62 protein-coding genes and 1 tRNA gene (2 of these 63 running past the window's edge) are annotated in these 57,011 nt (G+C 44.9%); 39 read left to right on the top strand and 24 right to left on the bottom strand.

Annotation, left to right across the window (positions count from 1 at the left end; genetic code table 11):
* From D0C36_RS13565 to gcvH, 3 genes are all read right to left on the bottom strand, one after another.
* Nucleotides 1–76 carry the beginning of a FeoA family protein gene (locus tag D0C36_RS13565; RefSeq protein WP_117392160.1) on the bottom strand. 140 nt of this gene lie to the left of the window's left edge, so only the first 76 of its 216 coding nucleotides appear in the window; the start codon lies at nt 74–76; its stop codon lies off the left edge, out of view.
* Between the two features lie 218 nt (nt 77–294).
* On the bottom strand, nt 295–687 hold the full coding sequence (locus tag D0C36_RS13560) for a VanZ family protein (RefSeq protein ID WP_117392159.1): 393 nt from the start codon (nt 685–687) through the stop codon (nt 295–297).
* Between the two features lie 6 nt (nt 688–693).
* Nucleotides 694–1,074 carry a glycine cleavage system protein GcvH gene (gene gcvH / locus D0C36_RS13555; RefSeq protein ID WP_117392158.1) on the bottom strand — a complete coding sequence of 127 codons (381 nt, stop codon included), beginning with the start codon at nt 1,072–1,074 and terminating at the stop codon, nt 694–696.
* Between the two features lie 253 nt (nt 1,075–1,327).
* On the opposite strand from gcvH, the gene D0C36_RS13550 reads away from it, so the two are divergent.
* From D0C36_RS13550 to D0C36_RS13535, 4 genes are all read left to right on the top strand, one after another.
* Nucleotides 1,328–1,909 carry a DUF4142 domain-containing protein gene (locus D0C36_RS13550; RefSeq protein WP_117392157.1) on the top strand — a complete coding sequence of 194 codons (582 nt, stop codon included), beginning with the start codon at nt 1,328–1,330 and terminating at the stop codon, nt 1,907–1,909.
* Between the two features lie 293 nt (nt 1,910–2,202).
* Complete coding sequence (locus tag D0C36_RS13545) at nt 2,203–3,219, top strand: Gfo/Idh/MocA family oxidoreductase (RefSeq protein ID WP_117392156.1); 1,017 nt, start codon at nt 2,203–2,205, stop codon at nt 3,217–3,219.
* Between the two features lie 27 nt (nt 3,220–3,246).
* Entirely contained in the window at nt 3,247–3,729 is a 483-nt protein-coding gene (locus D0C36_RS13540) for a peroxiredoxin family protein (RefSeq protein ID WP_158557113.1), read from the top strand.
* A gap of 178 nt (nt 3,730–3,907) precedes the next feature.
* Nucleotides 3,908–4,336 carry a VOC family protein gene (locus D0C36_RS13535; protein ID WP_117392154.1) on the top strand — a complete coding sequence of 143 codons (429 nt, stop codon included), beginning with the start codon at nt 3,908–3,910 and terminating at the stop codon, nt 4,334–4,336.
* A 53-nt stretch (nt 4,337–4,389) separates the two neighbouring features.
* Here the strand turns inward: D0C36_RS13535 and D0C36_RS13530 are convergent.
* Nucleotides 4,390–4,462 (bottom strand) — tRNA-Met (locus D0C36_RS13530).
* A 145-nt stretch (nt 4,463–4,607) separates the two neighbouring features.
* On the opposite strand from D0C36_RS13530, the gene era reads away from it, so the two are divergent.
* The 9 genes from era to hflX all read left to right on the top strand — a co-directional run bounded on the left by era (nt 4,608) and on the right by hflX (nt 14,624).
* Nucleotides 4,608–5,483: a GTPase Era gene (era, locus tag D0C36_RS13525; protein WP_117392153.1), complete on the top strand. Its 876-nt coding sequence runs from the start codon at nt 4,608–4,610 to the stop codon at nt 5,481–5,483.
* A 130-nt stretch (nt 5,484–5,613) separates the two neighbouring features.
* Nucleotides 5,614–6,915 (top strand): ribosome biogenesis GTPase Der, encoded by a 1,302-nt coding sequence (der, locus tag D0C36_RS13520; protein ID WP_117392152.1) that lies wholly within the window; start codon nt 5,614–5,616, stop codon nt 6,913–6,915.
* A gap of 89 nt (nt 6,916–7,004) precedes the next feature.
* Nucleotides 7,005–7,490: a DUF3347 domain-containing protein gene (locus D0C36_RS13515; protein WP_117392151.1), complete on the top strand. Its 486-nt coding sequence runs from the start codon at nt 7,005–7,007 to the stop codon at nt 7,488–7,490.
* A 9-nt stretch (nt 7,491–7,499) separates the two neighbouring features.
* On the top strand, nt 7,500–8,684 hold the full coding sequence (locus D0C36_RS13510) for an anhydro-N-acetylmuramic acid kinase (RefSeq protein ID WP_117392150.1): 1,185 nt from the start codon (nt 7,500–7,502) through the stop codon (nt 8,682–8,684).
* Between the two features lie 262 nt (nt 8,685–8,946).
* Nucleotides 8,947–9,393: a cytochrome B gene (locus D0C36_RS13505; RefSeq protein ID WP_117392753.1), complete on the top strand. Its 447-nt coding sequence runs from the start codon at nt 8,947–8,949 to the stop codon at nt 9,391–9,393.
* Between the two features lie 221 nt (nt 9,394–9,614).
* Complete coding sequence (locus tag D0C36_RS13500; protein ID WP_117392149.1) at nt 9,615–11,024, top strand: anthranilate synthase component I family protein; 1,410 nt, start codon at nt 9,615–9,617, stop codon at nt 11,022–11,024.
* 92 nt (nt 11,025–11,116) lie between these two features.
* A complete protein-coding gene (locus D0C36_RS13495; protein ID WP_117392148.1) occupies nt 11,117–11,686 on the top strand; it encodes an anthranilate synthase component II in 570 nt (189 codons plus the stop codon).
* A 137-nt stretch (nt 11,687–11,823) separates the two neighbouring features.
* Nucleotides 11,824–12,606, top strand: coding sequence for an indole-3-glycerol phosphate synthase TrpC (gene trpC, locus D0C36_RS13490; protein WP_117392147.1), 783 nt, complete (start codon nt 11,824–11,826; stop codon nt 12,604–12,606).
* 833 nt (nt 12,607–13,439) lie between these two features.
* On the top strand, nt 13,440–14,624 hold the full coding sequence (gene hflX, locus D0C36_RS13480) for a GTPase HflX (RefSeq protein ID WP_117392145.1): 1,185 nt from the start codon (nt 13,440–13,442) through the stop codon (nt 14,622–14,624).
* A gap of 134 nt (nt 14,625–14,758) precedes the next feature.
* Here the strand turns inward: hflX and pepT are convergent, their stop codons facing one another.
* A complete protein-coding gene (gene pepT, locus D0C36_RS13475) occupies nt 14,759–16,015 on the bottom strand; it encodes a peptidase T (RefSeq protein WP_117392144.1) in 1,257 nt (418 codons plus the stop codon).
* An 88-nt stretch (nt 16,016–16,103) separates the two neighbouring features.
* Between pepT and D0C36_RS13470 the strand changes: the two genes are divergently transcribed.
* The 4 genes from D0C36_RS13470 to D0C36_RS13455 are packed head-to-tail and all read left to right on the top strand — an operon-like array spanning nt 16,104 to nt 19,550.
* On the top strand, nt 16,104–16,844 hold the full coding sequence (locus tag D0C36_RS13470; RefSeq protein WP_394339844.1) for an outer membrane beta-barrel protein: 741 nt from the start codon (nt 16,104–16,106) through the stop codon (nt 16,842–16,844).
* A gap of 1 nt (nt 16,845) precedes the next feature.
* A complete protein-coding gene (locus tag D0C36_RS13465; RefSeq protein WP_117392142.1) occupies nt 16,846–17,196 on the top strand; it encodes an MmcQ/YjbR family DNA-binding protein in 351 nt (116 codons plus the stop codon).
* A gap of 6 nt (nt 17,197–17,202) precedes the next feature.
* Nucleotides 17,203–18,948, top strand: a complete 1,746-nt coding sequence (locus D0C36_RS13460; RefSeq protein ID WP_117392141.1) for a M14 family zinc carboxypeptidase — start codon at nt 17,203–17,205, stop codon at nt 18,946–18,948.
* Entirely contained in the window at nt 18,945–19,550 is a 606-nt protein-coding gene (locus D0C36_RS13455) for a rhomboid family intramembrane serine protease (protein ID WP_117392140.1), read from the top strand. Before D0C36_RS13460 ends, D0C36_RS13455 begins: the two co-directional genes overlap by 4 nt.
* On the opposite strand, the gene D0C36_RS13450 is transcribed toward D0C36_RS13455, so the two are convergent.
* Nucleotides 19,547–20,536: a hypothetical protein gene (locus D0C36_RS13450; RefSeq protein ID WP_117392139.1), complete on the bottom strand. Its 990-nt coding sequence runs from the start codon at nt 20,534–20,536 to the stop codon at nt 19,547–19,549. The two genes, D0C36_RS13455 and D0C36_RS13450, sit on opposite strands and share 4 nt — an antisense overlap.
* A 54-nt stretch (nt 20,537–20,590) precedes the next feature.
* On the opposite strand from D0C36_RS13450, the gene D0C36_RS13445 reads away from it, so the two are divergent.
* On the top strand, nt 20,591–21,613 hold the full coding sequence (locus D0C36_RS13445) for a dipeptide epimerase (protein ID WP_117392138.1): 1,023 nt from the start codon (nt 20,591–20,593) through the stop codon (nt 21,611–21,613).
* 77 nt (nt 21,614–21,690) lie between these two features.
* Here the strand turns inward: D0C36_RS13445 and D0C36_RS13440 are convergent, their stop codons facing one another.
* On the bottom strand, nt 21,691–23,139 hold the full coding sequence (locus tag D0C36_RS13440; RefSeq protein WP_117392137.1) for a DNA/RNA non-specific endonuclease: 1,449 nt from the start codon (nt 23,137–23,139) through the stop codon (nt 21,691–21,693).
* A 231-nt stretch (nt 23,140–23,370) separates the two neighbouring features.
* Here D0C36_RS13440 and thiL point away from each other — a divergent pair, with 231 nt between their 5' ends.
* Complete coding sequence (gene thiL, locus D0C36_RS13435) at nt 23,371–24,420, top strand: thiamine-phosphate kinase (protein ID WP_117392136.1); 1,050 nt, start codon at nt 23,371–23,373, stop codon at nt 24,418–24,420.
* 160 nt (nt 24,421–24,580) lie between these two features.
* Here thiL and rmuC read toward each other — a convergent pair whose 3' ends face one another.
* The 5 genes from rmuC to D0C36_RS13410 form a co-directional block, all read right to left on the bottom strand.
* Nucleotides 24,581–25,954: a DNA recombination protein RmuC gene (gene rmuC, locus D0C36_RS13430; protein WP_117392135.1), complete on the bottom strand. Its 1,374-nt coding sequence runs from the start codon at nt 25,952–25,954 to the stop codon at nt 24,581–24,583.
* A gap of 59 nt (nt 25,955–26,013) precedes the next feature.
* Nucleotides 26,014–26,259 carry a hypothetical protein gene (locus tag D0C36_RS13425; RefSeq protein ID WP_147321992.1) on the bottom strand — a complete coding sequence of 82 codons (246 nt, stop codon included), beginning with the start codon at nt 26,257–26,259 and terminating at the stop codon, nt 26,014–26,016.
* A 166-nt stretch (nt 26,260–26,425) separates the two neighbouring features.
* Nucleotides 26,426–26,989 carry an elongation factor P gene (efp, locus tag D0C36_RS13420; RefSeq protein WP_117392133.1) on the bottom strand — a complete coding sequence of 188 codons (564 nt, stop codon included), beginning with the start codon at nt 26,987–26,989 and terminating at the stop codon, nt 26,426–26,428.
* Between the two features lie 63 nt (nt 26,990–27,052).
* Nucleotides 27,053–27,793, bottom strand: coding sequence for a hypothetical protein (locus tag D0C36_RS13415; protein WP_117392132.1), 741 nt, complete (start codon nt 27,791–27,793; stop codon nt 27,053–27,055).
* Nucleotides 27,771–28,880 carry a hypothetical protein gene (locus tag D0C36_RS13410; protein WP_117392131.1) on the bottom strand — a complete coding sequence of 370 codons (1,110 nt, stop codon included), beginning with the start codon at nt 28,878–28,880 and terminating at the stop codon, nt 27,771–27,773. Before D0C36_RS13410 ends, D0C36_RS13415 begins: the two co-directional genes overlap by 23 nt.
* A gap of 132 nt (nt 28,881–29,012) precedes the next feature.
* On the opposite strand from D0C36_RS13410, the gene D0C36_RS13405 reads away from it, so the two are divergent.
* Nucleotides 29,013–30,086 carry a sensor histidine kinase gene (locus D0C36_RS13405; RefSeq protein WP_117392130.1) on the top strand — a complete coding sequence of 358 codons (1,074 nt, stop codon included), beginning with the start codon at nt 29,013–29,015 and terminating at the stop codon, nt 30,084–30,086.
* A gap of 69 nt (nt 30,087–30,155) precedes the next feature.
* The gene (locus D0C36_RS13400) at nt 30,156–30,446 is read left to right on the top strand and encodes a hypothetical protein (RefSeq protein ID WP_117392129.1); all 291 of its coding nucleotides are present in this window, start codon (nt 30,156–30,158) and stop codon (nt 30,444–30,446) included.
* Here D0C36_RS13400 and pdxR read toward each other — a convergent pair.
* A complete protein-coding gene (pdxR, locus tag D0C36_RS13395) occupies nt 30,443–31,933 on the bottom strand; it encodes a MocR-like pyridoxine biosynthesis transcription factor PdxR (RefSeq protein WP_117392128.1) in 1,491 nt (496 codons plus the stop codon). The genes D0C36_RS13400 and pdxR overlap by 4 nt on opposite strands.
* Before the next feature lie 87 nt (nt 31,934–32,020).
* Between pdxR and D0C36_RS13390 the strand changes: the two genes are divergently transcribed.
* The 5 genes from D0C36_RS13390 (at nt 32,021) to D0C36_RS13370 (ending at nt 36,995) form a co-directional block, all read left to right on the top strand.
* Complete coding sequence (locus tag D0C36_RS13390) at nt 32,021–32,461, top strand: DoxX family protein (protein WP_117392127.1); 441 nt, start codon at nt 32,021–32,023, stop codon at nt 32,459–32,461.
* Between the two features lie 2 nt (nt 32,462–32,463).
* Nucleotides 32,464–33,459: an EamA family transporter gene (locus tag D0C36_RS13385; protein WP_117392126.1), complete on the top strand. Its 996-nt coding sequence runs from the start codon at nt 32,464–32,466 to the stop codon at nt 33,457–33,459.
* Between the two features lie 577 nt (nt 33,460–34,036).
* Nucleotides 34,037–35,455, top strand: a complete 1,419-nt coding sequence (locus D0C36_RS13380) for a glycogen synthase (RefSeq protein ID WP_117392125.1) — start codon at nt 34,037–34,039, stop codon at nt 35,453–35,455.
* Between the two features lie 3 nt (nt 35,456–35,458).
* Nucleotides 35,459–36,721 carry a glucose-1-phosphate adenylyltransferase gene (locus D0C36_RS13375; RefSeq protein WP_117392124.1) on the top strand — a complete coding sequence of 421 codons (1,263 nt, stop codon included), beginning with the start codon at nt 35,459–35,461 and terminating at the stop codon, nt 36,719–36,721.
* A 79-nt stretch (nt 36,722–36,800) separates the two neighbouring features.
* The gene (locus tag D0C36_RS13370; RefSeq protein ID WP_117392123.1) at nt 36,801–36,995 is read left to right on the top strand and encodes a hypothetical protein; all 195 of its coding nucleotides are present in this window, start codon (nt 36,801–36,803) and stop codon (nt 36,993–36,995) included.
* Between the two features lie 81 nt (nt 36,996–37,076).
* Here D0C36_RS13370 and D0C36_RS13365 read toward each other — a convergent pair whose 3' ends face one another.
* The 6 genes from D0C36_RS13365 to D0C36_RS13340 form a co-directional block, all read right to left on the bottom strand.
* Nucleotides 37,077–37,754, bottom strand: coding sequence for a metal-dependent hydrolase (locus D0C36_RS13365; RefSeq protein ID WP_117392122.1), 678 nt, complete (start codon nt 37,752–37,754; stop codon nt 37,077–37,079).
* Between the two features lie 26 nt (nt 37,755–37,780).
* Nucleotides 37,781–38,095, bottom strand: coding sequence for a YbaB/EbfC family nucleoid-associated protein (locus tag D0C36_RS13360; protein ID WP_117392121.1), 315 nt, complete (start codon nt 38,093–38,095; stop codon nt 37,781–37,783).
* Nucleotides 38,096–38,209: 114 nt separating this feature from the next.
* A complete protein-coding gene (locus tag D0C36_RS13355) occupies nt 38,210–39,421 on the bottom strand; it encodes a serine hydrolase domain-containing protein (protein ID WP_117392120.1) in 1,212 nt (403 codons plus the stop codon).
* Between the two features lie 115 nt (nt 39,422–39,536).
* Nucleotides 39,537–40,532 (bottom strand): zinc-binding dehydrogenase, encoded by a 996-nt coding sequence (locus D0C36_RS13350; protein WP_117392752.1) that lies wholly within the window; start codon nt 40,530–40,532, stop codon nt 39,537–39,539.
* Between the two features lie 217 nt (nt 40,533–40,749).
* A complete protein-coding gene (locus tag D0C36_RS13345; protein ID WP_117392119.1) occupies nt 40,750–41,361 on the bottom strand; it encodes a superoxide dismutase in 612 nt (203 codons plus the stop codon).
* A 125-nt stretch (nt 41,362–41,486) separates the two neighbouring features.
* The gene (locus D0C36_RS13340; protein ID WP_117392118.1) at nt 41,487–41,852 is read right to left on the bottom strand and encodes a CoA-binding protein; all 366 of its coding nucleotides are present in this window, start codon (nt 41,850–41,852) and stop codon (nt 41,487–41,489) included.
* A 230-nt stretch (nt 41,853–42,082) separates the two neighbouring features.
* On the opposite strand from D0C36_RS13340, the gene D0C36_RS13335 reads away from it, so the two are divergent.
* The 9 genes from D0C36_RS13335 (at nt 42,083) to D0C36_RS13295 (ending at nt 48,245) form a co-directional block, all read left to right on the top strand.
* Nucleotides 42,083–42,655, top strand: a complete 573-nt coding sequence (locus D0C36_RS13335; protein WP_233524483.1) for an RNA polymerase sigma factor — start codon at nt 42,083–42,085, stop codon at nt 42,653–42,655.
* 15 nt (nt 42,656–42,670) lie between these two features.
* Nucleotides 42,671–43,057 carry a hypothetical protein gene (locus D0C36_RS13330; RefSeq protein WP_199502019.1) on the top strand — a complete coding sequence of 129 codons (387 nt, stop codon included), beginning with the start codon at nt 42,671–42,673 and terminating at the stop codon, nt 43,055–43,057.
* Nucleotides 43,058–43,195: 138 nt separating this feature from the next.
* Nucleotides 43,196–43,411: a hypothetical protein gene (locus tag D0C36_RS13325; protein WP_117392116.1), complete on the top strand. Its 216-nt coding sequence runs from the start codon at nt 43,196–43,198 to the stop codon at nt 43,409–43,411.
* Between the two features lie 103 nt (nt 43,412–43,514).
* Complete coding sequence (gene pnuC / locus D0C36_RS13320; protein ID WP_117392115.1) at nt 43,515–44,120, top strand: nicotinamide riboside transporter PnuC; 606 nt, start codon at nt 43,515–43,517, stop codon at nt 44,118–44,120.
* A 5-nt stretch (nt 44,121–44,125) separates the two neighbouring features.
* On the top strand, nt 44,126–44,656 hold the full coding sequence (locus tag D0C36_RS13315; protein WP_117392114.1) for an AAA family ATPase: 531 nt from the start codon (nt 44,126–44,128) through the stop codon (nt 44,654–44,656).
* 166 nt (nt 44,657–44,822) lie between these two features.
* Entirely contained in the window at nt 44,823–45,383 is a 561-nt protein-coding gene (locus D0C36_RS13310) for an RNA polymerase sigma factor (protein WP_199502018.1), read from the top strand.
* Nucleotides 45,380–45,955, top strand: coding sequence for a hypothetical protein (locus D0C36_RS13305; RefSeq protein ID WP_117392112.1), 576 nt, complete (start codon nt 45,380–45,382; stop codon nt 45,953–45,955). The genes D0C36_RS13310 and D0C36_RS13305 overlap by 4 nt, the downstream gene beginning before the upstream one ends.
* Nucleotides 45,939–47,282: a hypothetical protein gene (locus D0C36_RS13300; RefSeq protein ID WP_117392111.1), complete on the top strand. Its 1,344-nt coding sequence runs from the start codon at nt 45,939–45,941 to the stop codon at nt 47,280–47,282. Before D0C36_RS13305 ends, D0C36_RS13300 begins: the two co-directional genes overlap by 17 nt.
* A 195-nt stretch (nt 47,283–47,477) precedes the next feature.
* A complete protein-coding gene (locus tag D0C36_RS13295) occupies nt 47,478–48,245 on the top strand; it encodes a TerC family protein (protein WP_117392110.1) in 768 nt (255 codons plus the stop codon).
* Nucleotides 48,246–48,248: 3 nt separating this feature from the next.
* On the opposite strand, the gene D0C36_RS13290 is transcribed toward D0C36_RS13295, so the two are convergent.
* The 4 genes from D0C36_RS13290 to D0C36_RS13275 all read right to left on the bottom strand — a co-directional run bounded on the left by D0C36_RS13290 (nt 48,249) and on the right by D0C36_RS13275 (nt 52,008).
* Nucleotides 48,249–49,436 (bottom strand): class I SAM-dependent rRNA methyltransferase, encoded by a 1,188-nt coding sequence (locus D0C36_RS13290; protein WP_117392109.1) that lies wholly within the window; start codon nt 49,434–49,436, stop codon nt 48,249–48,251.
* A gap of 27 nt (nt 49,437–49,463) precedes the next feature.
* Nucleotides 49,464–50,069, bottom strand: coding sequence for a flavodoxin family protein (locus D0C36_RS13285; RefSeq protein ID WP_117392108.1), 606 nt, complete (start codon nt 50,067–50,069; stop codon nt 49,464–49,466).
* Nucleotides 50,070–50,228: 159 nt separating this feature from the next.
* Entirely contained in the window at nt 50,229–51,320 is a 1,092-nt protein-coding gene (locus tag D0C36_RS13280; RefSeq protein ID WP_117392107.1) for a DUF6515 family protein, read from the bottom strand.
* A 115-nt stretch (nt 51,321–51,435) separates the two neighbouring features.
* Nucleotides 51,436–52,008 carry a thiamine pyrophosphokinase gene (locus D0C36_RS13275; protein WP_117392106.1) on the bottom strand — a complete coding sequence of 191 codons (573 nt, stop codon included), beginning with the start codon at nt 52,006–52,008 and terminating at the stop codon, nt 51,436–51,438.
* 63 nt (nt 52,009–52,071) lie between these two features.
* On the opposite strand from D0C36_RS13275, the gene dinB reads away from it, so the two are divergent.
* From dinB to D0C36_RS13255, 4 genes are all read left to right on the top strand, one after another.
* Complete coding sequence (dinB, locus tag D0C36_RS13270) at nt 52,072–53,184, top strand: DNA polymerase IV (protein ID WP_117392105.1); 1,113 nt, start codon at nt 52,072–52,074, stop codon at nt 53,182–53,184.
* Between the two features lie 224 nt (nt 53,185–53,408).
* Nucleotides 53,409–53,750 (top strand): hypothetical protein, encoded by a 342-nt coding sequence (locus tag D0C36_RS13265; RefSeq protein ID WP_147321991.1) that lies wholly within the window; start codon nt 53,409–53,411, stop codon nt 53,748–53,750.
* A 96-nt stretch (nt 53,751–53,846) separates the two neighbouring features.
* Nucleotides 53,847–55,151, top strand: a complete 1,305-nt coding sequence (locus D0C36_RS13260; protein WP_117392103.1) for an ammonium transporter — start codon at nt 53,847–53,849, stop codon at nt 55,149–55,151.
* A 145-nt stretch (nt 55,152–55,296) separates the two neighbouring features.
* On the top strand, nt 55,297–55,626 hold the full coding sequence (locus D0C36_RS13255) for a hypothetical protein (RefSeq protein WP_117392102.1): 330 nt from the start codon (nt 55,297–55,299) through the stop codon (nt 55,624–55,626).
* Nucleotides 55,627–55,768: 142 nt separating this feature from the next.
* On the opposite strand, the gene D0C36_RS13250 is transcribed toward D0C36_RS13255, so the two are convergent.
* Nucleotides 55,769–57,011, bottom strand: the 3' portion of a protein-coding gene (locus tag D0C36_RS13250; RefSeq protein WP_117392751.1) for a Tex family protein. The gene runs 1,028 nt beyond the window's last position; only the last 1,243 of its 2,271 coding nucleotides appear in the window; its start codon lies off the right edge, out of view — the gene reads right to left on this strand; its stop codon occupies nt 55,769–55,771.

The following is a 57,011-nucleotide window of genomic DNA, read 5'->3' as shown; positions in this document are numbered from 1 at the left end:
GCTTAACAGACATTTCAAGATCTGTAAATTCTTTTACTACTCCTGTTTGGCCAACGGCAAGGTCTTCAAGCGTCATTCGCGTAAATTTTAGTCCACAAATGTAAGTTTATTTAAAACAAATCCAAATAAGACGCAGTAAAGAGAGGTAATGTGAAGGTTAAACTTAAGCTTGGTGTGCTTTTGCCATTGGCTTAACAACACCAAAATGCGGGCAGCCACAATCCTTCTTAAATATCCCGCATGATGACAGAGAGCATATCATCATTACAACCGCACTTATCGTTACTATCTTTTTCATTTCACACTATTTAAGGCAGCGCCTGTAACCTGTACGGCAAATATGCCCATGCAGGTGCCTATCAGGTCGGCGAGCAGGTCGTTGAAATCGCCGCTGCGCCAGGTAAACACTTTACTTTGCAACAGCTCTATTAAGGCACCGTAGCTTAACAGCACAATGGTATTCTTCATCGCTATCTCTATGCGGATATTGCGGGTATTCCATTTCCTGATACTACCGGCGCAATAAAGTACTGATAATACGAAGAACATAATACAATGCACCAGCTTGTCAAACCCTACAAAGAAGATACCACTACCTTCTTTTATATTGATAGGAATAGCACAGAGTATTAAAACAAAGAGGGCCCACAAAATAGCAGGCCCATAATATTTTAAAGTAAGTTTCATTTAAACTTAGTGGCCAATAACACCTTTGTACGCTTCAGCATCTAAAAGGGTTTCTACATCGGCGGCATTCTTAAGGCTTATTTTAACCATCCAGCCATCTCCATAAGGATCTGTATTAACCAACTCCGGCTGGCTATCTAATTTGCTGTTTACTTCTAAAACAGTACCATCAACCGGCATAAACAGGTCTGATACAGTTTTAACCGCCTCAACAGTACCAAAAACCGACTCTTTGGTTACGTCCTGGCCAACGGTATTGATATCGATGTAAACAATATCACCCAACTCGCCCTGGGCAAACTCAGTTATACCAATATAGGCTTCATTACCTTCAACTCTTACCCACTCGTGGTCGCTTGTGTATTTTAGTTCTGCCGGAAAATTCATATCATTTGATTTGTGTGCTCAAAAATAGCAAAAGTTTAAACTATATAACAACAAATATCCGTTGGCTGAAGCCAACGGCAATGAATGCCAAGACCATCTTATCATTGCCGTCCCATTCATGGGACGGATAGCAATAGGAAAGAATGGCTTTAGCCAAAATTACCACTAATTTATTTCAACTGTTGACTCCTCCCAAACTCTTTGGCGTAAAATTTGTTAACTAATAATACAAAAACTAAAAAACACCTACCAAATGAGAAAGTTAAGTTTAGCAGCAATGATAGCCCTTGCGGCCCTATCATTCCAGGCGTGTAACAACGCACCAAAAGATGCAAAAGAAAGCGCAGACAGCGTAAATGCAGTTAAAGATACCACCACTAACGGCTCTACGGGTATTGCTGTAGATGAAATGGATGCCAAATTTGCAACCGATGCAGCTAATGCAGGTATGACCGAAGTTGCTGCCGGTAAATTAGCCGAAACTAAAGCAGTTGATGCACAGGTTAAAGACTATGCTAAAATGATGGTTGAGCACCACACCATGATCAACGATGAGTTGATGGAGATAGCGAAAAAGAAAAACATTACCCTGCCAACTGCACCTGATGCCGACCACCAAAAGGAGCTAACAGACCTTTCGGCAAAATCAGGCAAAGAATTTGATAAAGCTTATGTTGATGCCATGGTTAACGGCCACAAAAAAGTAGCATCGATGTTAGAGGATGCATCTAAAAACTGTAAAGATGCCGACCTGATGGCTTTTGCCACCAAAACATTGCCTACTGTTAAAACGCATTTAGCAAAAATTGAGGCTATCCAAAAAGCAATGAAATAAGATCGTTAACTGATCTAATAAAGAGAGGGACGGGTTGTATTACCCGTCCCTTTTTTGTTGCGTGTATATTAACTCACCCCGACATCGCTACGCTTGTCACCTCTCTCTTCGCTGCGCGAAAAGAGGGGTTTTCTAATTTTTACCCTCTTTACGCTTGCGTAGAGAGGGTCGACGATTCGCCGCAGGGCGGAGACGTCGGGGTGAGTCAACTATGCGGCAGACTTGACTTAAGCACTGCTTTTTTGTTGTAATTATGTTAGGTAAGTGTGGCATTAACTCATAAATTTACCACCATGGCAGCACCAATAGTAACGGGCCTTATGGCCTACGGTATGTCGGGCAGGATATTTCATGCACCGTTCATCCACACTAATCCGCATTTTACTTTAAAGGGTATTGTTGAGCGTAACGAGAAAAAGGCAGCTAAACTTTATCCAGATATCACCGAGTACAATTCGATAGATGAATTGTTGAACGATGCTGAAGTTGAGCTGGTGATAGTAAACACCCCAAGCAACCTGCACTTTGAACATGCGCTGATGGCCATGAGGGCCGGTAAGCATGTATTACTTGAAAAACCAGCAGCCGCAACAGCAGAAGAAGTAAAAACTCTTTTTGCTACCGCGAGAGAGCTTGGCCGCCATCTGATGGTGTACCAAAACCGCCGTTACGATAGTGGTTTCCTGTCAACCAAAGAGATTATTGAAAGCGGCCGTTTGGGCCAGCTGATAGAAGTAACCTTCCGGATGGACAGGTACAAAGCTGCGCTGGGTGTAAAAGCCTTTAAAGAAACCAAAGGTGTACCTGCCGGTGGTTTGGTTTATGACCTGGGCGCGCACCTGATAGATAATACCATTGCGCTTTTCGGCAGGCCTTTATCCTTCCATAAAACCACGGGCATTTACCGCGAGGGATCTGAAGTGCCCGATTATTTCCATTATCATTTGATCTACCCTAACCAACTGAATGTTTATCTTACATCCGGTTTGCAGATAGCCGGCGATACTCCCGGCTTTTGGATAAATGGTACTTTGGGCAGTTTTATTAAAAACCGCACCGATGTGCAGGAAGCGCAGTTAGATAAAGGCATGATGCCAACCGACCCAGCCTATGGTATTGAACCCGCAGGTAATGAGGGTAAATTAACGCTTGTTGGTATCGATAATGAGAAAATCGTCGAAAACGTTCCGTCATTAAAAGGTGATTATAACCAAATATTTGAGAACGTTTATCATACCGTACGCGAAAACGCGTTATACCCGATAACAGAAGAACACATTGCCTGGCAAATAGAGATGCTTGAGGCTTAAGATATATCCATAATGACGTTAAACAAAATGAAAAGACTTCTATTTTTAGCATTTGCAATTATCGCAGGCTTTGGCTGCTCACAGGCACAAACCACACCTAATACCATTGCGCCGTATAAGATCATGACCACCAAAGACCAGACCGCTACCGCTGCTGATCTGCCAAAAAACAAACCGGTTATACTGATCTACTTTGCGCCTGATTGCCCGCACTGCCAGAAATTGATCCGCGATATGAAACCGGATATGGATAAGTTCAAAAAGTTTGAGATAGTGATGATCACCTTTACCGATATCCGCATGGTAAAAACATTTGAGAGCGATTATGGCCTTACCAAATACCCTAATTTTATTTTAGGTACCGAAGGTTATACTTACACGGTGCAACGCTATTACCAGTTAAAACATACGCCTTATGTGGCCATCTACGGTAAGAACGGCAAGCTGCTAAAAGCATTTGAAAACCAGCCCGAAGTTAAAGACATTTTAGCTGTTACCAGCAAAGTATAAGGATCACGAGGGATAAGCCCATGTCTGTTATAAATATAGAAGCCGCCCTGATAGATTAGGGCGGCTTTTGTTTTAGGTATTATTTAGAAAACTCTGCAAAAAGATTTACAAGCAATTAAAAGTGCCAAACACTTCGCTAACTTAGTATTTAAACGAGTAGAAAAATTAAACCATCATTATGAGATCAATTAATCCATGGATAAACTTTAACGGCAATGCCGAGGAAGCTTTCAATTTTTACAGATCGGTTTTTGGCGGAGAGTTCTCAAAGATCGTCCGTTTTAAAGAGCTGGCGAGCGAGGAGTTCCAGATAACCGCAGAGGACGAGAGTAAATTGATGTACATTGCCTTGCCCATTGGTAAAAACAATGTATTAATAGCCAATGATGTGCCTGGATTTTTAGGGCCGGTAAACGAAAATGAGAACCGATCTAAAATATATGTGGTTACCGAAAGTCGTGAAGAAGCCGACAAAATATTCAGTGGCTTATCGGCAGGCGGCGATGTTGAAGGCCCCATAGGCGATAGCCCATGGGGAACCTATGCAGGTATGTTCAGAGATAAATACGGTATTGAATGGATAGTGGAGTTTGATCCGCAAGGATAATGTAAAACGAAAAAGCCTCTCAGATTTCTCTAAGAGGCTTTTTCTTTTTTCGGTAGCGGGAGCAGGACTCGAACCTACGACCTTCGGGTTATGAGCCCGACGAGCTACCAACTGCTCCATCCCGCACTATTTTGTTGGTATTATACATAACGGGCATAACTCCGAAATGTTTCTCCAATTGTCAAAAAAGCAATTTGCTCTCCGTTTTAATTGGACTGCAAAGATATAATTCGTTTCTTTGCAGTCCAAATAATATTTTAAAATAATTTTTATGGCGCACAAAGCAGGTTTCGTAAGCATAATTGGTAAGCCTAACGCAGGCAAGTCAACCCTTATGAATGCACTGGTTGGCGAAAAGATGTCTATCATCACCCCCAAGGCTCAAACTACACGTCACCGTATTTTGGGAATTGTGAACACAGATGACTACCAGGTGGTGTTTTCTGATACCCCAGGCATCATTAAACCACACTACGCCCTGCACGAAAGTATGATGCACCAGGTAGAAGGCTCTATTGTTGATGCCGACCTGATACTGCTGGTTACTGATATTAAAGAAGAGTACGATGAGCAGGATGTACTTAAAAAGCTGGAAAAATCTGACGCTCCGCTTGCTATCCTGATCAACAAGATAGACCTCAGTAACGAGGAAGAAGTTCGTGCTAAGGCTGCTTACTGGCAGGAGAAGCTGAACCCTAAAGCAGTTTTCGCGGTATCTGCCCTGCATGACCATAACATAAAAGGCATATTTGATTTTGTGCTGGAGAACCTGCCCGAGCATCCGCCATATTACGAGAAAGATGCCCTTACCGACCGTAACGACCGTTTCTTTGCATCAGAAATGATACGTGCGCAGGTATTTAAACAGTATAAGAAAGAGATTCCGTACAGTACCGAAGTGATTGTTACGGCTTTTAAAGAAGACCCGAAGATCTACCGCATTAGTGCAGAGATCATTGTAGAGCGCGATTCGCAGAAGAACATCATCATTGGTAATAAAGGCGAGATGCTGAAAATTGTAGGCACATACGCCCGCCGCGACATGGAAGAATTTTTCCAACGCAAGATATTCCTGGAGATGTTTGTAAAGGTTATCCCCGACTGGCGCAGCAAAAAGAATTACCTGAAAAAATTCGGGTACGAATAGTCGAAGAGAATCAAGAGATAAGAATCAAGATTCAAGACAGAAAATTTAAATTTGTATAAACCAGAGCATGAAATAACATACAGACGCTATTGTCTTGTATCTTGATTCTTGGCTCTTGACTCTTAATAGAATGAGTAACATAGTAGCTATAGTAGGCCGCCCAAACGTTGGCAAAAGCACCTTATATAACCGTTTAACAGAAAGCCGTAAGGCCATTGTTGATGACTTTAGCGGCGTAACCCGCGACAGGCATTACGGTGCATCTGAGTGGACAAACCACGAGTTTACCGTTGTTGATACCGGCGGCTATGTGGCTAATTCGGCCGATGTTTTTGAAGCCGCCATCCGCGAGCAGGTAATTATCGCCATTGAGGAAGCTACTGCTATCCTTTTTGTGGTTGATGTTACTACCGGCATCACCGACCTGGATGACGAGATTGCCACCCTTTTACGCAAAGGCAACAAACCTGTGTTTGTGGTGGTAAATAAGGTTGATAATACATCGCAGGTATCTGATGCCAGCGAGTTCTACAGCCTTGGCCTGGGCGAGATCTACACCATCTCATCAATGACGGGCTCTGGCACCGGCGAATTGCTGGATGAAGTGGTTAAGCATTTCGAAGACATTCCGCTGGAAGAGAACAACCGCCCTAAATACGCCATTGTTGGCCGCCCTAACGTAGGTAAATCATCTATCATCAACGCGCTGATAGGTAAGGATCGTAACATTGTTACGCCTATTGCCGGTACCACCCGCGATTCTATCCATATCCATTACAACCAGTACGGTCATGATTTTATGCTGATCGATACGGCTGGGATGCGCAAGAAAACCAAGGTAAAAGAGAACATCGAGTTTTACTCGGTAATGCGTACCATCAAAGCCTTAGAAGAAGCCGATGTGGTGATCCTGATGATCGATGCTGTTGAAGGCATCGAGTCGCAAGATATCAATATCTTCCACCTGGCCGAGAAGAACAAGAAAGGTGTTGTTATAGTAGTGAATAAGTGGGACCTGATTGAGAAAAATAGCAAAACCATTAAGGTATTTGAAGAGCAGATCCGCCAGAAGATAGCGCCGTTTACCGATGTGCCTATCGTGTTTACTTCGGTATTGGAGAAACAGCGCGTACTGAAAGTGATTGATGTAGCTAACAAAGTTTACGAGAACCGCGCCCGTAAGATCCCTACGTCAAAACTGAACGAGGTAATGTTGCCGATCATCGAGAACTATCCACCGCCATCATTAAAAGGTAAATACGTTAAAATAAAATACATTACACAGATAGCTGGCTCTACACCAATGTTTGCCTTTTTCTGTAACCTGCCGCAGTATATTAAAGATCCATACTACCGCTTTATAGAGAATCAGCTGCGCGAGCACTTTGAGTTCAACGGTTCGCCTATCCAGGTCTGGTTCAGGCAGAAGTAAAAAATAGAAAAGCATTAGTCTACCGACTGATGCTTTTTTGCTTTAACGGCCTTTGATATTATCTTTATCCAAAATACGTTTACCCTGATATGAAAAAGATATTCCTTAGTTTGTTCCTGATGCTTTCGGTTTGCATGGTTAAAGCGCAAAATGCATCGGTAGATAAAGTAACCTCGGCTTATATTGGTGTTAAGAATGCACTGGTGGGCAGCAACGCCACCTTGGCAAAAAGCCGCTCAAAAGAATTGGTAGATGCGCTTGCATCACTAAAGGACCTTACGCCGGCCCAGCAAAGAACCGCTAATACCTACCTCGATAAATTGAAATTCGATAGCCGCCACATCAGCGAAACTACCAAGATAGATCATCAGCGCGAGCATTTTCAAAGCCTGTCAAACAATATGTACAGCCTTTTAGCAGCTTTAAAACTGAATGGTACTACTTTATACCAGCAATATTGCCCAATGAAAAAAGCCGCCTGGTTAAGCGAGAGCGAAGATATCCGTAATCCATACTATGGTAACGAGATGCTGGAGTGCGGTACGGTTAAAGCAACTTTGGCGGCGGCTAAATAAGCTGATTGAATGAATCAAAACCTGCAGCAACTTTTTACCATCGCACAAAAGCCGGAGCGTTTGTGTATCGGCCTCATGTCGGGCACATCGTTAGATGGTTTAGATATTGCCCTGTGCAGTTTCAGTGGTAACGGTGTGCAAACCAGCTTCAAGCTAATCAATTTTACTACCATCCCTTACCAGGATAAATTTAAGGACGAGGTAAAGCAGGTGTTCGCCAAACGCCATGCGGATTTGCAGCAGGTTACTTTGCTGAACGCCTACATTGGCACGTACCATGCCGAATTGATATTACAGGCTTTGGCTGGTTGGAATATCAAACCATCTGAGGTTGATTTTATCGCCAGTCACGGGCAAACCATTTACCACGCGCCCAAGCACCAGCACGGGCAGGCAGGTTATGCCAATGCCACCCTTCAAATAGGCGATGGCGATCATATAGCGGTTAAAACCGGCATCATCACCATCAGTGATTTCCGCCAGAAACATATTGCTGCAGGTGGAGAGGGCGCGCCACTGGCCTTATACGGCGATGTAATATTGGGTAGCAAGCCCAGCGAAAACCGCATATTGTTGAACATTGGCGGCATTGCTAACCTCACCTATCTCCCTGGTGATGGTAATCTTTCAAAAGTAATATCAACAGATATTGGCCCGGGCAATACGCTGATAGATGCTGCCTGCCGCGAGTATTTCGGTAAGCCTTATGATGCTGATGCGGAGATAGCCTATTCGGGTACCGTAAACGATACTTTGCTTGAAGCTTTATTGCATCACCCATTTTTTAACGAGCAACTCCCCAAAACCACCGGCCCGGAGTTATTCAATCTGGAATACGTTGCCAATGCCCAGCAAGCCACCCGCGATCTTAACATCGCCAAGGCAGATCTGGTAGCCACGCTCAGCGCTTTCACTGCAAGAACCATTGTACAATTCATTGCCAAAAATTTTCAGGTAGATGATTTGCACATCTTCGCCAGCGGTGGTGGTGCACGCAACCCTTATGTAATGGAGCAGATCAAAAAAGCATTGCCAAAAGCCACCATCGGCAATACCTCAGATATCGGCATTAATCCCGATGCTAAAGAAGCTATCCTGTTTGCAGCCCTGGGTAATGAAGCCCTTTGCGGCGAGCCGATGCCAATAGGCAGCAACCCTGCTGTGTTGATGGGTAAGTTTAGTTTTCCGAAGTAGCATACCGGTCTATAAACCCATGTCATTGCGAGGAGCGCCAGCGACGCGGACAACCGACCGAAGGGAGCTCATTAATGCCTAAAAAAATTAAACATATTAATAATCTCCTCGCGTTTTTCTGCATGCGACGAGATTGCTTCTCCGCCAGCCGGCGGATCGCTATGGCATCATTTATAAAAAGGGATTTTTAGAACCCTCTCCTTTTGGAGAGGGCAGGGTGAGGCAAAAATCCTTATATTCGAACCAAAAAAAACCAACGCTCATGAACGCTTATAAATTTTTCCTCGAATTTCACTCAGGCTTTAGGTACATCGTTGTTCTGCTGGTGCTTGCAGCCATTTTTACTGCATTTGCAGGCTTACTCGGCAAAAAGCCATATACCGAAGGCAATCGCAAGCTTAACCTGTTTGCATTGATATCGGCACATACACAATTACTAATAGGTATTGTACTGTACTTTTTAAGCCCGTTTGTGCGTTTTGGCGGCGGTGTAATGAAAGATCCTGATGCGCGTTACTGGACGGTTGAACACCTGGCCATGATGATATTTGCCATCGTACTGATCACTATCGGTCACTCTAAGTCTAAGAAAGCCAGCCTTCCGAGCGAGAAACATCGCGTTATTGCCTTATTTTATTTATTGGCTTTTATAACGGTTGTGGTAGCTATTTTACAGAGCCACCGACCTTTTTTCGGAATGTCCCACTAAAAAAGTCGACAAAAAATTTGTTAATTCAAATTTCTTTATATTTTTGCTTCCGCGATGAACAAAACTATCAACCATAACAACAATTGGTGGCACCTTACAAAAGTAAGACAGCCGGATAGTTTCGTGAATTTGCAGCACTAATCAAATGTAAACCTATATTGAAACCCGGCGAACGCTCAATTCGCCGGGTTTTTTTGTTTAATACGCTTTGAGACAACCAAATGAAAAAATATAAAATAACAACTACCTATAAAAAGCTGCTGGCAGATACCACCACGCCCGTAAGCATTTACCTGCGCCTGCGCGATGTATTCCCTAATTCGCTCCTGCTGGAAAGTTCGGATTACCACAGTCGCGAAAACAGCTTAAGTTTTGTTTGTTGCCAGCCCTTTAGCGGCATTGTGCTGAACGATGGGGTGCTGACCAGGAAGTTCCCTGATGGAGCAGAAGAGGTAAGCCAGCCCGGCGAATTTGAACTGGTTGATGAGATAAACAATTTTATCGGCAGGTTTGATGTAGAAGCCAACAACTCAAAAGTGCTGAGCAACGGTTTGTTTGGCTACTTTACCCATGAGGCTGTTGAACATTTTGAGACCCTTAAATTAAAAGATCATAGCGATACCGACCGTAAGATCCCGGTAATGCAATACCATATCTATAGTTACATTATCGCTATAGATCATTTTAAGAACGAGCTTTACATTTTCCATAACCAGGTTGAAGGTCAGGAGCAAACCAACGGTTTAGACCGCCTTGCCGATCTGATCAAGAACAAAAACTTCCCCGAGTACGATTTCAGCAGCACCGCCGAAGAACAATCGAATTTGACCGGCGACGAGTTTATTGCCATTGTAGAGAAAATGAAGCAGCACATTTACCGCGGCGATGTTTTCCAGATAGTACCATCGAGGGCATTCTCAAAACAGTTCCAGGGCGATGAGTTTAACGTTTACCGTGCACTGCGCTCCATCAACCCGTCGCCATATTTGTTCTATTTTGATTTCGGCGATTTCAGGATCTTTGGTTCATCACCAGAGGCACAGATCACTATCAAAAATAACGTGGCCAGTATTTTCCCAATTGCAGGTACATTTAAGCGTAGCGGCGATGATGAGAAAGATGCCGAAATAGCCCGCGCTTTAGAGAACGACCCAAAAGAATCTGCCGAGCACGTAATGCTGGTTGACCTGGCCCGTAATGACCTTAGCCGCCATTGCGAGGATGTAAGTGTAAAAGCATTTAAAGAAGTACAATACTATTCGCATCTCATTCACCTGGTATCGCACGTAAGTGGTAAGCTGAAACCGGGGACATCGTCATTTAAAATAGTGGCCGATACCTTCCCGGCAGGCACACTGAGCGGCGCGCCAAAATACCGGGCAATGGAGATCATAGACGAGAACGAGAAAACCAAACGCAGTTTTTATAGTGGGGCCATCGGTTTCATGGGTTTCAACGGCGATTTTAACCATGCCATCATGATCCGTTCGTTCCTCAGCAAGAACAACACGCTGCATTACCAAGCCGGTGCCGGTATAGTAGCCGGCTCAGTAGCCGAAAGCGAATTAAAAGAAGTAGACAACAAAATTGCAGCATTGCGCAGAGCGATAGAGCTGGCGCAGGAGTTATAAGCCGCTTTGCGGGTTGATTAGTGATTGGAGAATAGAGATTAGTTTAAATGAATTTAATTCCCCTCTTGAGAGGGGTTAGGGGTGTGTAAAAAATGAAAAATATTTTAATCATAGATAATTACGATTCTTTCACCTATAACCTGGTGCATCTGGTAAACGAACTTGGCCTGCAGTGCGAGGTTTGGAGAAACGACCAGTTTAAGCTGGAAGATGTTGACCAATTCAGCCATATCATCCTTTCGCCGGGGCCGGGCATACCGTCAGAAGCGGGCTTGCTGCTGCAAGTGATAGAAAAATATGCGCCCACTAAAAGTATGTTCGGGGTATGTTTAGGTCAGCAGGCTATTGCCGAGGTGTTTGGCGGCAAGCTATACAACCTGCCGCAGCCAATGCATGGCATTGCCACACCTATTAAAGTGACCGATGGCTCAGAACCGCTATTTAAAGGATTACCGGAGAGCTTTAAGGTTGGTCGTTACCACTCATGGGTAGTTGAAAAAGAATTGCCTGAAGTATTGGAAATAACCGCCATTGATGAGCAGGATAGCTCGGTAATGGCACTGCGCCACAAAACCTATAACGTACGCGGTGTACAGTTCCACCCGGAATCGGTGCTGACCGAGTACGGTAAAGAAATGATGCAGAACTGGTTGAACGCGTAATAACTCTGATTGTCATTTCGAACGACAGAGAGAAATCTTGCTACTACTTGCAGGGTGGCTTTTCTTAAATAACAAGATTTCTCCTCGCTGTTGCTCGTTCGAAATGACATGTTTTTTAAAATTTAGTATTAGAACAAATGACCATACTCGATAAAATAGTAGAGCAAAAAAAGAAAGAAGTAGCCGCAGCAAAGCAATTGGTAAGCATTGCTGAGCTGGAAGCTTCTCCATATTTTGACAGAACGCCCCACTCGTTCAAAGATTTTCTGCTGGCACCGGACAGGACGGGCATCATTGCCGAGTTTAAACGCCGCTCGCCATCAAAGGGGATTATTAATGATAAGGTATTGGTTGAGGATGTAACCCAGGCTTATGCCACTGCAGGTGCATCAGCGTTATCGGTATTAACCGATGAGCAGTTCTTTGGCGGTGCGCAAAAAGACGTTACCGCTGCCCGCAAGGTGAACAACATCCCTATCCTGCGTAAGGATTTTATGATAGATGAATACCAGGTGCTTGAGGCAAAAGCCATTGGTGCCGATGTGATCTTGTTGATAGCTGCGATCCTTACTCCCGCCGAGATCAAACATCTGGCGGCCGCCGCTAAAAGCCATGGCCTAAGCGTGTTGTTAGAGGTGCACAACCTGGAAGAGTTAGAGCGCAGTATCGACTCTAACCTGGATGCCATTGGCGTAAACAACCGCAACCTTGCTGATTTTACCGTATCGGTAGAAAACTCATTTAAACTGGCTGAGCATATTCCTGATGAGTTCATCAAGATCTCAGAAAGTGCCATCAGTAACACCAAGGTTATCAAAGAGTTGAAAGAGGCCGGTTTCAGAGGCTTTTTAATTGGCGAGAACTTTATGCGCCAGGCAGACCCTGGTGCTGCTATCCGCGAATTTGTAAAAGGCTTATAATAATGATGAAGCAAATAATAGTAAAGTTTGTGATTCCGCTTGCTGTTATTTGCTTCTCAGTAGTTACAATGCGGACGACCGCATTTGTAGACGATATCGGGTCGGTAGGTTTTACAGGGTTTCCTTTTCTTTACACTTGTAAAGGATTTCATACATCCATGTCTGACCAATTTTTCCTGATACCATTATTTATCGATTTCATAGTCTATCTATTATTTTGGTTAGTCATATTCTTATTCCTCAAAAAGATTACTGACCTCAACAAAGCACCTATGTTTCTTTCAGGTATTTTGATCATTTTGGCAACATTAGTTTTTACGATGAACATATTACTTGCCAGTAGCAGAGATAACATGTTTATGCTAAAAAGAGACTTTGAAATTAAAGTGACGCACCGTAGCCTGTACATAGTTCCCTGGTTTTAAAAGATCCTAACCGGCGCAATTGGCCGGCAGCGGTTTGTAATTAAACCCTTAATTCAATATCTTTGCACCATCATGTTGATGTAATACTCTCCACACCATACTTTCGAATAGCCATCCCCAAGGGATTAGCGTGAAAGTTTTTGTTATGAACACACTGTTCATAGCACCTTTTTCAACCGCTTCCTGATGCGTTTATGCCGAAGCGATCTGTTAATACAAAACACTTTTTTACTATGTGAAACATAACCACTTCTATGTGTTTATTAATGAGGTAGCTTTATGCGTACCTTTGTGGTTTAATAAGCCCCTCTAAATCTCCCCCGAAAGGGGAGACTTAAAAAGAATAGTTATATAAGAGCGCCTCTCCCTTGGAGAGGGGTTAGGGAGAGGCTATAATCAGTTTACTGAATGAAACAAAAATTTTATGATACTGCTGTGAAGCAGGAAAGGGCCGTACTGGTGGGGGTGATTACACCTAACGAGACCGAGGCTCAGGAAAAAGAATATTTAGAAGAATTAGAGTTCCTGGTGATGACTGCCGGTGGTAAAACCGAAAAGGCGTTCACCCAAAAGCTGCTGCGCCCCGAGCGTGCAACCTTCGTGGGTACAGGTAAACTCGATGAGATAAAAGACTATGTAAAGTCTGAAGAGATTGATATGGTTGTTTTTGACGATGAATTGTCGCCATCACAACTGCGTAACATTGAGAACGAATTGCAGGTGAAGATCCTGGACAGAAGTAACCTGATCCTTGATATTTTTGCCGGCCGTGCGCAAACGGCCCAGGCTAAAACCCAGGTAGAACTGGCCCAGCTGCAATACCTGCTGCCACGCCTAACCCGCCTCTGGACCCACTTAGAGCGCCAGAAAGGTGGTATTGGTATGCGTGGCCCGGGCGAGTCGCAGATTGAGACAGACAGGCGTTTGATCCTGAACAAGATCTCGTTACTTAAGGAACGCTTGAAGCTTATCGACAGGCAGAACGAGACCCAACGTAAAAACCGCCAGCAACTCATCCGCGTGGCATTGGTGGGCTATACCAACGTTGGTAAATCAACCATCATGAACATGCTTTCTAAATCGGAAGTGTTTGCCGAGAACAAGCTCTTCGCAACGCTTGATACCACGGTTAGGAAAGTGGTGATAGAGAACGTGCCGTTCCTGCTGTCAGATACGGTTGGGTTTATCCGCAAGTTACCTCACCATTTGGTGGAGTGTTTTAAATCTACGTTGGATGAAGTCCGCGAAGCGGATATTTTGATACACGTGGTTGACGTATCGCATCCCAACTTTGAGGATCAGATCCGCACTGTTAATGAAACCCTGAAGGACCTGGGCGCTATCGATAAAACCATGATAACGGTTTTCAACAAGATAGATGCCTTTAAGCCCGAGGACCATAACATTAATGTAGAGCAGGAGCCTATCACCCTTGATGATTTCAGGCACAGCTGGATGGCCAAGAACAACAGCCCGGCTATTTTTATTTCTGCAACCCAGAAAGAGAATGTAGAAGAGTTCCGTAACCTGCTTTATGATTATGTGAAGCAGGTGCATACGGCCAGGTATCCGTATGATAATTTGCTTTATTAGAACAAAGCCGACGCCCCCCAGCCCCCTGAAGGGGGAGCAAGAGTTAAAAGCTTTGCAAGAAAGGCCGGATGATTGTTTATCATTCGGCCTTTCGTTTTATCGAACTTTTTAAATTCGGTTCCCCCTTCAGGGGGTTAGGGGCCGGGGCTTTCCCAAATTTCACACAAATGCAAAATAGTCTCTACGGCTTTCTGCATATCCTGTACGGATACCCACTCCTGCTTGCCATGGAAAGCATGTTCACCGGCAAAAATATTAGGGCTTGGCAATCCCATAAACGAAAGCCTTGAGCCATCCGTACCGCCGCGGATGCTGCATAGCCTGGCTTCCAATCCGGCGCGGCGGATGGCTTCCATACCGTATTCTACAATCTGCGGGTTTTGCGCCAATACATTTTTCATGTTGCGATATTGTTCATGCGTTTCCAGCGTGTAGCTTGAGTTAGGGAAACGTTTCAATACCTCATCAGCCACTTTGCGTATCTCATCAGCATGTTTTGACAGTTTCTCATCCTCAAAATCACGGATGATGAAATCGATAGTAGCTGTTTCTACATGCCCGCCAAAATCAACCGGGTGTACAAAACCCTGCATGCCTTCGGTATGCTCGGGTGATAGGTCATCGGGCAGTGCTGCTATTATTTGCCCTGCTATTTTAATAGCGCTTTCCATTTTGCCTTTAGCAAAACCGGGATGGCTGCTTACTCCGTTAATGGTCAAACGGGCACCATCTGCGCTAAAGGTTTCGTTCTCCATGTTACCTGCGCTTTCTCCGTCCATAGTGTAGCAGGCAAAGGCACCTATCTTAGCAATATCTGCTTTATCAACGCCGCGGCCTATCTCCTCATCAGGCGTAAACAGTATTTTAATTACACCGTGCTTTATCTCAGGATGGTTAATCAATTGGTAGCAGGCATCCATTATCTCTGCAACACCGGCTTTGTTATCAGCGCCCAAAAGCGTATTGCCCGATGCCGTGATGATATCGTTCCCTTTCTGGTTTTTAAGATCGGGATGCTCACTCATTTTCAACACCTGTGTATTATCATCCGGCAGGATAATATCAGTACCATTATAGTTTTTATGGATGATGGGTTTTACACCTGTCCCGCTGCAATCCGGCGCCGTGTCCATGTGCGAGCAAAAGCATATTACGGGTACAGTATTCTTATCAGTGTTGGCCGGGATAGTGGCATAAACATAGCCGTATTCATCCAAGTGTGCATCGCTTACACCAATCTCAAGTAGTTCGTTAACCAATAAGCGGCCCAGGTCTTTTTGCTTTTCGGTTGATGGGATAGTTTTTGAGTTTGGGTCTGATTGCGTATCAATAGTTACGTAGCGTAAAAACCTCTCTGTAACCGTGAAACTTAGTGATGCGTTTAAATCCATAGAAAACTTATATTAGTAAAAATTTTGACCGGCCTAAATCTAAGCTCAGCCGGTTAGGTATGCGGTAACAATCAAACATACAAATTCATTGAAAAAGTATCTTTTAATTCTTTTGTCGATAATGTTTTTCGCTGAGGCAAAAGCACAAAGCAGCTTAAACTATGCAGCTTTTGGTATTGGTGTAAGTGTAAGCAGAAACAGGCCTTATGCCGATACAAAAAGGGTTGACGATAACATGTCATACGCTATAACAGGCAATTACTTTTTCACACCGTATGTACCTATTGGCCTCGAGTTTCAGTTTGGTACCCTATCTGGTGGTGGCCGTACGCCTGATCTGGATGCGTATGGGCGTATCTACAAAAATAACTACAAAGCGCTGCTTTTACACATGGATGTGCAAGCGGGTGAGTTGATAAACTACCAGGGTAATACCTTTTTAAACATCATCAAAAACTTTTATGCAGGGGCCGGGCTTGGCGGTATTTATAACAACATGACCGATATACAACGCAGTAATTTGTATCCGCAAAATGGCGCCATTGGCGAAAAACATGGTTTTGAGGGTAAAGATAACGGCATAAACTTTATGGTTCCCCTGCGTTTTGGTTACGAGTTTAAAATTTACAACGGGTATGATCAGCCTAACATCCGCATAGATATTGGTTACCAGCATAACCTTACTTTTGGCGAAGGGTTAGATGGTTATAACGATGATCCTAACAAGTTTAAAAATAACGCGCTCGATCAGTTTAGGCAGATCACCATTGGCCTAAAAGTAAACCTTGGCGGCGAGAGAAGTTACGATAAAGAGATACGAGGATACTAACATGAATATAGAAGACCTGCGCGACTATTGCCTTGCCAAGCCCGGCGTTACCGAAGGCTTTCCATTTGGCGAAGAAACGCTGGTTTTTAAGGTCGGCGAAAAGGTTTTCTTGTTGACAGGCCTCGGCGATAACAGTTTTAACGTAAAGTGCGACCCCGAAAAAGCCATAGAACTGCGTGAGCAATTTAACGAAGTACAGCCGGGTTACCACATGAATAAAAAGCACTGGAACACCGTACGTACTGATGGCTCGCTTACCGGTAAGCAGTTGAAGGAAATGGTAAACCACTCTTATGACCTGGTATTGGCCGGTTTGCCAAAGAAACTGCGCGAGGAAATAGCAGGCAAATAATACCTCATGAAAAAAGCATTTCTGTTCATAGCTCCGCTCCTGTTTGGTTTAACCGCACATGCCCAGCTTACCCCTTTTGAGCAAAGCACCGATAAGAATTACACAGCTACATATAAACAAGTAATAACCTATTACGAAGCCCTGGCTAAACAGCAGCCGCAAATGCGCCTGTTTAATTATGGCAGTACCGATGCCGGCAAACCTTTAACACTGGTTGTGCTATCAAAAGATAAAGTGTTTGACCCTGTTGCCGTAAAAAAACAAAATAAGCGTGTGCTGCTCATCAACAACGGCATCCACCCCGGCGAACCCGACGGAATTGATGCCAGTATGATGCTGGTGCGCGATCTGCTAAAGAAAAATCAGTTGCCAAAAGATGTTGTGCTATGCTTTATTGCGTTGTATAACATTGATGGCAGCTTAAACAGGAGCTCAACATCTCGTGCTAACCAGAACGGCCCGAGGGCCTACGGCTTTAGAGGCAATTATCGCAACCTTGATCTTAACCGCGATTTTATTAAGGCCGATAGCCGCAACGCCCTGGCTTTTGCCCAGATCCTGAATACCTGGCAGCCCGAGGTGTTCCTTGATAACCATGTTAGCGATGGTGCCGACTACCAGTACGTGATGACGCTGATAGAGACCCAAAAAGACAAACAAAACACAACGCTTGCCGCCTATACTGATAAAACCCTTACGCCCGATCTGTACAAAGAAATGAAGAAAAGCGGCTTTGAGATGATCCCTTATGGCGCCGGCGAACAAGGCCTGCCTGATAGCGGGATTGTAAGCTTTATGGAAACCCCGCGTTTCTCTACCGGTTTTGCAGCCCAGCACAACGCCATCAGCTACATGACGGAGACACACATGCTGAAACCCTATGATAAACGCGTGTGGGCCACTTACGCTTTTATGCAGAACCTCATCAACATTTGCCAGCGCGATGCAAAGCTGCTTGGCGATATGAAAAAGAAAGTTGATGCAGAAGTTGCTCAACAAAAAACCTTTGGTTTAGGTTGGCAGGTTGATGATAGCAAGGTAGATACCATCACTTTTAAAGGTTATACCGCCGGGTATAAAAACAGTGAAGTAAGCGGGCTGAAGCGTTTGTATTACGATCGGAATAAGCCATACACCAAAACCGTAAAATTCTTTAACACTTATAAAGCTACTGTTATGGTAGATAAGCCGGTTGCCTATGTTATTCCGCAGGCATGGGGTAAGGTGATAGAGCTGTTTAAGCTGAACAAGGTTGCTATGAGCCGCCTGGCGCATGATACCACCCTGAGCCTGCAGATGTATTACATTGCCGACTATAAAACCGGTACACGCCCTTACGAAGGCCACTACATCCATACCAATGTAAAGCTTAACCCGGTTGATGCCAAAGTGAAGTTTTACGAAGGCGACTACGTGGTTTATGTAAACCAGCCTATTAACCGTTATATTGTTGAAACGCTGGAACCGCAGGGCGTAGATTCTTTTTTTGCATGGAACTTTTTTGACAGCATGCTGGGCCAAAAAGAATACTTTTCTGATTACGTATTTGAAGACTTAGCCGCCCAAATGCTGAAGGATGATCCCGAACTTAAAAAGAAGCTGGACGAGGCCAAAGCCGCCGACCCTAAGTTGGCAAGCAGTGCCGCAGCACAACTGAACTGGGTTTACCGCAATTCGCCATATTTTGAGAAAACATACCTGCGCTACCCAATAGGCAGGCTTTTATATACTACCAAACTTAACCTTAAATGATAGAGTATTTGCAGTACGCTCCTGTAGCGTCAATCATATTTGTTATTACGCTGGCCACATCGCTGTGGGCCTTTGCTAACGAGAACATCTACGGAAACTTTATCCTTAACCCCTATAATGTATCGCGCGGGCATAAAGTTTATACCATCATCACCAGCGGGTTGATACATAAAGACTGGAGCCACTTGTTCTTCAATATGTTCTCCTACTACTTCTTTGCTTTCCAGTTAGAGGTGTACCTGGGGCATTGGCAATTTGGAACCCTATATATTATCAGCTTAATTTTAAGCGACCTACCTACTATTCAAAAACATAGGGACGATATCTGGTATAACAGCCTTGGTGCATCGGGCGCTATTAGTGCGGTAATATTTAGTTTTATCCTGTTTCAGCCGCTGGCAGGGATGCGCTTAATGTTCATCCCCATCGATATACCTGCATGGATCTTTGGTATTCTTTACCTGGTATATTGCCACTTTGCCTCAAAACACGCACGCGATAACATTAACCACGATGCACACTTTTTTGGCGCCGTAAGCGGTATCATTATCACCGTTGCGCTAAATCACAACGTATTAAACGAGTTCTTCGCTAAGTTTTAAAGGCTAAGGGAAATGCTTTCGGCAGCTATTTTGTTGCCATCTTCATCAAAAAGGTAGCTTACCGGCTTTTCGGGATTTTTGATGATCTCTAATAGCAAAAAGCCCCAGTTTTTCCAGAAGTTTTCCAGTACCTGGCCATAGGTTTTGTTCTGCCACTCGTCAAAAAGTGGTTTGCTGCTTAAGCCACGCAAAGGCATCTCTTCTATATAGATATCCTCATTAACCGGCAGGATATTGTACTCGGGCAGGCGGTTAAACAAGTAGTTAGAGTAGAACACACGGCCGCTAAATTCCTCAAACTGGATGGGGTGCAGCGTGTCGTCTTTTATCTGCTCGTATACCTTTTTGTGGTAGTAATAGTTTGATGCATTGTCCTGCAGGCATATCACCATCCCAAAATCTTTTATGCGCAGCGCAAGGGTTTGGGTATTTATCTCATCGCGGTAGCCAAACTCCTCGGGGTTATTATTCACCTTAAACAGAAACAGGCTGAATGGTTTAAAATCTTCAAATATGATAGGCAGGTTAATGCTCTGCAACATCAAATGCAGCTGGCTAAACTTTAGCAATATAGACTGCGACATGCTGAACTCCTCACCCTGCGAATGCATTAGCCTTATGCCCGATTGGATCTCGTTAAAGATGATGCCGTACAGTAATTTGCCCGCCCATTGAAATAACTTTAATTCATCTAAAGCTATTAGTCCCTCGTAACCCTTTTCAAAAGCAGCGGCAATTTCTTCCTCAAGCGGCTCCAGGAAATCATCATTGATGTGGGCGGAGCATGGCAGCTTAAGGTCTTTGTAAGTAGAGATGGTTTCGTCGAGCAGTTTAAAAGGTTTGTCTTCCAACGCGTACTGGCTCATGAGCCATTGGGGGAAAACCTGGATCTTTTCTTCTTCGGTTTTTAACGCTTCCCCGGTAAGGAAACAGTTCTTGTTGCTGAAGTTAAAGCGCTCAAACGGGGCGTAAATTTTTGCCGGCATAGGCGCAAAGATAAGCAGTATCCTAAATTTAAAGTTTTAGCTTTGATATTTGACATGCAGCTTACTTATCAACCATACGAACTTCTGCTGAAGCATACTTTTACCATTGCCAAATTCTCGCGCAACTCAACGCCACTAATGCTGGTGCAGATAACCCACGAAGGCCAAACCGGTTATGGCGAAGCATCAATGGTACCTTACATGGGCGAGAGCCACCAAACAGCTGCTGAGTTTTTGAGTAAGATTGATGTGAGCCATTTTAGCTACCCTTTCAACTATGATGAGATCATCCATTACCTGGATAGGATTGCGCCCGGCAACCCGGCTATAAAAGCTGCTATCGATATTGCCTTGCATGATCTGGATGGAAAGCTCCGTGGCCTGCCCTGCTGGCAGCTGTTGAGTAGCGATCCTGCTCGGATGCCGGTAACCAGTTATACCGTTGGGATTGATACCAAAGAAGTAATCATCAAAAAAATAAACGAAGCGCCGGAAGTAAAAGTGATAAAAGTTAAGCTCGGCCGCGATTCAGATAAAGAACTGATCCAAACCATCCGCTCGGTAACCGATAGGCCGCTATATGTAGATGCCAACCAGGGGTGGACCGACCGCAAGCAAAGCATCGATTTTATCTACTGGTTGCATGAGCAAGGCGTGAAACTGATAGAGCAACCCATGCTAAAAACCGATATTGAAGGCAATGCCTGGATAACCGAGCATAGCCCTATCCCTATCATCGGAGATGAGGCCGTGCAGCGTTTTGCTGATGTGGAAAAAGCCGCCGGTGTATACCACGGTATCAATATAAAACTAATGAAATCGGCAGGTTTACATGAGGCTAAAAGAATGCTGGATAAAGCCCGGGAATTGGGCCTTAAAGTGTTGATAGGCTGCATGAGCGAAACCAGTTGCGCAACCCTTGCCGCCGCCGCCCTTGCCCCGCAATGCAACTGGGCCGACCTGGATGGGCCGTTGCTTGTAACAAATAACCCATATAAAAAACCTGCATTTAGCCAGGGCAAATGGGAGCTAAGTGATGCTCCGGGCCTCGGGCTAAATGCAGGCAGCCCCCTCTAAATCTCTCCCAATAGGGGAGACTTTAAGGAGATGTTTTAAAGCCCCTCTCCTTTGGAGAGGGGTTGGGGAGAGGCTTCTTACAAGTTATCAGTTGTAGTCTCTACAGCATCCTGTACGCTTTGCGGCAGGGCCGATAACAGGTTGTAACCTGTAGCTGCTTCAATAGACCTCACAGTTACACGGTATTGTTTCCAATCAGAGTTGGTTGTGTTAATGTTTGGTGTATTAACTGCAATTACACGGGTTGACGAAGTAACGCGGCTAATGTCGCTATTGCCGTTAGGGATGATAACTGCTACTTTCCAAACGTTGCTTGGTACGGTTACTTTATCGTTATTGATCTTGTTAACAGCACCTTTTGAGCCTGTGCCACCCATGCCGTAGCTACCCATAATTACATAAACCTCGTTACCGGCTTTTACCTGATCGCGCAGGTAGTTTTCCATATTAGCCCAGGTTTGCTGGTTGTTTTGTGGCGCCTGTGGTATCATGTTGGTCATCAGGAAGGTAGCGGAGTTTGCGTTGGCAGAGCTTGTACGGTCTGCTGACGGGCAGTTATGGCCACGATCAAAACCTGAGTTTTGGTAGCTGTTGCTTTCTACGTGATAAAAATCGGCAGGTAAGCCAATAAAGCCCGCAAAATTATCTACACGTGGTGCAGCGTTGTTAGCTGTATTAGCATCCAGGTGCCAGCTTACCCAGTTTGGAGTACCACGTGTAGCGCTGTATGACTCTACGTAATAGCTTTGGTCCATCAGGTAGTTATCGGCCATGGCTGTTGATGTAGTAGCATTTGATGGGTTACCGAACAGCATATTGCTGTTATCGCCGGTAGTAGGCTGCGCATCTATGCCGGCTGTAACACCACGTTCTGACGCCGGTGTACCTGTGCCCGAGCCATTGTCGCCGTCACCTGAACCATTGTCGCCATCGCCGGGATCTGCACCCACAACAATGCCGGGGTCACCAGCGCCTTCAAAAGTAATATCGTCAATATTAACACGGGCAGTGCCTGTTTTTTGGATACGGAACCTTACCGGTTGTACGGTGTTAATAGCAAACGTGCTGGTAACCAGTGTTGAGCCGGTTTCGTTAACTGTAGCACCTAACTGCGTGTAGGTAGCGCCACCGTCAACAGATATCATCAGCTGCCACGTTGATGCGTCATCATTACCATACCTGGCATGGCTTATTTTGATCTGCTTAAGGTGAGAGATATCAAACTTCATGGTGATATCACCGGTTCTTAACCTTACGCATTTTGCACCGTTTTTAACGTCGGCAGCAAGGTTACCTAAAAGAGCATCGTTAAAGTTCCAGATACCGGTTTTTATCTGCACATCAGCAGCTGCATAAGCAGTTTTGGTGCCGGTTTCAAAATCTTCAACAATGGTGTAAGGGGTAAGCGCCGGTGTTTCGGTACCGGTGCCATTGTCTGTTGGTTGTTGTGGCGAGTTGTCTTTTCTACAACCAGCAACAACCAGTACAACAGATAGATAGATGATAAGTAATTTTCTAAATTTCATATAAATGTATTTTGCAAAGCAAAATTACTACGCCATCTATAAACTTAATGTTAAGAAACTTTATGTATGATAAATATTACAAAGCGGGCTAACATAAAGTAGCAGAAGCATTTGGATAGCCGATTATGCTAAGCTTTGTGTATTTTTGTTGCCTTAATTACACCGATGCTGACATGATTGCACTTATTTTATCGGTGTAATCAAAGATTGATAAGTGAAATCATATACAATATGTTTGAGAACGAAGAGAAAACCAACCTGGAGTCGTTAGGTGAATTTGGCCTGATAAGCCACCTCACAAAAAATATAAACCTGGTGCAAAAAAGCACCATTAAAGGTATTGGCGATGATGCCGCCGTACTTAACTATGAAGGCAAACGCACCCTGGTATCAACCGACCTGCTGTTAGAAGGCATCCACTTTGACCTGGCTTACACGCCCTTGAAGCATTTGGGCTACAAAGCGGTGCAGGTAAACTTAAGCGACATTTATGCTATGAACGGTACGGCAACACAAGTTACTGTATCTATCGGCATGAGCAGTAAGTTCCCGTTGGAAGCTATTGAAGAACTCTACGAGGGTATTTACCTGGCCTGCGGCAATTACAACGTTGACCTTGTTGGCGGCGATACCTCAACTTCGCGCCAGGGTTTGGTGATCAGCGTTACCTCTCTGGGTTATGCCGATGAGAACGAAGTAGTTTACCGCAACACCGCCGAAACCGGCGATCTGATCTGCGTATCAGGCGACTTGGGCGGTGCTTATATTGGCCTGCAGCTATTAGAGCGCGAGAAACTGGTTTACCTGGAAAACCCTAACATTCAGCCCGATCTTGAAGGCAAGGATTACATTGTTGAACGCCAGCTAAAACCAGAAGCCCGTAAAGATATCATTGACCTGCTGCATGAGATAGGTGTTAAGCCAACTGCCATGATAGATGTATCAGACGGTTTAGCTTCTGAAGTGTTGCATATCTGCAAGCAAAGCAACAAAGGTGCTAAGTTATATGAGGAAAAGATCCCTATTGACCCAATGACCTATGAAACTGCCCGCGAGTTCGGTCTGGATCCAACTGTGTGTGCCCTAAGCGGCGGCGAGGACTATGAGCTCCTTTTTACCGTTAAGCAAGCTGATTACGATAAGATAAAACACAAGATGGATTTCTCTATCATTGGCTACGTTACTGAACCTAATGAGGGCTATACGCTCATCACCAAATCAGGCAATGTGCATGAATTGAAGGCGCAGGGATGGAATGCGTTTAGCCCCCCGACCCCCTGAAGGGGGAGCTTTAAAAGCAATATCGAACACTGAATGTTGAATTTAGAGTGATGAAGTATGATCATTTCGAAATTCGTCATTCAATATTCAGTGTTCAAAGTTGATTCTATCTCCTATGCGCTAACACAAACCATTTAGCTTCTGTTCCCCCTTCAGGGGGTTAGGGGGCTTCTCCCTCATCCAAATACTTCCCATCTATCTGCTTATTCGCCTTGGCTCCCAACTTTTTAATTTTCTCGGCAGTAACGGTAAGGTTGCCGTTGCCATCGGTTAATTTGTTAAATGCGTTGGCATAGGCTGTTTGCGTTTGGCTAATGTTTTTGCCGATGCTCTCCATATCGTTTACAAAGCCAACAAACTTATCATACATAGTGCCGCTAAGGCGGGCTATCTCCATTACGTTACGGTTTTGGCGCTCTTGTTTCCACATACTGGCAATGGTGCGCAACGTAGCCAGTAAAGTACTCGGGCTAACAATTACTACCCGTTTTTCCCATGCATCGCTAAACAGCTCGGCATCCAGCTGCACGGCAAAACTGAATGATGATTCTATCGGCACAAAAAGTAGCACAAAATCGGGCGAGTTTACCTTGTGCAGATCATGATAGTTTTTTGACGACAGGTTTTGCACATGCCCGCGGATAGATTCTACGTGGCCTTTTGAATACAGCTTGCGTTCTTCTTCGGTCTCGGCATTTACCAGTCGCTCGTATGCAATGAGGGATACTTTTGAGTCGATGATAAGGTGCTTGTTATCCGGCAGATCTATGATTACATCGGGCTGAAAGCGGCTGCCATCTGTTCCGTTAAGGCTGGCTTGTATCCGATACTCACGGTCGCGCACGAGGCCGCTGCGCTCTAACACTTTCTCGAGGATTACTTCGCCCCAGTTGCCTTGTTTTTTGTTATCGCCTTTGAGGGCTTTAGTAAGGTTTGAGGCCTCGGCGCTGATGGTTTGGTTAAGTTCCATCAACTGGGTAATAACACCTTTTAGGGTATTACGCTCCGCGGCTTCCATGTTGTACACCTTGTCTACCTTTTCCTCAAAGGTTTTCAGGTTCTCTTTCAATGGATTCAGTATCGCATCAATGCTGTTCTTGTTAACATCTGTAAACTCGCGCGATTTTTCCTTCAGCAGATTCTCGGCCACATTCTCAAACTCGCGCTGAAAATGCAGGCGCGTGTTTTCTATCTCCTGCTTCTGCTCGGCCAGCTTTTCCTGCTGGGCTTTAAAGTAAGAGCGAGATGACTCTAATGACTGGTTAGCCTGCGCCAGTTGAGACCGTTCGTAAGAAAGCTCGTCCAACAAACGCGTTTGCTCATCTTTGTAATGGCGGGTAGTATTTTCCCTTTCGGCTAACAGGTTGGTAGCTTTTTCCTCTGCGCGGGCAAGGGAAATTTTCAGCGTTTCGTTATCCGCGCGCAGGCCGTTTGCTTCTGTAAGAGAGATACCATTGGCATTACTTTTCTTAAGTATAAAGGTTGCAATAACCCCTATCAGCAGCCCGCAAAGCGCATATATTACCTCATTCATGTTTTGACAATATTTTTAGCAAAACGAATGTAGGTAATTTAATATTGCTAAAAAAGCAGCTATTGTGTTTTCAAGGTATCTTTAGGCATGTTGGTAGTGCCGGCGCCGTTACCTGTAGAATCTTTACCTCCAGTTTCCACCGGAGTAACCGGCAGTTTGCCTGTATCCGCAGGCGATTGATTGCCTACATGCTCCTGCCCGCTATCGGCAGCTATGGTATCTGTTTCTGTTTTGGATGTATTGCCCTTACAAGCAACAAACATTGTAACTACGGCAAGTGCCAGGGAGATAGCTAACTTTCTCATGGTTAATAACATTGGTGTTTATTAACTACAAATGGATAGCTGGCATGTTTTAGGTTAATTCTAAAGCCCCCTCTAAATCTCTCCCGAAAGGGGAGACTTAAAAAACAAGAAATAAAAAAGCCCTTACCAAACGGCAAGGGCTTTTCTTTATGTTTTATTGATAATATTAAGCTTTTACACGCTCTACGTAAGAACCTGTAGCCGTATCAACTTTAACTTTATCGCCAATGTTGATGAACAACGGAACGCGGATCTCGGCACCGGTTTCAACAGTTGCCATTTTAAGGGCACCGCTTGATGTATCGCCTTTAACAGCTGGCTCGGTGTAAGTGATCTCCAGCTCGGCAGAGTTAGGGATCTGGCCCATAATAGGCTCTTCGCTTTCAAAGGCAACAATAACGTTCATGCCTTCTTTCAAAAATTTAACCGCCGGGCCAAACAGCGCTTTAGGCACATTATGCTGATCGTATGTGGTGTTATCCATTATTACTAATGCATCGCCATCTTCATACAGGTATTGGTAATCGTTAGTTTCAACACGGGCAATATCTACCTCTTCATCGGTACGGAAACGGTACTCAACCAGTTTGCCGGTTTTAACGTTGCGCATACGTGCCTGGTAAAAAGCACGCAGGTTACCCGGCGTACGGTGTATAAATTCTTCTACTTGTACCAGTTCGCCGTTAAAGCGCAGTATATTTCCGTTTTTTACATCAGATGCTTTAGCCATATAACTTATTCTAATTGAGGGGCAAAATTAGGCAAATGATTTTAAATTTCAGATAGCCGCACACTAAACATTACTGAAAGCCTTTCCTCTCACTATTTCCCTGTACCTGTGCACCGCTATATCCGCAAAGTTATACCTGGCTCTGCTATCCCAGCGGGCAATACAGTAAAAGCATTTATTACTGAAACGTTTAACCGTTTCCGCATCTTTATCCCAGCCACAATTATAAGCTGTCGCGATGAAAGCCAGTTTCTTTTCTGCGGATAGTGGCTTCAAAGCATCCGTATGTTTTAGCCGGATACTTTTGAATACTGCCACCAGGTATTTAACCTGCCACTCCGTATCGTTCAGCCTGTCGATACGTGCCGAACGGTTTTCGTAGTTATCTTCTGTTGCCACATCGTTAAAGCCGAGGGCTTTTACCCATGCTTCGCTGTTGTGCTGTTTGGCAAACTCTTCTATACTTAAAGCAAAAGATGGTTTCATCTGGAAACGCCCGATAGAGAAATCGGCATAATCGCTTCCCAACCGCGAGTAAAGGCCCATTAACGAGCCGGTCTCTACCGCATCAAACAGCTGGTTATACCGCATCAGCTCAGGGAAGATAACAGCTTCCATTTGCTTGGCATCTTCTCCGCAAAGGCGCGAGTATTTCTGCAGCAGAGGTCTTATGGCCGCTGCTGATGTTTCTGCTTTTTGGTAATGTCTGTCGAACAGTTTGCGGTAGTTCTTTGCATTCGCAATACAGCAATTCAACAATAATACAATCGCCAAAAATGCCTTACAGATCTTTTTTGCAAACATAAACCTGCTTGTTTTGGATGCTTAGCCAGTTCAAAATTTCTTTGCCATTCTCTGTAGATATGGCTGGCTGGATAGCATAATCTATAACCTGTGTGCCATCGCTAAAGAACAGGCTACCGCGCTCAAACCAGGCGCCGCTTTTGCCTGTGCTGCTTACAAACGCCTTCCCATCGCCGTTCATGTTGTTGCCAAAGCTGATCGTCTGCTTGCCGTTCAGGAACACCGCCTTACGACCGGTTGATACCTGTATCAGGTTACCATTATTGTCCAAAATGGTCCTGTCGGCCTGTACCGCGGCAAACGGGCCTAGAGTTTTGCCGTTGGTAAGCAATACATAAAAATCATCGTTGGTTACAATTTTATAAGCATCCTCTGTTGTTTTGGCGTTGTACTGCGTAGCATTTATCATCACACCGCCCAACTCATCGTTATCGCTGATGATCAATTGATCTGTAGGGAATGATAGCTTGCGGTTGCCTTTATCGCTTACCAGGTAAGTATTGTAGCCTTGCATGCCCACCTGCATACCAATACCATAAAATTTACGTTTGGCTTTGTTATGATAGAACTTAGTCATGGTGGTCATGGCACCGTAGCTTTTGCCATCAACCATTAGTTGGCCTTTAACTACGTAGGGCTGCCAGTCGGTTTCTTTGCTGTCGCGATCAAAATAGTAGCCGTTGCCTGCTTTCCAGCTATCCAGTTTATCAACCGGCGGGGTGTTGAATGGGCCTTTTCGTACGCCGCCTTCATATAAATAATACTGGCGGTCTTTGCTGGTTACTACCTTAACAACGGCCTGGTTGTTTACAATGCTAAGGGTGGCCTCGCCGTAAACAACGCGCTCGCCCTGTTCTAACGCAAAGGCCGGCTTACCATATTTAGATGCATCAAAACCTGTCGGGGATGATGAGGGGGCGTTGCTATCATCATTGTTATTTGATGATGTTTGCTGGTTGCTTTGCGATCCGCTTACTGCGCCGCTTACCGCTTGCTGCGCTTTTTGCTTTAGTTTATTAAAAAATTGCGCGTGGCTGCTCTGTGCAGCCAGTAATAAAATTGCGCATAAAATGGTGATAGGCTTCATTTTGTAAAATTTAATGTACCATGCCTGACGCCAAAAAAATATATAATGTGACAGAACACAACTTTTTAGAATAAACGCCGTATAACAGCGCATCCCCCTCAAAAACATTACGTGTACCTATAAATTATTGATATGTCTGTTGAGGTAGCTCCTTATAATATTGAACTGTTTTTTGAACTCTCTGCCGATCTGCTTTGTATTGCCGGCTATGATGGCTATTTCAAAAAAATAAACCCTGCTGTGTCGCGCACGTTGGGCTATACTGAAGAAGAGCTTTTCTCGAGACCCATTAATGAATTTGTACACCCCGACGATCAGAACTTAACGCAGCAACACCGTGTTAACCTGCATAAGCGCATCCCCCTTCTTGATTTTGAAAATCGTTACCTGACAAAAAGCGGCGAAACAGTATGGCTGTCGTGGACATCAATGCCTGATGATGACTCGCAAACCGTTTACGCCATCGCCAAAAACATTACCCACAAAAAGAAAGTTGAGGATGACCGCAACACGCTGATCAAAAACCTTACTGCGCTGAACAGCGATCTGAAACAATTGACCTACGCTACATCGCATAACATGCGCTCGCCGGTAAACAACCTCATTACGATATTCAACATGCTTGACAGATCGAAAATTCAGGATGATGAAACGTTGGAGTTTATTGAGGTGATGCAGAACGCCGCCGGCAACCTGCGCGAAACATTGAATGGTTATGTTGACGGCCTTACAGATAAAACCGCACTAAGATCTACCACCGTAAAAGTGAATGTAGGCGAAGCATTGGATGAGGTAAGCAGATCGGTAAGTTCGTTGATAGAAAGCTCGGGCGCCACCCTTGTTGCCGATTTTACCATGTGGGATGTAGTTGATTTTAACGAATGCTACATGGAGAGCATTTTCCTTAACCTCATTACTAACTCTATTAAATATGCCAAACCAGGGGTAAAACCCGAAATGCGCATCCGTACCGATATAGTGAACGGCCAAAAGCAACTGATATTTGAGGATAACGGCCTTGGGTTTGATATGGAGCAGGTGGGTAATAAACTGTTCGGCCTTAACCAGAAATTCAATTACAATGAGGATAGCAAGGGGATTGGCCTTTACCTGGTGCATACTCATATCACCAGCTTAGGTGGTAGCATTACGCTGGATAGCCAGCCCGGCAAAGGCGCTGCATTTACTTTACACTTTCGTGGATAAAAAAATAACTGTAGTGCTTGTAACAGTTTGACAATCAATGGCGTCATTTGTGCTAATCAAACTGACTACATGACTGCCATTAAGAACAAAACCGACCGGCTTAACTTAGCATCGTGCGTAATAGCGTTGCACGGCTTAGGCTACACCGAAGATTTTTTGCCGTTAAACGGCAACACTTTTGTTTGCCTGCAAAACAACCAGAATTTTGCTATCGATGACCTTTATATAAGGGTTATAGACAGAGGTTTTGATACCATCACCCGGTCATACAAATACATCCATACAATTGATACCCCGAACGGTGAAAAAGGCCTGTTGATAGCCGACGCGGCCTGCTCACCAACCAGCCTGGCTAATTAAAACGCCTTCTTTATTGCTTTAGCAAACAGGTCAACCCCTTGCTCCATTTCTTTTGCATTCATTGATGCAAAGCCAAGCCTTATATTCTGATGGCTGTGATCAGGATCATAATAATAATCCTTCCCTGCACTGATGCCCAGCCCCATAGCGGCAGCTTTCTCGGCCACTACGGCAGGCTGTAATCCGTTTTTATATTTCATCCAGATCGCAAATCCGCCATCAGGTATTTTAAAGCTGATGTGGTCGCCCACCTGTTCCCGCAATAACTTGCAGAAGATATCCCGGCGCTCGTGGTATAGTTTGTTTGCTTTTTTAAGATGCCGGGTAATATCTCCGTTCTTCAGCAGGTTAGCCATGGCTTCTTCCAATAATTGCTCGCCCTGGCGATCGATCAGTCGGCGCATTTTAGTAGCCTCGCGAATGAGGTTAGGCGGCGCAACCATAAACCCTATGCGAATACCCGGCGCTATGGTTTTACAAAACGAGCCTACGTAGATCACGCTGCCGTAATAATCGGCACTGGCCAATGGCAATATGGGGCTGCTGCTGTAGTGGAAATCGTAGTCATAATCATCCTCAATTATCGCAAAGCCATATTTCATGGCCAGCTCCAGCAAGCGCATGCGCCTTTCAGAACTTAGCGTAACCGTAGTAGGCTGATGGTGGTGCGGTATCACATATAGCATGGTCACTTTTTGTTTCTTGCAGATAGCTTCCACCGCATCCAGATCTATCCCGTGTTCATCAACGGGCACCAGTTCCAGTTTGGCACCGGTTTGTTCAAACACCTCGTTGGCGCCGCAATAACCGGGATCGCCGGCAATTACTACATCACCTTTACCTAAAAGTAGTTGTGCTGCAAGGTAAATGGCCATCTGTGCCCCTTTGGTGATCAGGATATGCTCAGGTTGCACATGCAACCCACGGGTTTCGCTCAGGAAAATGGCCAGCTCTGTACGCAGGTTTTCAGAACCTTGTTCGGGGCCATACAATAAATATTTCTGGGTGAACTGGTAGTTGGCAAACCTGCGGTACTCGCGCAGCATTAGCTCAACAGGTGCAAGCCGCGTATCGGGGAAGCCCTCATTAAATGTAACGCTACGCGCAACGCCAGGGTTAAACAAGCGCACATGCCCCAGTTTTTTATCGCAAACATTAAAGTGCGTTTCCTCGGGATAGGCCAGTTTTTTCACATTGACATCAGATACCAGCGCCCTCGGCGTAACCTCGGGCAGGTTAGCGGCAATAAAGATGCCTTTTTTGGGGTACACATCTACCCAGCTTTGCGCATACAATTCATCATAAGCCGCAACCACCGTGTTGCGGTGCACTTTAAGCGAGGCGGCCAATGCACGGCTGCTTGGTAGCGCCATGGATGGCTTCAAAGTCCCCTGCCGTATATGACAGATAATATCGTTTGCTATCTGCTGGTACACAGGCGTTGGCTGTGTTTTGTCAATACGAAGTAAAGCTGATACAATTTGCATACTGGACTATCTTGCTTGTTTTATCTGGACTATAAAGATAGGCCACCTGATGAATAATTTTATATCATCAAACAAAAAATAAGCACCATGACCAATTACAACTTCCCTGCAATTTACCTGAGAGCCGCTTTAGGTATAGGCTATGTTTGGTTAGTTGCCGACAGGATAGGCCTGCTGGGTGCCTACGGCCAGCCGCACATAAGCTGGGGCGATTGGGAACATTTTATGGTGCTGTCGCGAGATACCATGTCATTCCTGCCACCTGCTTTGGTAACACCGCTGGCCATTATCGCGTCTGTTGCAGAAGGAGTATTTGGCATAATGCTTTTGCTGGGTTTGTTTACCCGTCTGGCAGCTTATGGCAGCGGTTTACTAACATTGGCCTTCGCCATAAGCATGACCATCTCCAGAGGGTTTGATTCGCCTATTGGTTACTCTGTTTTTACGGTAAGCGCAGCAAGTTTCTTACTGGCTTGTGTACCCACCTACAAATGGAGCATTGATGCATTAATAGCTAAACGATCATAATCATGAACACCATCACACAAAAAGCACCATCCACATTTTTAGTGATCGTTGCATTTGCAACGGTTTACGTTGTATGGGGCTCAACTTATTTCTTTATCCAGATGGCCATACACGGCATCCCGGCCATGCTGATGGGTGCCATCCGCTTTATAGCTGCAGGCGCATTGATGCTGGCCTGGTGTAAATTTAAAGGCGATAAGCTTTGGGTAAAACGGGATGTGATCAATGCTGCTGTAAGTGGTATCCTGTTACTTGCCGTAGGTAATGGTATTGTGATATGGGTTGAACAGGCTTTGCCAAGCGCCATGGTAGCCATTATGGTATCGGTCAACCCAATATGGTTTGTAGTGCTGGATAAACGCAACTGGCGCGAGAATTTGAAAAGCACGGCCACTGTAAGCGGACTGGTGATCGGTTTTGCAGGCGTACTGCTGCTGTTTGGCGAGCAGCTAATGGGTTCCTTCAGCGGCCCGCAGGATAGTGCTAAACTGATAGGCATGATACTGTTGGTAGTAGGCCCGATTGGCTGGGCCAGTGGCTCACTGTTTTCTAAATACAAAGGCAGCAGCAGCCCATCGCGGGTTACAGTTGCCTGGCAAATGCTGATAGCGGGTTTTGTATTCCTGCCTGCTGCCGCAGCACATGGTGAGTTTGCTAAATTCGATGCCGCGCAGGTACCGGCGCAGGCCTGGTTTGCTTTGCTATACCTTATTTTGTTTGGGTCGATAGCTGCTTTTACGGCTTATGTGTGGTTGCTGAGCGTTCGCCCGGCTACCCAGGTGAGTACACACGCTTATGTTAACCCGGTTATTGCGGTGCTACTGGGTGTACTGTTTGCTAATGAACATATCTCATGGCTACAGGCAGGTGGTTTGTTCATCATTTTGATCAGCGTGCTGCTCATCAACTTGGCTAAATACAAAAAGCCGGCAGCGGTGCCTAAGTCGCCTAAAGAAGAAAAATTGGATCTTAATAATTTAAAATGCGAGGCGATTTAATAACCGCCTTTTTTGTTGTTCTGATCTTGTAAAGGGTAGCTCCTATGGAGCAAAGAACATTTTCCTGTTACTATCTACAAAGCGGTTGTCCCTACGGGACATTGGCCTCATTTAGTTAACTTGTTCCATCTTTCAGTATGTTATGTGCCCAGCCTCGCCCTTGTTGGTGTTGTCACCAACAAGCTGCATGCAAAGCAAACAACTACAATCCTTGCGGAGAGTTGTTGGTGACAACACCAACAACGGCAAATAACAACGGCAAAGCATTCTTACCTTACATGTTATGTCCCGTAAGGACAACCGCTTTGTAGACAAAACGCGATCAATTTATTTTGCTCCGTAGGAGCTACCCTTGTCTCCCGACCTTTCCATGTTTAACAACCACTTTTCTTTCTCCCACAAACTCAACTGTTATGAATTTCATAATAACAGCACTCCCCGGCAAAGGCATTCTAAAGAAATGGCAAACAACCATAGCTTTTAATTAAATAATAGCAGCACTTCAAACACATTTTTCAAATTATGTGTTTGTTTATACGGGGAAATGTTTAGTACCTTAACCCATATATCCACCCGAATGAGAATATTCCATTTAAGTGCCGAATGCTATCCTGTTGCTAAAGTTGGCGGCCTTGCCGATGTGGTTGGCGCATTGCCAAAATACCAGAACCAGGCAGGTTTGCAGGCTGCCGTAGTAATGCCTTTTTACAACCGCAAGTTTGTTCACGAAAGCCAGTTTGATATGGTTTTCCAGGGGACATCATTGCTGGGCACACGCAGGATATATTTTGAGATCTTAAAAGAGCAAACCGATAAACTCGGTTTTGAACTATACCTGATACACATACCGGGACTGCTTGACCGGGAGAATGTTTACAGCTATCCCGACGAGCGCGATCAGTTCCTGGCCTTCCAGATCTGTTTTCTTGACTGGATAAACTGGAGCGGCCAATCGCCTGATCTGATCCATTGCCATGACCATCATGCGGGGTTAATTCCTTTCCTGATGTATCATTCGGCACTGTACACAAGGCTGGCTACTATCCCAACCATATTTACCATCCACAACGGCCAGTACCATGGTGCTTTTGGATGGGACAGGCTACCATTGTTACCCGAGGTTGATTTTTATAAAACCGGCCTATTAGAGTGGAACGGTGGCATTAACCCGCTGGCTTGTGCAGTTAAATGCTGCTGGAGATATACCACCGTATCGCCAAGCTACCTGGACGAGCTCACAAAGAATAGCAACGGCCTTGAATATTTATTTTATTTAGAGAGCGCAAAAGGCGTAGGCATATTAAACGGTATTGATACCGAAGTGTGGAACCCGGCTACAGACCCCATGCTGCCTGCCCATTACAATACAACAACCGTAAGCAAAGGCAAAGCTGCTAACAAAGCTGCCTTATGCGAGCGTTTTAATTTAGATACCGCTAAACCACTTGTTGCCTTTATTGGTCGGTTGGTTGATGAAAAAGGATCAGACTTGTTACCGGCCGCTATCGAAGGTATTATTAAAGAGCGCGGTGATGTGGTAAACTTTTTTGTGCTGGGTACCGGCGATGCCGAAACAGAAAATCAATTAAAACTGTTAAAGGAAACCTATCCGGAGCAGTGCGCCGTTTTTATCGGGTACGATGAATCATTAGCACATCTGGTATATGCCGGATCAGACTTTTTGCTAATGCCATCGCGCGTGGAGCCATGCGGGTTAAACCAAATGTACTCGATGCGTTACGGCACTTTGCCAATGGTGCGCAGCACCGGCGGTTTGCGCGATACCGTGATAGATTTTGGCGACGAAGGCGGTTACGGCATACGTTTTGACCATGTAACGGTAGCTGACATCAGCACATCAATAAACCGAGCAATTGATTTATATAAGGACACCCGCAAAATGCAAACCCTGCGCAAACGTATGATGGCGTTGGATTTTTCATGGGGGCGTTCGGCAAAAGAATATACAGATCTGTACCAAAGTTTAATTTCTTAAGATATGACATCGAAAGTAATCAGTATTGTACTGGGGGGCGGTCAGGGTAGCCGTTTAGCACCTTTAACCCAAACCCGTTCAAAACCAGCCGTTCCAATTGCGGGTAAATACCGTTTGGTAGATATTCCCATCTCTAACTGTCTGCACTCGGGTATCGATAGGATATTCGTGTTAACGCAGTTTAACTCGGCATCGCTTAACAAGCACATTAAAAACACTTACCATTTCAGTACCTTCAGCAAGGCATTTGTTGATATACTGGCTGCAGAGCAAACGCCTACCAGCGGCCACTGGTTCCAGGGTACGGCCGATGCGGTAAGGCAAAGCCTGCACCATTTAAATGTGCACGATTTTGAATACGTACTGATCCTATCGGGCGACCAGCTGTACCAGATGGATTTTGACGAAATGATACAACAGCACATCGAAAAAGAAGCTGATATATCTATCGCTACCATCCCAGTACATGCTAATGATGTGCCTGGTTTTGGTATCCTTAAAACAGATGACAATAACCTGATCACTTCTTTTGTTGAGAAACCAAAAACCGGTTTTGAAAGCCTTGTATCAGAAGTAAGCGACGAGATGAAAGCGCAGGGCCGTTTATACCTTGCATCAATGGGTATTTACATCTTCAACAAAAAGCTGCTTTATGATCTGTTAGAAAATACCGAAGAAACTGATTTTGGTAAGGAGATCATCCCGCAATCAATTATTGGCCATAAGGTAGTAAGCTACCAGTACGAAGGCTACTGGACAGATATTGGTACTATCCCTTCATTCTTTGAAGCCAACTTAGGTTTAACTGATGATATTCCTCAATTTAACCTGTTTAACAGCAACCAGATATTTACACGTGCACGCATGTTGCCGCCAACCAAAATATCGGGCACTACAATGGAGAAATCTATTATTGCTGATGGTTGTATCATCAACGCAAGTTTGGTTAAGCGCTCTATTATCGGTATCCGCACCCGTATTGGCTTTAACACAAAAATTGAGAGCTGTTATGTAATGGGTAGCGATAATTACCAGACCCTTGATGAGATAGAACTGGCTAAGCAAAACAACATGCCGGCCATGGGTATTGGCGATAACGTGAACATCAAAAATGCCATCATCGACAAGAATACTTATATAGGCGATAATGTGAGCATCAATTGCGGCGAAAGACTGGCAGATGGCGATTTCCCAACCTATACCGTGGTAGATGGTATAGTGATTATTAAGAAGCGCGCCATTATACCAAACGGTACGGTGATCTAAAATTAATTTTGATAGATGGTGATAATTGGTAGCAATTTTGTTTGTGTTATAAGAAGACTAAAAACTTAAATAACTAACCATGAAAAAGACAATTGCTACCATCGCTATTGCAGCTGTATCATTTAGTAGCCTAAATGCATTTGCAATGCCTGCACAAACACAGCAGGATACAACAAAGAGCACTAAGACCACCAAGAAAGTACACAAAGTGTACAAAAAGAAAGGTAAAAAGGTGGCTAAAGCTGCTGCTAAGGCCGACACTGCTAAAATGTAGTGTGTTGCCTTCAGATATCTTATTCTAAAAAGCAAAGGCCCCGAAATATTTCGGGGCCTTTGCTTTTAGGGAGTTTTGAAATTACAACTCAATGCTTTCGCCTACTGCAGGTAGTTTTAAGTTTAGGCCTGCTTTCAGGAATTTCTCGGCTACTTCGTCTTTATCTATTTTGATGACCGGGAACGAATCATAGTGGATACCCACAATGTTTTTGCAGTTTACAAATGCCGCAGCCTTGATAGCATCATCGGCACCCATGGTGTAGTTATCACCTATTGGTAATAATGCCCAGTCAATGTTCTCATCAGCTAATAACTTCATATCATAAGTTAAAGCGGTATCGCCTGCAAAGTAGATGGTTTTACCGCCGCCGTAGATCACAAAACCGGCAGGGTTACCACCGTTTGATCCATCTGGCAGTGCGCTTGAGTGGATGGCATTCACCATCTTCACACGGCCAAAATCGAAATTGAAAGCACCTCCGATGTTCATGCCGTGGGTATTTTCAACGCCTTGACCGCCTAACCAGTTGGCTATCTCGGCAATACAGATCACTTTTGCGCCGGTACGTTTAGCAATATCGATCAGATCGCCAACGTGGTCGCCATGACCGTGCGATACCAGGATGTAATCGGGCTTTAAGCTTGCTACATCAATATCTTTGGCAAGCGGGTTGCCTGTAATAAACGGATCGAATAATAAGGTCTTACCATCGACAACCAATTCAAATGCCGACTGACCATAGAATGTGAATTTCATACTGTAGTTTTTAGATGTATTACTCGTTATTTGCCAAACAGGTTGCCTAAGCCACCCATGCCGCCTAACATGGCGTTGGTCATGGCGGCCATTTCGCTTTGGCTTACGTTCTCTGCCTGTTCTAAAGCCTTGTTTACGGCTACAACAAGCAGCTCTTCTAATTCTTCTTTATCGGCATCTTTCAAAAAGTCCTCATCAATAGCAATTGATTTAACTACTTTATTGCCGTTAGCCTGTACGGTTATTTTACCACCCTCGGCGGTGCCTGTAACGGTGATAGCATCTAACCTCTTTTTTACCTCGCCAGCCTTTTGCTGGGCTTCCATTAATTTATCGAACATAAAGCCCCCTAATTTACCCCCTAACCCCTGAAGGGGAATAGAAGTTTATATAATTTATTTAAATTACCCACTGTGCCCTGCCTGCTCCCCCTTCAGGGGGCTGGGGGGCGAAGTTTAATCCTCAGCCGTATCCCCGCTGCCGTTGTAGGCGCCTTTGCGTACTACCGGCATGCCTGTCATTTTAAACAGGTCATCCAAATGCAGCAAGCTGCCGTTCACCATATTACCTAACAAAACAATGGTAACATCGTTTTTCATATCGCGCAGGTAGATATGGCGAAATCCGTGCCACCAGCCGGTGTGGTAAACCACCTTTTGCCCCGGCGATTCAAAAATTCTCCAGCCATAACCGTAGCTAAAGTGTCCGCGGATCATGGGGTTGTGGGCGGTATAGGCCGAATCCTGCGTAGCCGGTTTGATCAGCTTACCTGCTTTAAGCGCCTGGTCAAACACAAACAGATCAGCCACGGTGCTGTAAATACCTTTATCGCCCACCGGGCCATCCAAAAAGTTTTGTGCTACCGAGTATTTCCAGCTGTTACGGTCGTGCCCAACCACATCAACCGGAATTTTATCATAAACCGCCTTTGAGTATACGGCTGTATGCGTCATACCTGCCGGTTTAAAGATATTCTCCTTCATGTAGTCGGAGTAAGTTTGGCCGGTCACTTTTTCAATGATAGCGCCCAGCACCATAAAGTTGCTGTTATTGTACAGGAAACTTGCGTTTGGTTTGTTAAAACGAGCCGGTTTGTATTTGGCTATCAGCTCCATGGCTTCCTGATTGGTTAAGCCTTTCTTTTGGTTAAGGTGTTGGGTACGATAAATGTTATCTACAAAGTAAACATAGTTCATCATACCGCTGCGGTGTGTTAATAGCAAACGGATGGTTACCCCCTCGTAAGGGAAATCAGGGAAGAAGTCGCGCACATCCTGGTCAAGTTTTATCTTGCCGCGTTCCCAAAGCTGCATAATGGCTGTACCCGTCATGGTTTTGGTAACGGATGCCAACTCAAATTGTGAACTCAGTTTCAGGCTGTCGCGGGTTAAGTGATTAGCCCAGCCAAAAGCGCCTTCGTAAACTATTTTACCTTTTTTTGCCACAAGTACGTTGCCGTTAAAGCCACTTACCTTGTGCAGGTGCTGCATAAACTCATCTATCTTTTTGTCTTCATCCTTAGGGTCATACTTCAGTATAGTAACCGGGTCAAAAGGCTTGCCGTTATCGGCCTCGCCGGGCTTATTGTGGCCGGGCTTTGATTTGCAGGCCGCTAACGAAAGAACAGAAAAAGCAATGGAAATGACAGTTGTGCACACTTGTCTCATAGGTAAAAAATCAATCACAAAACGAAAGGCGAAAATTAGAAATTATATAGCAGGTAAAATATTAAAATGTGATTAATGTTCTGAAATGTTAATAAGTAAGATAAAGTTTTGCCTATCAGGATACACTGATCACAATTTTGCCAAACTGCCTTGCCGCGCCCATTTTATCAAAAGCTGCTTTAGCTTCAGTAAGCGGGTAAACTTCATCTACTACCGGTACTATTTTGTGCTCATTAACAAAAGCAAGCATTGCTTTAAACTCCTCTTGTGTGCCCATAGTGGTACCCAGGATCTGAATCTGTTTCCAGAATATCGGCCGGGCATTAATTTCGGGGATATTACCCGCCGTTCCGCCAAAGAATACGATACGAGCACCTGGATTGCATAAATCAGGGATCTTGGCGAAATCGGGCCCGAGGGCGCTGTCTATTACCACATCAAAACCGCCGGCAAGGTGTTTCAGTTCCTGCGCCCAGTCTTGCGCTTTATAGTTTACGCCTGCAGATGCACCCAGTTGCTTGGCTTGCTCAATTTTTTCGCCCGTGCCTGATGTTACAAATACCTGTGCACCTGCTGCCAAAGCCCACTGTAACAAAAATGTGCCGGTACCTGCGCCAACCCCTACTATTAAAACCTTATCACCTTTTTTCAATCGGGCTTTTGTGAACAGCGCGCGGTAAGCGGTTAATCCCGCCAGCGGAACAGATGCCGCCTGCTCCCAGGTTAAATGTACCGGTTTAGGATATAGGTATTCTGCTTTCGCCAATACATATTCTGCCATGGTTCCATCATCTGGCAGGCCCAAAATTTTAAAATCCTTTCCCTGAAACTCGTCGTGTTCGCCCCAGTTATGAGATGGGTTGATGATAACCTCTTTGCCTACCAAATCAGCGGCGCCTTCACCGGCTTCGGCAACAATGCCAGCGCCATCGGCACCCAAAATAGTGGGATATTTTATACCGGCATACTTGCCTTGTGTTATCCACCAGTCGCGACGGTTTAAAGCCGCAGCTTTTAGCTGAACTAATACCTCGCCCGCGCCGGGCGTTGGTTTGGCAACTTCTTTTACAACTATCGGGTTTTCTGCTGATTCGAGAACTATGGCTTTCATAGGGATGGTGTTAATTACCAACATGTCATTGCGATTCCGCCGTATGGCGGAGAAGCAATCTCATCGCGTTTATCTAAACGCGATGAGATTGCCACGTCGCAGCGCTCCTCTCAATGACAAGTTGTGTAATATTAGTAAATAAAAAAGCGGCAGATTGTTTACCTGCCGCTTCATATTTTAAAGCCCTCCCCTTCAGGGAAGGGGAGGTGGGGTTTAATTATGCTATTGCTTTAGCGTATAATTCAGAAACGTGGTTCCAGTTGATCACATTCCAGATAGCAGCTAAATAATCAGGGCGACGGTTTTGGTATTTCAAGTAGTAAGCGTGCTCCCAAACGTCGATACCCAGGATAGGTGTACCTTTTACTTCGGCAATATCCATTAATGGGTTATCCTGGTTAGGGGTTGATGTTACTGCTAATTTTTTATCAGCACCAACAATTAACCATGCCCAGCCAGAACCGAAACGGGTTGCACCAGCTTCAGATACTTTGGTTTTGAAATCGGCAAATGAACCGAAAGTGCTTTTGATAGCATCAGCTAACGGGCCCGTAGGCTCGCCACCGCCGCTTGGAGAAAGCAAAGTCCAGAACAAAGAGTGGTTGTAATGGCCACCGCCGTTGTTGCGTACTGCAGCAGGGTATTTTGATATATTCTTGATGATATCTTCAATTTTCGCATCAGCCTCAGGCTTACCTTCTAAAGCTTTGTTTAAGTTGGTTACATAAGCCTGATGGTGTTTACCATGGTGAATTTCCATAGTAGCTTTATCAATGTGTGGTTCAAGGGCGTCGGTAGCGTAAGGTAACGCCGGTAGGGTAAATGCCATAATATTTAAATTTAATGGTTAAATGTAATCGTATGTGACGTAGCAAATATAAGAGCAGATATCACTTTTTGTTCTAATGAAATGTCATTTAATGATATGATAACCTATTGCGGTTTTCGGTATCATCAATATTGGCCTATTGATAATAATACCAGCGTGCAGGCATAATCGGTAGAAATGCCGTTCTCGTGCGCCATGCGGCGTAATTCGGAGTTTTCCGTACCGGGATTAAAGATGATACGCTTAGGTTTGGTTTTGATGATATAATCATATAAAGCTACCTGGTTTTGCGGGCCAACATACAAGGTAATGGTATCAATATCGGTGTGGATGGTCTCCGGTTTCTCGATAGCTACGCCGGCCACTTCGCCGGTTTTTATCCCCACGTTAACAATGGTATGCCCTGCGCCGGTAAGCCTGTTGGCGGCCAGGTAAGCATAACGGCTTGGATCAGGCGTTGCGCCAAGTATCAGTGTTTTTTTATCAGCCATAAATATAATAACAGGCAAGGTACAAGATTGGTTTGAATTAGGAGTGCGAGAGTTGGGAGCGGGAGCGGGAATGTTTTTACAGCCGACTCTTCTATCTCCCGACATATCACATATTCCATTGGCTATCCCGCTCCCGCACCGACAACCCGCTCCTTCTCATTCAAAAAAATTAAAAAACTTTAAAATGTTTTAAAGGCACAGTCGTCCTTACCTTTATAAAACGTACAAAGTTGGAAATCGTAGCAATGCCCCAGGATAAAAACAGCCACATCATACAAACGATAGCATCGTATGGTAAGAGCCTGTTGGGTTTTATCCGCAAAAGGGTAAAGAACGATGCCGATGCCGAAGACATACTGCAGGATGTTTGGTATCAGTTCAGCAATGTGGTTGATACCAGTACAATTGAACAAACCGGGGCCTGGCTTTACCGCGTGGCACGCAACAAGATACTCGATAAGCATAAAAAACATAAAGAAAGCTTGTTAGATGATCTTTCGCCTGCCAATGACGAAGAAGGCGACGACCCCGATTTTGCCGGCATCCTTCTGCAGGAGGCAGCAACTCCAGAGACCGAATACATCCGCAACCTTTTTTGGGAACAGCTTTTTGAGGCGCTTGATGAGCTGCCCGAGAACCAGCGCCAGGTTTTTGTATGGCACGAGCTGGATGATATTCCGTACGAGGAAATTGCCAAACGTACCGGCGAAAATGTGAATACCCTGGTATCGCGCAAACGCTATGCAGTACTGCACCTGCGCAACAGGCTAAAGCAATTGTACAAAGAGATAACAGAATATTAAAGACATAGAGAGATCATGAGAAAAGCAAAATTTATATTAATGCCGTTCTGCTTCGCCGGGATATTGGCGGTAATGAGCTTAGCACTAATGCTATTGTGGAACGCCTTATTGCCCGATATACTACACGTAACTACAATAAACTACTGGCAGGCTATGGGCATTTTTGTACTAAGTAAGATATTATTTGGTTTTGGTGGCCCGCGCGGTGGCGGTGGTGCCCCGTGGATGCGTAAAAAACGCATGATGGAAGAAAAATTCAGGAACATGAGCCCCGATGAGCGTGCCCGTTTCAAAGAACAATGGCAAGACCGTTGCGGCTGGGGAAAACGCCGTGGCGATTGGAGCAGAGGTTTCACCGAGCAACAGGCTGCCCCTGAAACCCATCAACAAAAAGCAGAGTAATACTCTTTAAAAAAATAAGAAACGTCATGCTGAATTTATTTCAGCACCCCACAAGCAGGTCAAAACCACACAGGGTAAAGCGATAAGTTCGGCGTGGCGATCTTAAATAAAACATACACCTCTACTAAACTAAACACTATGGACGTACTGATATTTAAAACAAGCGTAGCCAGCCAGCAGGATGCCGGCCGTGTTCAGATAATGCTATCAGCCATGAAAGACATTAAACAGTACAACTTCGACTTGGAAGATTGCGACAACATCCTGCGCGTAGTAAGCCAGGGCCTCGAGCCGCAAACCATTAGCCATGCGCTAAATGTGGCCGGTTATATGTGCGAGGAACTGCCTTATTGAGTTGGCAGTTCTTAGTTTGCAGTAGGCAGTTGGGCGAGGTTCACTATTAGAAAATCACTGCAAACCGCACACTGGCTACTGCCAACTAATCCTATATTTACGCATGCAAATTTTCCATGCATTGCAGGTTTGGTGGCAGCATCAAACCGTTATTGAGGTAGTAGCCGTTATAACCGGGTTGCTTTGCGTGTACCTCGCGGCCAAAAACAATATCTGGAACTGGCCTTTCGCAATAATCAGCGTTTCACTTTACATCTTTATATTTTTTGAGGCCCGGCTTTTTGCCGATATGGGCCTGCAGTTTTACTTCCTGGCCATGAATATCTACGGCTGGTGGTTTTGGAGCCATGCACCCACAGAAAACAAAGTCCCTATAAAACGCATCGTTAATCGTGAGATTTGGCTGTCAATAGCTGCCGTTTTACTGTTTACCTTTGTATTGGGGTCGATACTGAAATATACACCGGCATCATACCCTTATCTGGATAGCTTTTTAGCTGCCTGCAGTTTGGTGGCACAGGTTTTTTTGGCGCGCAAGGTTTTAGAGAACTGGCTGATATGGGTATTTGTGGATGTGATATATGTAGGCGTTTACATTTTAAAAGACCTGCACCTTACGGCTATCATGTATGCCAGCTACGCAGTGATCGCAACAATCGGTTACATCGACTGGCGTAAAGATTGGAAGCAGCAGCAGCCTCAGAATTAAGATCAATGACATCAAACATCATCAAAATAGCAGTAGTAGGCCCCGAGTCTACGGGTAAATCAACCATGTCGGCATTTTTGGCTAAACATTACCAAACCGTTTGGGTGCCCGAATATGCCCGCGGTTACTGCGAAAAGCTTACAGAACCACCTACCTGGCAGGATGAGATCAATATGTTCTACGGCCAGTTGGCTTTGGAAAAAGAAATGGAACCGCAGGCAAATAAACTGCTCATCTGTGATACCACTTTCATTACGGTAAAGATCTGGAGCGACCAGATCTTTGGTTCATCCCCGCAAGAAGTGCTGGATGAATTACCCAAACACCCCTACGATCTTTACCTGCTCTTAGACATTGACCTGCCCTGGCAGGATGATCCTCTGCGAGATTTTCCCCACCTGCGCGAACATTTCATGGATGTTTGGCACAAAGAGCTGCAAGCTTTAAATGCTAATTATAAAGTAATATCAGGCACCGGCCCGGAAAGGTATGAGCGGGCTGTGGAAACAATCGATGGTTTTTTGAACCATGATTAGCTTGATTTAAAGGTTTCCTGATCTGTATTTGTGTTGAGTTATAATCATGTAATCCTTAAATCCTATAAATCAGCGGTCAAATTCATTTTTCCCACACATTTTTTTCACTCCTCATGCAACGTTGTTGAATGCCCTGCGTCATTTAACCTGAAACCTGTCAACAATTTTGGAAGCTGTATACGTAGATAAACATTACAATCTGGTAGTAGAGTGCAAGCAGGGCAGTAAAAAAGCCTGCTATGAGCTTTACCGGCTATATGCTAAAGCGATGCTGAACGTTGCCTTTAGGATAACGGGCAACATTGGCGAGGCCGAGGATGTTCTGCAGGAATCTTTTACCGATGCTTTTAACAAGCTGAAGGATTTTAGGCAGGATACCACATTTGGCCTGTGGCTAAAGCAGATAGTAGTGAACCGCTCTATCAACCTTTTGCGCAAACGGAGGTTAGAGTTTGTAGAAATAGAAGACGGCCACCTGGACAATGTACCCGACGAAGAGCCATGGGACGATGAGGATGTACAATACCAGGTAGCACAAATAAAGGAAGCCATGAAAGAACTGCCCGAAGGCTACCGCGTGGTACTATCACTATACCTGTTAGAGGGGTACGACCACGAAGAAATAGGGCAAATTTTAAACATCAGCGAAAACACATCACGCACACAGTTTTTAAGAGCAAAAAGAAAACTGGGCGAAATTTTGATGAGGAAAGGAATAAAAAAATGAGCAAGCGTTTGGAAGATTTTATTAGCCAGAACCGCGAGGAGTTTGACGACCTGGAGCCGCGTGCCGATATATGGGCAAACATTGCCAAAGAGCTTGATGCATTTGACGAGCAACATGCGCAATTACCTAAAAAGCGCGAAGCAAAAACCTTCTCGCTGGGCTTTGTGCTAAAAGTTGCCGCATCAGTTATTGTGGTGATGGGTATTGGTTTCGGTATTTATCTGAAAACATTAAAGCCGGCCAACAACGGTGTTGACCTTGCCGATATTAACCCAACCTATGCCAAGCAACAGGTACACCTGGTATCGGTTATCGAAACCCAGAAAAACGAACTTAAACAGATCGCAAAATTTGATCCGCAGTTATACGAGGAGTTTAACGGCGAGATCACCAGGATGCAGTCTATCTACAAAAAATTAAATGCTGAGTTAGCCACTTCGCCCAACCAGGAGCGTGTATTACGTGCAATGATCCGGAACTTGCAAATACAAACCGAAGTGCTAAACCAGCAGCTGAGTGTAATTCAACAGTTTAACGACAGTAAGAACCAACAACATGAAAAAAGCATTTAACATAGCCTTTATAGCCATCATTGCTGTACTGGCTGCAGGTTCCGGCGCGCATGCACAAGTAAACCCGCCCGAGCCACCACTACCGCCAGAGAACCTCAACTACAATAAAGACTTTAATTCGGCGGAGTTTAACAAAAGCATGGCTAAGCTTAACACAAAAATGGCCGACCTGAGCAAGAAGATGGCTAAGCTATCTGCCGAGCAAAGCAAGAAAATGAACCTTACGATGAAGGACTTTAACAAGAAATTCAGCGCGCAGTTCAAAGATTTTGATAAAAACTTTAATAAGGATTTCGGGAAGGACTTTGGGAAAGATTTCTCTGATAACTTTAACAACCTTATCCCGCAGGGCAGTTTTAATTTCGACAACGGCAATAAACTATCTGACGAGGAATACCGCCGGAAAGTAGCCAGCGGCGAGATCACAGAAAAAACAAAAACCTACAGCAAAAGCTATAGTGTTGATGGCAACGATGTGCTGCAGATAAGCAATCAGTTTGGTAAGATCCACGTGAATACCTGGAACAAGAACGAGTTTAAGGTTGATGTTACCATGAAGTTTTCATCGGCAGATGCCAGCCTGGTTGATGAAATGCTGGAAGGTACCAGTATTATTGATAGCAAAAATGGCTCGGTGGTGTCGTTCCGTACCAAAACCTGGAGCAACCAGCATGGCCGCAACAACACGCAGCAGGATATGAGCATTGACTATAATGTTTATATGCCGGCAGGTAATGCTTTGGATATCACTAACAGGTTCGGCTCGGTTACTTTACCAAACTTAAGCGGCAAAACTACTTTAAAGCTGCAGTTTGGTTCGCTTACAGCGCAACAATTAACCAACGCGCAGAACAATGTATCTATCAAATTTTCAAAAGATAACCCATCAACTATCGCTTTCTACAACGGCGAGCAGTTGAAAGTGGAGTTCAGCAAGTTTAAAGTGGGTACTATTGATAACAGCGCAGCATCATTCAGTTTCTCTGATGTAAGCATTGATAAACTGAAAACCTCTGCCGATATCAATGTGAAGTTTGGTGATGGTTTAAGCATTGCCGGTATTGATAAATCGGTAAAAAACCTGAACATCAACGCCTCAAACACTAAAATTGATCTGGACTTTAACCAATCGTTCAATTTTGATATAACCACGCGCCTGGGCAGCTTTAACTTTGATGAGGATAAGGTGAAAGTAACCGCCAAAACCCCAACTGATGAGGAAAAGGGATGGTCGCAAACCAAAACCTACAAAGGCTACGTGGGTAAAAACAACAGCGGCCCCAATGTAGTGGTAACCGCAAGGTTTGCAGATATACAGTTTAAGTAAGATACGCCAACCCTTCTATGTCATTGCGAGGAGCGATAGCGACGCGGCAATCTCCTCGCGTTCCCGTGCATGCGACGAGATTGCTTCTCCGCCAGCCGGCGGATCGCAATGAAATAGTTGAAAGTAAGAAAATAACAAACCCCTTGCCCACATCGGCAGGGGTTTTGTATTTTAGTGCCAACAATAAACATCTGCATGGAACTATTTACCGATCCCGAGGCTTGGATCTCGTTGGTTACGCTCACTTTCCTGGAAATTGTATTGGGTATCGATAACGTGATATTCATCTCTATCCTCGCTGATAAACTTCCTAAAGAACAGCAGAATAAAGGCCGTAAACTGGGGTTGGGCATGGCAATGGTAACCCGCGTGGCCCTATTGTTTGCTATTAGTTGGGTGATGAAACTGACTGCGCCCTTGTTCAATATTTCGGGCTTGATAGGTGTGAGTGACGGTGATTGGGTAGAGAAACTGGCCATCTCCGGCCGAGATCTGATCCTGATAGTGGGTGGTTTATTCCTGATCTATAAAAGCACTGCCGAGATCCATCATAAAATTGAAGGCGACGAAGAAAGCGGTGACAATGTTAAGGCGCACTCTTTTTGGGGAACCATCATTCAAATCATGCTGCTGGATATTGTGTTCTCGCTCGACTCTGTAATTACTGCCGTAGGTATGGCCCAGCATATCGAGATCATGGTGGCTGCCGTGGTGATTGCCGTGGGTATCATGATGTGGTCATCAGCAAGCGTGGCAAACTTTGTTAATAAGCACCCTACGGTAAAAATGCTGGCGCTATCGTTCCTGTTGTTAATAGGTGTGTCGCTTTTAGCCGAGGCTTTTGAGCAACACATTCCTAAAGGTTATATCTACTTCGCTATGGCTTTCTCGGTATTGGTAGAGATGCTGAACCTGAAAATGCGCTCAAAACGAGATAAGAAGAAAGCTGCAACTAAAAAGTAAGCTTCACCAAACGCGGCAAAGCAAACCTTTCAAATACTCACCCTCGGGGAATGATGCCCTAACGGGGTGGTCTTCGGGCTGGTTAAACTGGTAGATGAATTGTACCTGTTTGCCTGCATCTAAAGCAGCCCAGGCCAGTACCTGTTTAAAGGTTTCCATATCCATGGCACCCGAGCAGGAGAAAGTAGCCAACAGGCCTCCGCTGTTCAGTAGCTGCATGCCTATACGGTTAAGGTCTTTATAAGCGCGTGATGCCCTGTCAAGTGCCGAGCGCGATGGTGCATATTTGGGTGGATCTAATACGATAATATCAAACTTCGCTTCCTCATCTCTGAACTTACGCAATTGCGCGTTCACGTCAGATTTAATGGCGGTGTGCTTTTCGCTCTCAAAGTTATTTAGGCGGATGTTTTCTTGTAGCGTTTCAATAGCCAATGCGGAACTATCAACACTGGTAACTGATGCTGCACCATTACGGAATGCATTTAAACTGAAACCACCGGTATAAGAAAAGCAATCTAATACGCTTTTGCCTTTGGCGTAATGAGCCAGTATGCGGCGATTATCGCGCTGGTCGCAATAAAAGCCCGATTTTTGGCCTTCGGCGATGTTGATGCCATAGGTGATGCCGTTCTCTTTTACCATTACCAACTCCGGTGGATGGGTGCCGGCTAACAGCACATTTGAGGTTTCTAAACCCTCATGTGCACGTGAGGTGGCGTCGCTTTTATCAAAGATGCTGGTTGGTTTAAGCAACGTATTCAGCTCATCGATGATCACCGGCATCACATTCTGGATGCCCGAGGTAAGCACCTGCACCGCCAAATGGTCAGCATATTTATCAACGATGAGGCCGGGTAAGTAGTCGGATTCGCTGAAGATCAAACGGCAGGTATCCGTTTGTCCATCACCCAAGACATCAGCACGACCGGCAACGGCCATCCTTACTTTGGCACGGAACCAATCCTCATTAATCGCAACGTTCTCATCCCACTCCAGCAAGCGCACGGCCACACGCGATTGATCGTTATAAAAACCATAAGCCAGGAATGCTTTTTTACCATCAAGCAAACGGATCACCTCGCCATTGGCGGGTTTACCCTTTACATGCTCAATAGCGCCCGAAAATACCCACGGGTGCCTTTGTAATACAGCTTTCTCTTTGCCTTTCTTTAATACAACGTCGATCATGCTGCAAAGGTAACAATATCGCAGCCATTATTCGGCATTCCCGGGCATCGGCGTATTCTGTAGCGCCCGTGCAACAGCAACCACATTGGCTGCGGCGGCTCTGCCTGTTTGTATCGACCATTCCTTACGGTAATCACTTTTCAGATAACTATCGCCCGGGCCGGGGCCGTTGTTCCAATAGGTGTATGATTGCGGGGCGATGGTAAAGCCTACATCCATCAGCGCACCTGCAATTTCTGATACCACGTGTCGTGCTCCGTCTTCCTCGCCGGTAACCACAAAGCCGGCTACCTTATTGAATGTAACCGGGCGGCCCTGCTCATCACGCGCCGGATAAAGCCCGTTGATACGCTGCAGTACTTTCAATGCTTCGCTGGATAATGTGCCCACCCATGTTGGCGTGGCAATGATCAATATTTCAGAAGCCAATAATTCTTTAAGGATGGCAGGCCATGCATCACCGTCACCAAGGTCTGATTTAATGCCCGTGATAATGTTATGATCGGCTACGCGGATAAGATTGGTTTCAACGCCCAATCTTTCCATTTCATCTATAACTACTTGTGCCAGCGCTTCGGTATTTGATACCTCAGGCGATTTTTTCAATGTGCAGTTGAGCACTAATGCTTTCATGGGTTTGCAACTTAATGGTAGTATAGTATCAATAGGTTGTTAGAAGAAAATGTTTTGATTCTGTTAATTCCCCAAATTCTTAAAATTCGAGTTCTGACAAACAAAAAAGCGGAAGTTATTGAGACTCCCGCTTTCCTAAAGCTAAATACTTAAATAATATTATTGCTGGCTATCGTCGCCCTGGTCTTCGTCGGTTGATAGGCCTACAACTTTGTAAACCTTTTTACCGTCACCGTCGCGTTGCTCCTGGAAGTAAGTACCATCAGGAGAAACCCAAAGCTTTTCGCCGTTTACTTTTATTTTGCGGCTATCCTCAGGCAATGTGGTTAAAATATCACCTACCTGGTAAGCCTGGTAGTCGCCTTGGTCGCCACCGCCACCGTTGCTGGTGTTCAGTTCGCCATCTTTACCGGCAACTTCATAAGTTACAGTACCATCATCTTTAGTAACCGCACGGTAGTAAACACCGTTTGATTCGTAGAATTGCTCGCCATTAATAGTGATAGGCTCTGCTTTTGATGGCAATGAATTTACCGCTGCGCCTACTGGTGGCTCAACTACAGTGTATTGGTTATCATTGTATTGGTAGTACAAGCCATCGGCATAGTAGTACTGGTAGTTGTTCCACCAGAATGGGTAGTAACCAAAAGGCAATACACTTATACCGAAACCGATGCGTGGTAAGTAATAAGAGTTGTAGTAACCACGGTAATTATAGTAACCATAACCAAAGTAACGCGGGCCATAGTAATAATTGCGGTAACCACCACCATAAGGGCGACCGTAACCATAGCGGCCGCCATAACCATAACCGTAACGGCCGCCATAGCCACCTCTTCCGTTTACACCAACGGTAGGGCGACCGGCAAAAGAACCACGATTGCTGTAGCTGTATGCTCCTCTACCCGGAGTAGCCCCTACAGACGGCCTTGAGCCAAAACTGCCCCTATTGGGTGCAACACCCATTGATGGATTTGATGGGCGACTAAATGAACCCTGCGGCCTAACACCTGCTGACGGGCTTGATGGACGGCTGAAAGAGCCACCCGAAGGGCGACTAAATGAACCGCCTGATGGCCTGCTAAAGCCACCGCCACCACCGCCGCCAAATGAGCCACGGCTTCCACCCCCGCTAAATCCACCGCCGCCGCCGCCGCGTGCACCACGTTGTGCGTTGGCGTCTAAGCCCAAGCCAAGGAACACCATTCCGCTTAGGGCTACTGTTAATAATTTTTTATATGCTGTTCTCATCTCTAATTTATAAATGCATCAACACCCTCGTGCTGATGTAGTTGTTTGACTTAACAAAGGCTTAACGGTTTAACGCCTTCTAAATTATTTTTCAACAAAAAACAGGCCGTTATTTTTAGTCGATATCCTCTGATATAAAGACAAATGGCTCGGCAAATTTAAGGCTAAAAAAGCCATCGGCTGTGGTCACAAATGCGTCTTCTATTTCGCGCGATAAGCCAGTGGTCTCTAAGTTTGAATATACTGATAATATCCCCACGTTTTCATTAGCCGGTTTCCACTTGCTAAAGCCGCTTGTTACAGGATAAATTTTCTGCCTGGTACTATAAATAACAACGTTTATACTATTAATATACGGTTCAAAATCTGAAAGTGTAACATCGCGGGTAACAACGTTTACGGCGGGGTAGCCTTTATTGGTTAGGTAAGTCATCGCTGCGCTTACCTGCGTTTGGTTGTTTTGTGGGATGAGCTTCACATCAGATTGCATATCAGCGGGTGCGGCATCAGCAATAATGATATCAACTTTTATTTCGTAAGCGGCAAGCTGCTCGGCAACATCGGGGATGGTGATAACGGTTGGGCTCCATTCTAACAGTTGGCCTAACAATTCCTCAGAGAAATCTCTAAGGCTGAGCACTAATAAAGCAGGCTCCTGTTTTTCGCGAACAATGTGGTGTGACGACATATTATACTAAGGTAAGCTGTTTGGCAAAGGTAGCTTAAATTAATAGTTTTGGTAAGGTAAACCATGGCAGAAGAACCGGCAAAAACGTATCGTAAGATCATCCATATTGATATGGACGCCTTTTACGCGTCTGTTGAGCAGCGCGATTTTCCCGAGTATCGCGGCAAGGCTTTGGTAGTTGGCGGCCTGCCCGAGGGGCGCGGCGGTGTAGTGGCTACAGCCAGTTATGAAGCACGTAAGTTTGGGGTGCGATCGGCCATGCCATCAAAACAGGCTTTGAAGCTTTGCCCTCATGCCATATTTGTGAGGCCAAGGTTTGCTGCTTATAAAGAGGTGTCGCAAAAGATCCGCGAGATCTTTAGCCGGTATACCGACCTGATAGAACCTCTGTCATTAGATGAAGCCTACCTTGATGTTACGGTTGATAAACTGAACATCGGCTCGGCTATTGAAGTGGCGGAGCAGATAAAGCAGGCTATAAAAGATGAGCTACAGCTTACGGCATCTGCCGGAGTATCAGTAAATAAGTTTGTGGCAAAGATAGCATCAGACGTAAAAAAGCCGGACGGTCTTACTTTTATCGGACCCTCATCCATCGAAAAGTTTATAGAGAACCTGCCGGTTGATAAGTTTTACGGAGTGGGCCGTGTAACTGCCGATAAGATGAAGAAGCAGGGTCTGTTTACCGGCGCTGATCTCAAAACGCTAAGCAGGGAAGAAATTGTAAAACGTTTTGGTAAGGCAGGTGGCTTCTATTATAACATAGTACGCGGTATTGATGACCGCCCTGTACAACCCCATCGCGAAACAAAATCTATTGGTGCCGAAGATACTTTTGCGTTCGATTTAACTACAGCAGAAGAGATGTATGCTGAGCTGGATAAGATAGCCAAAACTGTACATGAGCGCCTAAAACGTTATCAGTTAAAAGGCCGTACGGTAACCGTTAAAATAAAATATAACGACTTTAAGCAAATCACTCGTAGTCAATCGTTCCCCGATGGTGGAGACGATATAGATTTTATTGCCGGCACAGCAAAGCGCTTGCTGGATACTACCGATACCGAAAACTTACGCGTGCGATTGCTCGGAATTACGCTTTCAAACTTTTATCCGCCAGAAATTCGTACAAAAACATCTTCAGAACAGCTTGATCTGTTCGATCAGGCCACATAGTTCTCTGCTTCTTTCTCAAAATTTATGTTTTTCGCAAAACTTTCACGGCGTTTTTCTTAAATCTAACGTTTTTGATAGTGTTGATTGGTTTTTTGTGCCTTTTCAATTGTTTTATCAAGCTTAAAAAATCTATTATTTTCATTTTTATCCTGTTTTTTGAAAAATATTTTCAAAAAATCATCTTTTTTATTGACAATATGATTTTAATATTATTATTTTAGCCTATGCAATTATTAAAAATGACTCAAATGGTTTTAATTTTTACAAGATTTTATGCGTTTGTGTTGTTTGTTGCAATTGTTCTTATCAATAAAAAGCTATTGTTGGCTATTTTATTAAAATTGGAAGGTAGAGGGTTTAGTGAAAAGGTAGGTTTTGATAAAGTAAGCTCTTTGGGTAGCTTAAAAAATGTAAATGCTGGCCTGAGAATTAAAAAAATGGCTGCTAAGAACATTTTTACTACATCTGTAACCGGGACTACTGCTATAAGATTGATAACTACGCCGGTTGCGGCCCACAAACTGCAGCCGGTATTTGCAATCGGGCAGGTAGCGTACAGAAAATGAAATACAGGCTGTGAGGCCTTAGATATACGACCTGATTTTACTGACTAACTATTAATTAACTGATCAACTAACTAAACTTCCAATTAAACTAACAAAATGAAAAAAATTGTACCCTTTCTCATTCTGGTCATCGTTGTGATACTCGCTTTGGTGTATCCCGGTGCCACAGTTGCAGCAAAGCCGGCAACCACCTACAACGGTGCTGATATAGCATGGATGCTGATATCAACTGCGCTTGTATTATTAATGACCCCGGGCCTTGCGTTCTTTTACGGTGGTATGGTGCGTAAAAAGAACGTTATCTCTACCATGCTGCAAAGCTTTGTATGTATGGGTTTGATCACTATCATCTGGGTAGTGTTCGGTTTTAGTATGGCTTTTGGCGATGATATTGGCGGCGGCTTCTTGGGTAACCCAAAAACATTCTTCATGATGCAGAATACTTTGGGTGTTGCATGGTTAGGCGGTACAATTCCGGTTATCCTTTTTGCAATGTTCCAGCTTAAGTTTGCGGTTATTACACCTGCGCTTATCACCGGTGCATTTGCAGAGCGTATCCGTTTCAACTCTTACTTGATCTTCATCACCCTTTTCATCGTTATCATCTATATCCCGCTTGCACACGCAACCTGGCACCCTGATGGTTTCTTCTTTAAAATGGGCGTGCTTGACTTCGCGGGCGGTACCGTTGTACACATGTCTGCAGGTTGGGCTGCATTAGCATCAGCACTTTATCTTAAAAAACGTAACGAAGTACCAGAGGCACACACACCTGCACGCATCAGCTACGTAATATTAGGTACCGGTTTACTATGGTTCGGCTGGTTTGGTTTCAACGCAGGTTCTGCATTGGCATCAGGCGAATTGGCTGCTACAGCTTTGGCTACTACAACTACAGCATCAGCTGCTGCTGCAATGTCATGGATCTTCTTTGATATCCTTAGAGGTAAAAAACCATCTGCAATGGGCGCTTGTATTGGTGCGGTTGTGGGTTTGGTTGCCGTTACCCCGGCTGCCGGTTTCATCACTGTATCAAGCTCACTTATTGTAGGTATCGTATCAGCAGTGGTAAGTAACCTGGTTGTGATCTGGAGAAGCAAAACCAATATCGATGATACGCTTGACGTATTCCCTTGCCACGGTGTGGGCGGTATGATGGGTATGTTGCTAACAGGCGTATTTGCTTCAAAAGGCGTTAATGCGGCTGGCGCCGATGGTTTATTCTACGGCGAAATTACCCTGTTTTTACAACACCTTAAAGCGTTGGTTGCAGTATCTGCATTCGCGTTTTTTGGCGCATTGCTTCTGTTGAAAGTTACTGACCTTATCAGCCCGCTGCGTGTTACACCAGAGGAAGAGATTGCTGGTTTGGACATGACCCAACACGACGAAGAGTTATAGTCATCAAACCTTTAACTATCATAATACTACTAAACTAACTAACTGGAAAAAGGGGCTTCGGCCCCTTTTTTTATTTATGTGTTTTTACCGGGATAAACCTGAGCAACAAAAGCAAACCTTGTTTGTAGTATAAAAAAGCCTTGCTATGAACGATCAGGATTTTAGAGAATTACACCAGCCATTACATGTGCCGGCCCATTATGATGCTGCGGCACCGCTAAAAGAAAACCTTGCCTATGCCTTAGCCGACCTTGGCGAAGGTACTGCCGATGAGGTAATAGAGCACCTGCACGAATTATCCGGCGGTGATGACATCGAACGCGAGCATGCTTGCGAACTGCTTGAGCTTTGGTACAAGAATGGTATGGTTACCGCCAATGAGGAAACTACCCCGCGAAAGTATAACCTGCATAAGATAACCCACGCCAATGGCGGCAGCGTTAACCCGCATTTAACCGCACCGGGGTTAGATTGAAATACAAAACCCGTCATTGCGAGCGATAGCATGGCAATCCCCCACCTACAGAGCTCCTCTGTAAGTCTGGGATTGCCACGTCGGCTACGCCTCCTCGCAATGACGAGGGTATCGCCATTGTTGATGACAACACCAACAATATTTACTTAAACTTCCCTTTCAACGCAGCTAATTTAATAGCCATATCCGTTTCGGGTTCCTGTCTTTGTTGAGGGCGCTGGTTAAAAGGCTTGTTAGCCGGGCGGTTCTCTTTAGGGCGGTTGTTCTGGTTATGATTTTGTTCACGCTTTTCGTTTTCCTTCATGCTGAGGGAAATGCGCTTGCGGTTCACATCCACCTCGGTTACGGTTACCTCAACCTGCTGGTGAACTTTCAAAACCTCGTTAGGGTCTTTAATAAAACGGTTAGTGATTTGGCTTAAATGAACCAAACCATCCTGATGAACGCCGATATCAACAAAAGCGCCAAAGTTGGTGATGTTGGTAACGATGCCCGGTAGTTTCATGCCTACCTTAAGATCATTAATATCATTCACCCCATCTGTAAAGCTGAACGCCTCGAACTGCTCGCGCGGGTCGCGGCCGGGTTTGGCCAGCTCGGCGATGATATCATTGAGAGTTGGTAAACCAACGGTATCTGAGATATATTTTTGTAGCGGGATAGAAGCGCGTAGCTTTTGATCGCGCATCAGGTCGCGCACGCTGCATTTAAGGTCGGTGGCCATTTGCTCTACCAGGGCATAACGTTCCGGGTGAACGGCGCTTTCATCCAGCGGGTTTTCTGCTCCGCGGATGCGAAGGAAACCTGCTGCCTGCTCAAAGGCTTTATCGCCCAAACGGGCAACTTTTTTTAACTGACTGCGCTGTTTAAAGGCACCGTTCTGGTTGCGGTAATCCACAATGTTTTGTGCCAGTTGCGGGCCAAGGCCCGATATGTAAGCCAAGATCTGTTTTGAGGCCGTATTCAGCTCAACACCCACAGCGTTCACACAACTGATAACGGTATCATCAAGTGATGTTTGTAATTTATTCTGATCCACATCGTGCTGGTACTGGCCCACGCCGATAGATTTCGGGTCTATCTTTACCAGCTCAGCCAGCGGGTCCATCAGCCTGCGACCAATAGATACTGCACCACGAACAGTAACATCCTGATCAGGAAATTCCTCTCGGGCCACATCAGATGCCGAGTAGATAGAAGCACCGCTCTCGTTCACCATTACGATGGTTGCGCCTTGCAGGTTCAGCTTGCGAACAAAAACTTCCGTTTCGCGACCGGCGGTGCCGTTACCAATGGCAATGGCTTCTATATCGTATTTTTTAAACAGGTGCTCAACGGTTTTCTCCGCCTCGCGGGCCTGGCCGGCACCGGTATGCGGGAAAATG

The organism is Mucilaginibacter conchicola (assembly GCF_003432115.1).
Taxonomy (GTDB): domain Bacteria; phylum Bacteroidota; class Bacteroidia; order Sphingobacteriales; family Sphingobacteriaceae; genus Mucilaginibacter; species Mucilaginibacter conchicola.
The sequence above is the reverse complement of the archived record's forward strand: the minus strand, read 5'-3'. Positions and strand labels throughout refer to the sequence as shown.

Coding starts and splice junctions, on each gene's coding strand:
- D0C36_RS13370 (WP_117392123.1), top strand. CDS start 36,801: ATGAAAAAGACAATTGCTACCATCGCTATTGCAGCTGTATCATTTAGT.
- D0C36_RS13275 (WP_117392106.1), bottom strand. CDS start 52,008: ATGTCGTCACACCACATTGTTCGCGAAAAACAGGAGCCTGCTTTATTA.
- D0C36_RS13440 (WP_117392137.1), bottom strand. CDS start 23,139: ATGAAATTTAGAAAATTACTTATCATCTATCTATCTGTTGTACTGGTT.
- D0C36_RS13550 (WP_117392157.1), top strand. CDS start 1,328: ATGAGAAAGTTAAGTTTAGCAGCAATGATAGCCCTTGCGGCCCTATCA.
- D0C36_RS13290 (WP_117392109.1), bottom strand. CDS start 49,436: ATGATCGACGTTGTATTAAAGAAAGGCAAAGAGAAAGCTGTATTACAA.
- pepT (WP_117392144.1), bottom strand. CDS start 16,015: ATGGATTTAAACGCATCACTAAGTTTCACGGTTACAGAGAGGTTTTTA.
- D0C36_RS13345 (WP_117392119.1), bottom strand. CDS start 41,361: ATGGCATTTACCCTACCGGCGTTACCTTACGCTACCGACGCCCTTGAA.
- D0C36_RS13510 (WP_117392150.1), top strand. CDS start 7,500: ATGAATCAAAACCTGCAGCAACTTTTTACCATCGCACAAAAGCCGGAG.
- D0C36_RS13405 (WP_117392130.1), top strand. CDS start 29,013: ATGTCTGTTGAGGTAGCTCCTTATAATATTGAACTGTTTTTTGAACTC.
- D0C36_RS13455 (WP_117392140.1), top strand. CDS start 18,945: ATGATAGAGTATTTGCAGTACGCTCCTGTAGCGTCAATCATATTTGTT.
- trpC (WP_117392147.1), top strand. CDS start 11,824: ATGACCATACTCGATAAAATAGTAGAGCAAAAAAAGAAAGAAGTAGCC.
- D0C36_RS13560 (WP_117392159.1), bottom strand. CDS start 687: ATGAAACTTACTTTAAAATATTATGGGCCTGCTATTTTGTGGGCCCTC.
- der (WP_117392152.1), top strand. CDS start 5,614: ATGAGTAACATAGTAGCTATAGTAGGCCGCCCAAACGTTGGCAAAAGC.
- D0C36_RS13445 (WP_117392138.1), top strand. CDS start 20,591: ATGCAGCTTACTTATCAACCATACGAACTTCTGCTGAAGCATACTTTT.
- D0C36_RS13325 (WP_117392116.1), top strand. CDS start 43,196: ATGGACGTACTGATATTTAAAACAAGCGTAGCCAGCCAGCAGGATGCC.
- D0C36_RS13390 (WP_117392127.1), top strand. CDS start 32,021: ATGACCAATTACAACTTCCCTGCAATTTACCTGAGAGCCGCTTTAGGT.
- era (WP_117392153.1), top strand. CDS start 4,608: ATGGCGCACAAAGCAGGTTTCGTAAGCATAATTGGTAAGCCTAACGCA.
- D0C36_RS13545 (WP_117392156.1), top strand. CDS start 2,203: ATGGCAGCACCAATAGTAACGGGCCTTATGGCCTACGGTATGTCGGGC.
- D0C36_RS13300 (WP_117392111.1), top strand. CDS start 45,939: ATGAAAAAAGCATTTAACATAGCCTTTATAGCCATCATTGCTGTACTG.
- D0C36_RS13425 (WP_147321992.1), bottom strand. CDS start 26,259: ATGAGAAAGTTAGCTATCTCCCTGGCACTTGCCGTAGTTACAATGTTT.
- D0C36_RS13305 (WP_117392112.1), top strand. CDS start 45,380: ATGAGCAAGCGTTTGGAAGATTTTATTAGCCAGAACCGCGAGGAGTTT.
- D0C36_RS13500 (WP_117392149.1), top strand. CDS start 9,615: ATGAAAAAATATAAAATAACAACTACCTATAAAAAGCTGCTGGCAGAT.
- D0C36_RS13365 (WP_117392122.1), bottom strand. CDS start 37,754: ATGAAATTCACATTCTATGGTCAGTCGGCATTTGAATTGGTTGTCGAT.
- efp (WP_117392133.1), bottom strand. CDS start 26,989: ATGGCTAAAGCATCTGATGTAAAAAACGGAAATATACTGCGCTTTAAC.
- D0C36_RS13505 (WP_117392753.1), top strand. CDS start 8,947: ATGAACGCTTATAAATTTTTCCTCGAATTTCACTCAGGCTTTAGGTAC.
- D0C36_RS13330 (WP_199502019.1), top strand. CDS start 42,671: ATGAGAAAAGCAAAATTTATATTAATGCCGTTCTGCTTCGCCGGGATA.
- D0C36_RS13495 (WP_117392148.1), top strand. CDS start 11,117: ATGAAAAATATTTTAATCATAGATAATTACGATTCTTTCACCTATAAC.
- D0C36_RS13295 (WP_117392110.1), top strand. CDS start 47,478: ATGGAACTATTTACCGATCCCGAGGCTTGGATCTCGTTGGTTACGCTC.
- D0C36_RS13380 (WP_117392125.1), top strand. CDS start 34,037: ATGAGAATATTCCATTTAAGTGCCGAATGCTATCCTGTTGCTAAAGTT.
- D0C36_RS13515 (WP_117392151.1), top strand. CDS start 7,005: ATGAAAAAGATATTCCTTAGTTTGTTCCTGATGCTTTCGGTTTGCATG.
- D0C36_RS13260 (WP_117392103.1), top strand. CDS start 53,847: ATGAAAAAAATTGTACCCTTTCTCATTCTGGTCATCGTTGTGATACTC.
- gcvH (WP_117392158.1), bottom strand. CDS start 1,074: ATGAATTTTCCGGCAGAACTAAAATACACAAGCGACCACGAGTGGGTA.
- D0C36_RS13280 (WP_117392107.1), bottom strand. CDS start 51,320: ATGAGAACAGCATATAAAAAATTATTAACAGTAGCCCTAAGCGGAATG.
- D0C36_RS13450 (WP_117392139.1), bottom strand. CDS start 20,536: ATGCCGGCAAAAATTTACGCCCCGTTTGAGCGCTTTAACTTCAGCAAC.
- D0C36_RS13285 (WP_117392108.1), bottom strand. CDS start 50,069: ATGAAAGCATTAGTGCTCAACTGCACATTGAAAAAATCGCCTGAGGTA.
- D0C36_RS13465 (WP_117392142.1), top strand. CDS start 16,846: ATGAATATAGAAGACCTGCGCGACTATTGCCTTGCCAAGCCCGGCGTT.
- pnuC (WP_117392115.1), top strand. CDS start 43,515: ATGCAAATTTTCCATGCATTGCAGGTTTGGTGGCAGCATCAAACCGTT.
- D0C36_RS13400 (WP_117392129.1), top strand. CDS start 30,156: ATGACTGCCATTAAGAACAAAACCGACCGGCTTAACTTAGCATCGTGC.
- D0C36_RS13360 (WP_117392121.1), bottom strand. CDS start 38,095: ATGTTCGATAAATTAATGGAAGCCCAGCAAAAGGCTGGCGAGGTAAAA.
- D0C36_RS13315 (WP_117392114.1), top strand. CDS start 44,126: ATGACATCAAACATCATCAAAATAGCAGTAGTAGGCCCCGAGTCTACG.
- D0C36_RS13340 (WP_117392118.1), bottom strand. CDS start 41,852: ATGGCTGATAAAAAAACACTGATACTTGGCGCAACGCCTGATCCAAGC.
- D0C36_RS13255 (WP_117392102.1), top strand. CDS start 55,297: ATGAACGATCAGGATTTTAGAGAATTACACCAGCCATTACATGTGCCG.
- pdxR (WP_117392128.1), bottom strand. CDS start 31,933: ATGCAAATTGTATCAGCTTTACTTCGTATTGACAAAACACAGCCAACG.
- D0C36_RS13385 (WP_117392126.1), top strand. CDS start 32,464: ATGAACACCATCACACAAAAAGCACCATCCACATTTTTAGTGATCGTT.
- D0C36_RS13460 (WP_117392141.1), top strand. CDS start 17,203: ATGAAAAAAGCATTTCTGTTCATAGCTCCGCTCCTGTTTGGTTTAACC.
- D0C36_RS13265 (WP_147321991.1), top strand. CDS start 53,409: ATGCAATTATTAAAAATGACTCAAATGGTTTTAATTTTTACAAGATTT.
- D0C36_RS13540 (WP_158557113.1), top strand. CDS start 3,247: ATGAAAAGACTTCTATTTTTAGCATTTGCAATTATCGCAGGCTTTGGC.
- D0C36_RS13375 (WP_117392124.1), top strand. CDS start 35,459: ATGACATCGAAAGTAATCAGTATTGTACTGGGGGGCGGTCAGGGTAGC.
- D0C36_RS13535 (WP_117392154.1), top strand. CDS start 3,908: ATGAGATCAATTAATCCATGGATAAACTTTAACGGCAATGCCGAGGAA.
- D0C36_RS13350 (WP_117392752.1), bottom strand. CDS start 40,532: ATGAAAGCCATAGTTCTCGAATCAGCAGAAAACCCGATAGTTGTAAAA.
- D0C36_RS13415 (WP_117392132.1), bottom strand. CDS start 27,793: ATGTTTGCAAAAAAGATCTGTAAGGCATTTTTGGCGATTGTATTATTG.
- thiL (WP_117392136.1), top strand. CDS start 23,371: ATGTTTGAGAACGAAGAGAAAACCAACCTGGAGTCGTTAGGTGAATTT.
- D0C36_RS13355 (WP_117392120.1), bottom strand. CDS start 39,421: ATGAGACAAGTGTGCACAACTGTCATTTCCATTGCTTTTTCTGTTCTT.
- rmuC (WP_117392135.1), bottom strand. CDS start 25,954: ATGAATGAGGTAATATATGCGCTTTGCGGGCTGCTGATAGGGGTTATT.
- hflX (WP_117392145.1), top strand. CDS start 13,440: ATGAAACAAAAATTTTATGATACTGCTGTGAAGCAGGAAAGGGCCGTA.
- dinB (WP_117392105.1), top strand. CDS start 52,072: ATGGCAGAAGAACCGGCAAAAACGTATCGTAAGATCATCCATATTGAT.
- D0C36_RS13410 (WP_117392131.1), bottom strand. CDS start 28,880: ATGAAGCCTATCACCATTTTATGCGCAATTTTATTACTGGCTGCACAG.